This is a genomic window from Orrella sp. JC864 (assembly GCF_037026685.1).
GTDB lineage: Bacteria > Pseudomonadota > Gammaproteobacteria > Burkholderiales > Burkholderiaceae_B > Orrella.
In genome coordinates this window covers 1-44033 of the sequence record NZ_JBANET010000028.1, presented here as the reverse complement: position 1 = coordinate 44033, position 44033 = coordinate 1, and the positions used below count along the sequence as shown (strand labels likewise).

The following is a 44033-nucleotide window of genomic DNA, read 5'->3' as shown; positions in this document are numbered from 1 at the left end:
GGGCGGACTGCTAGGGGCGGGCGGGCCTGCCGCCGCCGCCGCGCAGCAGCGCCGCCGCCAGCAGGGCGCCCAGCAGCACGAACAGCGACAGGCTCCAGATGGCGTACTCGATGCCCAGCACGTGGACCACGGCGTCCATGCAGCTGGCGTAGATGCCGAACAGCCAGGGCACGGCCGCGTCCAGGCCCAGGCCGGTCATGAAGCGGTCGGCGAAGGTCTGGTCGCACGAGAACATGTTGGCGGCCACCGAATACTGGTACCACGCCGCCGCCACGCCGGCGCAGGCCAGCAGCAGCCCGGCTCCCGCGCAGGCCCGCCGCGGCGCCGGGTCCAGCGCCAGGGCCAGCAGGCACAGCAGACCGATGGCCAGATAGGCCAGCCGCTGCATGACGCACCAGGCGCACGGCGGCATGTCGAAGACATATTGCGAGACCAGCGCCACGCCCAGGGCGGCAAAGCAGAGCAGGGCGGCCAGGCCCAGCAATTGCCGGGAATCGGGCTTCTTCAGGAGCTGCATTTCAGTTTTCCAGGCCTTATTCCAGCGTCTTGAGCACGTCGCGCTCGAAGCGCATCAGGCTGCGCGGGTGTTCGAGGGTGGCGCCGTCCAGGACGAATACGTCCTCGACCCGGTCGCCCAGCGTCATGACCTTGGCGGTCTGCAGATTGATGCCGTGCGCGATGAAAAGTTGCGCCAGCGCATGCAGCAGCCCGGGCCGGTCGGCGGCCACCAGCGACAGGCGCCAGGACTTGCTGCGCTCGTCGGGCTGCAGCTCGACGTGCGGGCGGATCGGAAACAGCCGGGACAGGCGCGATTGGCGCGAGGCGCCGTAGCGCGAGCCGCTGGCATCCAGCCGCGCCGCGGCCTGCGGGTCGGCGAGCTTGGTCGCCAGTTCGTGTTCGACCAACGCGCTTTGCGCGCGCAGGTCGCCGACATAGTCCGGCGCCAGCACGATGAAGCTGTCCAGCGCCAGGCCATGGCGGGTGGTGTGGATGCGGGCGTCCTGGATGCTCATGTTGCGCGCGCCGAAGTAGCCGCAGATGGCAGCAAACAGCTCGGGCACGTCGCGGGTGTAGACCATGACCTGCAGGCCCTCGCCCTGCTCGGTGGGGCGCACCTTGACCACCGGCCCTTCGGGGTTGACCCGGTGATAGAGGTGGCGGGTATGCCAGGCGATCTCGGCCGCGTCGTGGCGCAGGAAATACGCCACGTCCAGCTGGTTCCAGAAAGCGTCGCGCGCCTCGTCGCGCAGGCCCGCCAGGCGGGTCAGGCGGGCGGCCTCTTCGCGGCGCATGGCCAGCACCGTGTTGGCATCGCCCGGGCGCGAGCCGCCCAGCACGGCCAGCGCCAGGCGATAGAGATCCTCGAGCAGCTTGCCTTTCCAGGCGTTCCATACCTTGGGGCTGGTGCCGCGGATGTCGGCCACGGTCAGCAGGTACAGGGCGGTCAGGCGGCGCTCGTCGCCCACGGTATGGGCGAACTGGCGGATGACCTCGGGATCGGAGAGGTCGCGCTTTTGCGCCACCGTGGACATGAGCAGGTGCTGGCGCACCAGGAACTCGGCCAGCTCGGCATCGGCCGGCTCCAGGCCGTGGTCGTGGGCAAAGCGCCGCACGTCGCGCGCGCCCAGCTCGGAGTGGTCGCCGCCGCGGCCCTTGGCGATGTCGTGAAACAGCGCGGCCACGTACAGGATCCAATGGCGCTCGAAGCTGGCGATCAGCTGGCTGGCCAGCGGATATTCCTGGGCGTGCTCGGGCATGGTGAAGCGCCGCAGGTTGCGGATCACCGTCAGGGTGTGCTGGTCCACGGTATAGACGTGGAACAGGTCGTGCTGCATCTGGCCGACGATGTGCCGAAACACCGGCAGGTAGCGCGGCAGGATGTTCAGCATGGTCATGCGGCGCAGCTCGTGCACGATGCCGCGCGGCTGCTGCAGGATCTGCAGGAACAACCGCCGGTTGACCGGGTTGCGGCGAAATTGCGCATCGATGCGGTGGCGCGCATGCCAGAGCGCGCGCAGGGTGCGCGCCGACATGCCCGTCAGGTCGGCATGCTGCTGCATGACCAGGAAAGCGCGCAGGATCAGGGGGGGCTTGCGCTCGAAGGCGTCGTCCAGGCGGATGTCCAGCCGGCCGTGCAGCTTGCGGAAGTCTTCGTCGATGTCCTGGGCGTCGTCCTCGCATTGCGGGAACAGCCGGTCTTCGATGTTCTGCACCAGGATGGTGTTGAGCTGGGTGACCAGCCGCGCGGCCCAGTAATAGCGTTGCATCAGCATTTCGCTGGCGCGCCGCGTGCCGCTGCCCTGGATCCCGTAGACCTGGGCCAGCGCCGCCTGCAGGTCGAACAGCACGCGGTCCTCGCGCCGGCCCGCGAGCAGGTGCAGCTCGATGCGCAGGCGCTTGAAGGCCTGCTCGGCGCGCCGCAGCTCGCGGGCCTCGGCCGATGTCAGCAGGCCGTTGCGCGCGATGGCCCGCCACGAATCGCCAAAGCCGGCCGCGCGCGACATCCACAGGATGACCTGCAGGTCGCGCAGGCCGCCGGGCGATTCCTTGCAATTGGGCTCCAGGGCATAGGGCGTCTCGTTGTAGCGCGCATGGCGCTGCTGCATCTCGACGCGCTTGTCCTGGAAAAAACGCACCGGGTCCAGGCGCGCGGCCATGGCTTGCTCGAACTGGCGCATCAGCGCGCGGCTGCCGCCCAGCCAGCGCGACTCGAGCAGCGAAGTCTCGACCGTGATGTCGGCGTCGGCCTCGCGCTGGCATTGCGCAATGGTGCGCACGCTGTGGCCCGGCTCCAGGCCGATGTCCCAGAGCGCGGCCACCAGGCGCTCGAGCGCGCCTTCCTGCTCGTGCGTGGGCTCGTGCGGCAGCAGCAGCAGCAGGTCCACGTCCGAGGCGGGATAGAGTTCGCCGCGGCCGTAGCCGCCGACCGCCGCCAGCGCGGCGCCGGCCGGCAGGGGATGAACCTTGATCAGCTCGCGCAGGGCCTGGTCCGTGGCCCGGCGCAGTTCGGCCAGCAGCACGTCCGGGCGCAGGTGTTCGCGAAACTGCGCGATGGCGGCATCGCGGCGCGCGTGCAGGCGCTGGCGCAGGTCGGGCAGGGCGGTCGCGGTCGTAGGCATGAAAGCCGGCAGGGAAATCAGGCCGCCGCAAGGAATTCGGGCATGGCCGGCATGCCGGGCGAGACGGTCAGCACCTCGTAGCCGTCCTCGGTCACCAGCACGGTGTGCTCCCACTGCGCCGAGAGGCTGCGGTCGCGCGTGACCACGGTCCAGCCGTCCGACAACTGGCGGATCTCGCGGCGGCCGGCGTTGATCATGGGCTCGACCGTGAAGATCATCCCGGGCACGAGCTTGACGCCCGTGCCGGGCTTGCCGTAGTGCAGCACCTGGGGATCCTGGTGAAAGCGCCGGCCGATGCCGTGGCCACAGAATTCGCGCACCACCGAGTAGCCGTTCTTCTCGGCATGGCGCTGGATGGCCGCGCCCACGTCGCCCAGCGTGTTGCCCGGGCGCACCTTGTCGATGCCGATCCACATGCATTCGTAGGTCACGTCCACCAGCCGGCGGGCCAGGATGGTGGGCTCGCCCACGTGGTACATGCGGCTGGTGTCGCCGAACCAGCCGTCCTTGATGATGGTGACGTCGATGTTCATCGCGTCGCCCGGCTTGAGCACCTTCTCGCCCGGGATGCCGTGGCACACCTGGTGGTTGATCGAGGTGCAGATGGCGCCGGTAAAGGGCGGGTAGCCAGGGGGCGCATAGCCGATGGTGGCCGACTGGACCTTGAGGGTGTCGGTCATGTACTGCAGGCACAGGCGATCCAGCTCCCCGGTCGTGACGCCCGGCTTGACGTAGGGCGTGATGAAATCGAGGACCAGCGCTGCCGCCCGGCAGGCTTCGCGCATCTTGGCCAGATCGGCCGGATCGGTGACTAGGGTCATGTGACTTGAGGGCTTGCTTGGAAAAATAGTAGAATTATAGGCTTACCCGAATTTCCGGGGGCTTGGATAACCGGGCCTGGCTGCTGCGGCGAGGGCTGTAGGCTGCCTGGCCCGGCCTTGGATCCTGGCGGCCGTGAAGTCTGGCAGCCTGGGATCTGGCAGCCTTGAAATCCGGCGGCCTTGAAATCCGGCGGCCTTGAAATCCGGGTAAGGGGGCCAAGGGCGATTATCGCTCCAAACCCGGCCCCCAAATCGCGTGTCGCGCCACCAGGGTGCCGGCCGCTGCTTTTTCCGCCCAACAGGGGCGCGGCAGTGTCCGGTGCAGGCGCGATACCAGTCCCAACCCTAGGAGAAAAACATGTCCGTCAACATGCGCGAAATGCTCGAGGCCGGTGTCCACTTCGGCCACCAGACCCGTTACTGGAACCCGAAGATGGCCCCCTACATCTTCGGCCATCGTAACAAGATCCACATCATCAACCTGGAACACACCGTCGCCAAGTTCCAGGAAGCCACCAAGTTCGTGCGCCAGCTGGCCGCCAAGGGCGGCACCATCCTGTTCGTGGGCACCAAGCGCGCCGCGCGCGAGCTGGTCGCCGCCGAGGCGGCCCGTGCCGGCATGCCCTACGTCGACAGCCGCTGGCTGGGCGGCATGCTGACCAACTTCAAGACCGTCAAGAGCTCGATCAAGCGCCTGAAGGACATGGAAGCCATGTCGGCCGACGGCGGCCTGGAGCGCCTGAGCAAGAAGGAAGCGCTGCTGTATTCGCGCGAGCTGGAAAAGCTGAACAAGTCGATCGGCGGCATCAAGGACCTGAACGGCCTGCCCGATGCGCTGTTCATCATCGACGTGGGCTACCACAAGATCGCCGTGGCCGAAGCCCGCTCGCTGGGCATTCCCGTGGTGGCGGTGGTCGATACCAACCACTCGCCCGAAGGCATCGACTACGTGATCCCGGGTAACGACGACTCGGCCAAGGCCATCGCCCTGTACGCCCGCGAAATCGCCGACGCCGTGCTGGAAGGCCGCGAGCAGCGCCTGAACGGCCTGGTCGAGGAAGTCGCCGAAGGCGAAGAAGAGTTCGTCGAGGTGCAGGACGAGCAGGCCCAGTCCTGATCCTGCCGTCTCCTGCGGCCGGCCCCGCCCTTGCGTGCCGGGCCGGCCGCGTCGTATCCGATTTAACCAATTTGCCGCATGGGCCGGGCACACTGCCGGTCCCGTCTTAAATAATTCTGGAGCGAACATGGCTGAAATTACCGCCGCGATGGTCAAGGAACTGCGCGAAAAGACCGATGCCCCGATGATGGAGTGCAAGAAGGCTCTGACCGAGGCCGAGGGCGACCTGGCGCGCGCCGAGGAGCTGCTGCGCGTGAAGCTGGGCAACAAGGCCAGCAAGGCCGCGGCCCGCGTGACCGCCGAAGGCCTGGTCGGCCTGTTCATTTCGGCCGACGCCAAGCAGGGCGCCGTCATCGAGGTCAACTGCGAGACCGACTTCGTCGCCAAGAACGACGATTTCGTCGCCTTCGTGAACAAGCTGGCCGAACTGGTCGCCACCCAGAGCCCCGCCGACGTGGCCGCCCTGTCGGCGCTGCCGCTGGGCGAGGGCACGGTCGAGACCACCCGCACCGCGCTGGTGGGCAAGATCGGCGAGAACATCTCGGTGCGCCGCTTCGAGCGCATTGCCACCGACAACAAGCTGGCCAGCTACGTGCATGGCGGCAAGATCGGCGTGCTGGTCGAATATACCGGCGCCGACGAGCTGGGCAAGGACCTGGCCATGCATATCGCCGCCACCAAGCCCAAGGCGCTCGATGCCTCGGGCGTGTCGCAGGCCGACATCGCCGCCGAGCGTTCGGTGGCCGAGCAGAAGGCCGCCGAGTCGGGCAAGCCCGCCGAGATCGTGGCCAAGATGGTCGAGGGCTCGGTGCAGAAGTTCCTGAAGGAAGTCACGCTGCTCTCGCAGCCCTTCGTCAAGAACGACAAGCAGACCGTCGAGCAGCTGCTCAAGGAAAAGAGCGGTTCGATCGCCCAGTTCAAGCTGTACGTGGTGGGCGAGGGTATCGAGAAGAAGACCAGCGACTTCGCGGCCGAAGTGGCTGCCGCCGCCGCGGGCCGCGCCTGACGCGCCGTGCCTGCCCGGCCCGGGCGTGCGCCCGGGCCGCTTGTCATACACTTGCGTCGGAACGTTCTTCGGGATACCACCTATGAGCAGCAGATCGTACAACAGGGTTCTTCTCAAGCTTTCCGGCGAGGCGCTGATGGGCGAGGATGCATTCGGCATCAATCGTTCGACCATCCTGCGCATGACCGAAGAAATTGCCGAAGTCGCCACGCTGGGCGTGGAGCTGGCCATCGTCATCGGCGGCGGCAACATCTTTCGCGGCGTGGCGCCCGGCGCGCAGGGCATGGACCGCGCCACCGCCGACTACATGGGCATGATGGCCACCATCATGAACGCCCTGGCGCTGCAGGACGCGCTCAAGCACCGCGGCATCGACACGCGGGTGCAGTCGGCGCTGAACATCGACCAGGTGGTCGAGCCCTACATCCGCCCCAAGGCCCTGCGCTATCTCGAAGAAGGCAAGGTCGTCATCTTCGCGGCCGGCACCGGCAATCCCTTCTTCACCACCGACACCGCGGCAGCGTTGCGCGGCGCCGAGATCGGCGCCGAGATCGTGCTCAAGGCGACCAAGGTCGACGGCATCTATACGGCCGACCCCAACAAGGATCCCGACGCCACGCGCTACTCGCGCATCAGCTTTGACGAGGCCATCGTGCGTCGGCTCGAGGTGATGGACGCCACGGCCTTCGCGCTGTGCCGCGACCAGAAGCTGCCCATCAAGGTGTTTTCGATCAACAAGCCTGGTGCCTTGAAGCGCGTCGTCTCCGGCGCGGACGAAGGCACGCTGGTGCATGTCTGACCAAGGAAGATCCATGAGCGTTTCCGATATCAAGCGGTCCGCCGAGACGCGGATGCAAAAATCCATCGAAACCTTCAAGACCGCGCTGGCCAAGATCCGCACGGGCCGTGCGCATGCCGGCATCCTTGACCACGTGCAAGTCGAGTACTACGGCTCGATGGTGCCCATCGGGCAGGTCGCGAACGTGACCGTGGTCGATGCGCGCACGCTGAACGTGCAGCCCTGGGAAAAAAGCATGGTTTCGGCGGTGGAAAAGGCCATCCGCGAGTCGGACCTGGGCCTGAACCCGCAGGCCATGGGCGAGAGCATGCGCGTGCCCATGCCCGCCCTGACCGAGGAGCGCCGCCGCGACCTCATCAAGGTCGTCAAGAGCGAAGGCGAGGACGCCAAGATCGCCGTGCGCAACCTGCGCCGCGAGGCCAACGAGTCGCTCAAGCGGCTGGTCAAGGACAAGGAAATCTCCGAGGACGACGAGCGCCGCGGCCAGGACGAGATCCAGAAGCTGACCGATCGCCAGGTGGCCGAGATCGACAAGCTGATCGCGCAGAAAGAAGCCGAGATCATGACCGTCTGAAGCTGCGGCGCCACGTCCCACGGCTCCCGCCATGACCAGCAGCTCGACCCTTGCCGTTCCCGAGACCCGCCCGGTCCCGCGCCACGTCGCCATCATCATGGACGGCAACGGCCGCTGGGCCACGCGCCGGCACCTGCCGCGCACGGCGGGCCACGCCAAGGGCGTGCAGGCCGTGCGGCGGGTCGTCGAGGCCTGCGGGCGCCGCGGCGTCGAGTACCTGACCCTGTTTGCCTTCAGTTCCGAGAACTGGCGCCGCCCGGTGGACGAGGTCTCGCTGCTGATGCGCCTGTTCGTGCAGGCGCTCGAGCGCGAGGTCGACAAGCTGCAGGAGCAGGGCGTGCGCCTGCACGTGGTGGGCGACCTGAGCGCCTTCGAGCCGCGGCTGCAGGAGCTGATCGCCCAGGCGCAGGCGCGCACCGCCGCCAACGACCGGCTGCACCTGTGCGTGGCCGCCAACTACGGAGGGCGCTGGGACATCCTGCAGGCCACCCGCGCCATGCTGGCCGCCCGCCCTGAGCTGGCCGCCCATCCCGAGCGCATCGACGAGGCCGCGCTTGCGCCGCACCTGTCCATGGCCTGGGCGCCCGAGCCGGACCTGTTCATCCGCACAGGCGGCGAGCAGCGCATCTCCAATTTCCTGATCTGGCAGCTGGCCTATACCGAGCTGTATTTCACGGACCGCTACTGGCCCGATTTCGGCGACGAAGAGATCGCCGCCGCCTTCGAGTGGTACCGCAGCCGCGAGCGCCGCTTCGGCCGTACGAGCGCGCAGCTGGCTGCGGGCACGGCGGCGGGCGCATAATCCAGGCAAGGAGGCATTGCATGCTGGGCACCCGTATCGTCACCGCCATCGTGCTGCTGCTCCTGGTGGGCGTCTGCCTGTGGGTCGAGAACCCCTGGCCGTTCCTGGTCCTGCTGAGCGTGGCCACCGGCTGTGCGCTCTGGGAGTGGCTGCGCCTGACCGCCGCGGGCGGGCGGGCTGCGGCCGGCGCCGGCATCGCCCTGGGCCTGCTGACGCTGGCCAGTGCCGCCTTGTGGCTGGGCGGGGACGGCCAGGTCTACGCCAAGCTGCTCAGCTACGGCATCGCGGTGCGCGGCATCGTGCCCCTGGCCGTGCTGGGCTGGGCGGTGGCCGCCGTGTGCGTGATCCAGGGCCGCGCCGGCGCGCCGGCGCGCAGCGTGGGCTGGTCGCTGTTCGCGCTGCCGGCGCTGTACGCGGCCTGGGTCAGCCTGGCCGTGCTGTACCTGTCTTACGGCGCGGGCTATGTGCTCACGCTGATGGCGCTGGTCTGGGTGGCCGACATCGGCGCCTATTTCACGGGGCGCTCGCTGGGGCGGCACAAGCTCGCGCCCCGCGTCAGCCCGGGCAAGACCTGGGAAGGCGCGGCCGGCGGCGTGCTGCTGGCGGTCGTTTTCATCGGCCTGTCCGCGCAGTGGACGGGCACCTTCGGCCACGGCCTGGCCCAGCGCTGGGGCCTGGGCGGCGCACTGGCCTGGGCGCTGCTGCTGGCGGCCGTGTCCATCGTCGGCGACCTGTTCGAATCGCTGCTCAAGCGGCGCGCCGGCTACAAGGATTCGAGCCAGCTGCTGCCCGGGCACGGCGGCGTCTACGACCGCATCGACGCCCTGGTGCCGGTCGCGCCCATCGCCTTGCTGCTTTCAGGGAGCGTGTTTTGAGCATGCGGCGCGTCTGCATCCTGGGTTCGACCGGGTCCATCGGCCAGAGCACGCTGGATGTGATCGCGCGGCATGCCGACCGCATGTCCGTGCACGCCCTCTCGGCGCATAGCCGCATGGAGCAGCTGGCCCAGCAGGCGCTGGCCTGCCGGGCCGAGGTGGTGGTGGTGCCCGACGACGCCGGCCGGCGGCGCTTCCTGGCGGCCTGGCCGGCCGGGCGCAAGCCGCCCGAGATCCGGGTGGGCCCGCAGGCCCTGGCCGAGACGGCAGCCGATCCGGCATCCGATACCGTCATGGCGGCCATCGTGGGCGCGGCCGGCCTGCCCGGCGCCCTGGCGGCCGCCCGGGCGGGCAAGCGCGTGCTGCTGGCCAACAAGGAAGCGCTGGTGGCCGCCGGCGCGGTCTTCATGCGGGCAGTACGCGAGCACGGCGCCGAGCTGCTGCCCATCGACAGCGAGCACAATGCGATCTTCCAGTGCCTGCCGGCCGTCGGCCGCGCAGGTGCGCCCCAGGGGCCGGCCCGCGGCGTCACCCGGCTCGTCCTGACCGCCTCGGGCGGGCCTTTCCGGGACCGCTACTGGTCCGACCTGGCCGGCATATTGCCCGAGCAGGCCTGCAAGCATCCGAACTGGAGCATGGGGCGCAAGATCTCGGTCGATTCGGCCACCATGGTCAACAAGGGCCTGGAGGTGATCGAGGCGCATTGGCTCTTCGCCATGCCCCCCGAGCGCATCGAGGTCCTGATCCACCCGCAGAGCGTGGTCCACTCCATGGTGCAGTACGAGGACGGCTCGGTGCTGGCCCAGCTGGGCCTGCCGGACATGCGCACGCCCATCGCCTACGGGCTGGGGTTCCCCGAACGCCTGGACAGCGGGGTCGGTCCATTGGACCTGGCCTTGTGCGGCAGGCTGGACTTCGAGCGGCCCGACCCGCGCCGCTTTCCCTGCCTGGAGCTGGCCTTTGCGGCGCTGCGGGGCGGGCAGGGCGCCTGCATCGCGCTGAACGCGGCCAACGAGGTGGCCGTCGCCCGGTTCCTGGACAGGCGGCTGCCGTACACCGCCATCAGCCGCGTGCTCGAAGAGGCGCTGGCATGGCAGGCCGGGCGGGCTTCTGCTACGCTCGATACGCTCGAGGACGTGCTGGCGCTCGATGGCGCGGTACGGGCGCAGGCGGCGCAGGCCGCAGGCCTGCACGCCGCGGCCTGAGCATTGTTTTCCATCACCGGGGTCCGCCTGCCGGATCCCAGAACAGGGCGGTTTCCACCCCATGCTTGTTACGCTGATCGCCTTCGCCGTTGCGCTGGGCATACTGATCACCTTCCACGAGTTGGGCCATTACTGGGTCGCGCGGGCCTGCGGGGTGCGGGTGCTGCGTTTTTCCGTGGGCTTTGGCCGCGTGCTGCTGCGCCGCTACGACCGGCACGGCACCGAATGGGCGCTCTCGGCGATCCCCCTGGGCGGCTACGTCAAGATGCAGGACGAGCCCGAGCCGGGCGCCTCGCCCGCCCAGGCCGCCCAGGCGTTCAATACCCAGCCGGTGGGCAAGCGCATCGCCATCGTGGCGGCCGGCCCGCTTTTTAACCTGGCGCTGGCCGCGCTGCTGTACGCGGCCCTGAACCTGGCCGGCTCCATGGAGCCGCGCGCTATCGTGGCGCCGCCGCCTGCCGGCTCGCCGGCGGCCGCGGCGGGCTTTCAGGGCGGCGAGGAGATTCTCGCGGTCGACGGGCGCGCGGTGCGCTCCTGGACCGACACGCGCTGGCGCCTGCTGGACGTGCTGGCCGCCGGGGGCACCTCCGAGATCTCCGTGCGCACCGCGCAGGACCAGACGCAGGTCCGTGCCCTGACGGTGCCGGCCGGCGGCCTGGATCCGGCCATCGAGGATCCCCTGGCCGAGGCGGGCCTGCGCCTGTCCGCCTTGCCGACGGTGGTGCGCGGCGTGCTGCCCGGCGGCCCGGGCGAGGCGGCCGGGCTGCAGCAGGGCGACCGCATCCTGCAGGCCGGCGGGCTGTCCGAACCCGATACGCGCAGCTTCGTCGAGCTGGTGCAGGGCCATGGCGAGCAGCCCCTGCCGCTGGTGGTGCAGCGCGGCGAGACCCGCCTGAACCTGACCGTCACGCCCACGCTGCAGGACGACGGCCAGGGCGCGCGGGTAGGACGCATCGGCGTGCATCTGGGCGCGGACCCGCCCATGGTGCAGGTGCGCCACGGCCCCTTGGAGAGCCTGTGGCTGGGCGTGGTGCGCACCGCCGATACCGCCTGGTTCTCGCTGCGCATGATGGGGCGCATGATCACCGGCGACGTCTCGCTCAAGAACGTCAGCGGCCCGGTCACCATCGCCGACTATGCCGGCCAGACCGCCCGCATCGGCCTGGCCGCCTATGTCGGCTTCCTGGCCCTGGTCAGCGTGAGCCTGGGCGTGCTGAACCTGCTGCCCATCCCCATGCTGGACGGCGGGCATCTGCTGTACTATTTCATCGAAATCATCAGGGGGGCCCCCCCCTCGGAACGCTGGCTGGAGCTCGGCCAGCGCACCGGCCTTGCCCTGCTTGCCGGGCTCATGGGATTGGCGCTTTTCAACGATATGGTGCGCCTTTTCACCTGAATGGGTTCTATCTTAAAATCCCCCGCCATTTGACCGACCGAGGATCGCCCAGGATATGTCTTTCAGCCGGATGTTCACGCGCCAGGCCGCCGCCGCTGCCCCGCGTTTCGCAGGCAAGCGGTTGCTGCTCCCCAGTTTGATCGCTGCGCTGATCCTGCCTCTGGGCGCCCATGCCTTCGAACCCTTCGTGGTGCGCGACATCCGTGTCGATGGCATCCAGCGCACCGATCCGGGCACCATCTTCGGCTACCTGCCGGTCAAGGTGGGCGAGCAGTTCACCGACGCGCAGGCCAGCGAGGCCGTGCGCCGGCTGTACGCCACGGGCTTCTTCAGCGATGTGCGCATCGAGACCAGCAACGACGTGGTCGTGGTCGTGGTGCAGGAGCGTCCCACCATCGCCTCGGTGACCTTCAGCGGCATGCGCGAGTTCGACGCCAAGGCCATCACCAATTCGCTGGCCCAGGTGGGCTTTGGCGAAGGGCGCATCTTCGACCGCTCCATGCTCGAGCAGGCCGAGTTCGAGCTGCGCCAGCAATACCTGGCCAAGGGCAAGTACGGCGTCGAGGTCACCTCCACCGTCACCCCGCTGCCGCGCAACCGCGTGGGCGTGAACTTCGATTTCTTCGAAGGCGACGTGGCCAAGATCCGCGAGATCCGCATCGTGGGCAGCAAGGCCTTTTCCGAGAGCGAGCTGCTCAGCCAGATCCAGCTGCGCACGCCCGGCTGGCTGACCTGGTACACCGATGCCGACAAATACTCGCGCGAGAAGCTCGAGGCCGACGTCGAGACGCTGCGCTCGTACTACCTGGACCGCGGCTACCTCGAGTTCTCGGTCGAGCCGCCGCAGGTCACGATCTCGCCGGACCGCAAGGACATCTACATCACCATCACCGTGAACGAGGGCCAGCCCTACACGGTGTCGGACGTCAAGCTGGCCGGCGAGCTGCTGGGCCTGGACAACGAGATTCGCCAGCTGGTGCAGGTCGAACCGGGCCAGACCTTCTCGGCGGCCCGCACCAACGCCACCTCCAGGGCCATCACGGATTACCTGGGCGAGCTGGGCTACGCCTTCGCCAACGTCAATCCCAACCCGGTGCTGGACCGCGACAAGCGCACCGCCGACCTGACCTTCTACGTCGATCCGAGCCGGCGCGTCTATGTGCGGCGCATCCAGGTGGGCGGCAACACGCGCACCCGCGACGAGGTCATCCGCCGCGAGATGCGCCAGCAGGAAGCCGCCTGGTACGACGCGGGCGATATCCGCATGTCGCGCGACCGCATCGACCGCCTGGGTTATTTCAACGACGTCAATGTCAGCACCGAGCCCGTGCCGGGCTCGCCCGACCAGGTCGACGTCAACGTGGACGTCAAGGAAAAGCCCACCGGCATGATCAACCTCGGGATCGGCTACGGCTCGACCGAGCGCGCCATCCTGTCGGCCGGCATCAGCGAGGACAACGTCTTTGGCAGCGGCACCAACCTGACGCTGCAGGTCAACACCAGCCGCACCAACCGGGCCGCGGTGCTCTCGCATACCGATCCGTACTGGACGCGCGACGGTGTCAGCCGCACCACCTCGATCTTCTACCGCGTCATCGAGCCGTTCTACAACAACGACGGCGACTATCGGGTCAAGACCATGGGCCTGGGCATGAACTTCGGCGTGCCCATCTCCGAGTTCGACCGCATTTCGCTGGGCGCGAACTTCGAGCGCAACGTGCTGACGACCTACAGCAACTCGCCGCAGGCCTACCAGGATTTCGAGGACGACTACGGCGGCACGGCCAATGCCGTGATCTTCTCGACCGGCTGGTCCAAGGACACGCGCGACAGCGCCCTGGCGCCGACCTCGGGCGCGTACACCCGCCTGCAGGCCAACCTGTCGACCATGGACCTGAAGTACTACATGCTGACCGCCCAGCAACAGTACTACCTGCCCCTGGGCCGCCAGTACACCCTGGCGTTCAACGCCATGGCCGACTACGGCAAGAGCTACGGCAGCAAGGGCTTCCCGGTCATCAAGAACATCTATGCGGGCGGCATGGGCACGGTGCGCGGCTTCGAGGGGGCCTCGCTGGGCCCGCGCGATACGCTCACGCGCGACTATATCGGCGGGGCCAAGCGCCTGGTGGGCAACGTGCAGTTCTACCTGCCGTTCCCGGGCGCGCAGCAGGACCGCACGCTGCGCTGGTTCACCTTCGTGGACGCCGGCCAGGTCTATGCCGACAACCAGAACATGGACCTGGGCGAGCTGCGCTACTCGGCGGGCGTGGGCCTGTCCTGGAATTCGCCGCTGGGCCCGCTGCAGCTGTCCTATGCCAGGCCGCTTAACGACAAGCCGGGCGACGATACACAAAGCTTCCAGTTCCAGATCGGCACCGGATTCTGAGCTCCTGGTTTAATGGCACAATAGGCCTTTTGGCACGGCCTTACAGCAAGGTGAGATTTTATGAAGTCTGTTTTCGCACATAACCTGTCCGGCGCCCAGGCCAAGCGTGGCATGGCGCTGGGGCTGGCGGCGCTCGCGCTGGCCGGGGCGCTGGCTGCCGGGCCCGTGCAGGCGCAAGGCACGAAGATCGGTTTCGTGAACACCGAGCGGATCCTGCGCGACTCGGGCCCGGCCAGGGCTGCCCAGGCCCGTATCGAGTCCGAGTTCAAGAAGCGCGACGACGAGCTGCAGCGGCTGGCCTCCAACCTGCGCGCGCAGGCCGAGAAGTTCGACAAGGACGCGCCGGTCATGTCCGAATCCAACCGGATCCAGCGCCAGCGCGAGCTCTCCAACCTGGACAGCGAACTGCAGCGCAAGCGCCGCGAGTTCCAGGAGGACTTCAACCGCCGCCGCAACGAAGAGTTCACCGCCATCGTCGAGAAGGCCAACGCGGCCATCAAGGCCCTGGCCGAACAGCAGAACTACGACCTGATCATCCAGGACGCGGTGACCGTCAATCCGAACATCGACATCACCGACCAGGTGATCCAGGCACTGGGCAAGTAACCGCTTGCCATGCCTTTGCTGCTAGACCCCGGGCACGCCCCAGCGCTGGACCGTCTGCTCGAAGCCGCCGACACCGGCGGCCTGAACTGGTCGCTGGAGCCCGTCCCGGGCGCCAGCCTGCCCCGGATCGCCGGTATCGGCACGCTTTCCTCGGCCGGGCCCGGCGAGATCGCCTTTCTTTCCAATCCGCGCTATGCCGGCCAGCTTGCCGGCACCGCCGCATCGGCGGTGATCCTGCCGCCCGAGGCCTTGCAGGCCTTGCGCCAGTCGCAGGCCGAGCCCGGTTTCGTGCCGGTGGTGTGCGCGCATCCCTACCTGCTGTACGCCCGGCTGGCCCAGTGGTTCGACGCCGCGCGCCGCCCGCCTGCGCAGGCCTTCGTGCACCCTTCGGCGGTGGTGGCCGAGGACGCGCTCATCGAGGCGGACGTGCGGATCGGCCCGCATTGCGTCATCGAGTCGGGCGCGCGCATCGGCCGCGGCAGCGTGATCGGCCCGGCCTGCATCATTGGCGCAGGGTCGGTGCTGGGCGCCGATGCGCTCCTGCATGCCCGCGTCACCCTTTATGCCGGGGTGACGGTGGGCCGGCGGGCGATCCTGCACAGCGGGGCCGTGCTGGGCGCGGACGGCTTCGGCTTTGCCCCCGATCCCAGCCGGGGCAAGGGCGCCTGGGCCAAGATCCCGCAACTGGGCGGGGTGGTGCTGGGCGATGACGTGGAGGTGGGGGCAAACACCACCATCGACCGCGGGGCGCTGGAAAACACCGTGATCGGTAACGGGGTCAAGCTGGACAACCAGATCATGATCGCGCACAACGTGCGCATCGGCGAGCACACCGCCATGGCCGCCTGCGTGGGCGTGGCCGGCTCGACCGTCATCGGCGCGCGCTGCACCATTGGCGGTGCCGCGATGTTGTCAGGACACATCAACCTGGCCGACGACGTCCATGTTTCGGGGGGGACCGCCGTGACCTCCAATATTTCGAAGCCGGGACGGTACACGGGCGTGTATCCTTACGCCGAGCATGGGGATTGGCAGCGCAACGCCGCCGTCCTGCAGCAACTGGCCCAGATGCGGCGCCGCGTGAAGGCCCTGGAAAAGTAACGCGCGGCGCGCCGGCCGTCCCAGGCCGGACGGGATCCCGCCGCGCCCTTCATATCACGCAGGATAGAGTTTTTTATGGAACTGGACATCAAGGGGATACTTGAACGGCTGCCGCATCGCTACCCGATGCTGCTCATAGACCGGGTCATCGAGCTCGAATTTGGCAAGTCCATCGTCGCGATCAAGAACGTGTCGATCAACGAGCCATTTTTTACCGGGCATTTTCCCCATCATCCGGTCATGCCGGGGGTGCTTATCGTCGAGGCGCTGGCGCAGGCCGCCGCCCTGTTTTCCTTTTCCGACCCCAACGGGCTGGAAGAGGGCAAGAACCAATCGGTGTATTACCTGGTCGGTATCGATGGCGCGCGCTTTCGGCGGCCGGTCGTCCCGGGCGACCAGCTGCGCCTGGAGGTCGCCGCCGAGCGGCTCAGCCGCTCCATCTGCAAGTACACCGGCCGCGCGCTGGTGGACGGGCAGGTGGCGGCCGAGGCCAACCTGATGTGTGCCATCCGCAGCCTGGAAGCCTGATGTCTGCAAACATCCACCCGACGGCGCTGATCGAGCCGGGCGCCGAGATCGACAGCACGGCGCGTATCGGCCCTTATTGCGTCATCGGGCCCAATGTGCGCATCGGCGCCGGCACCCAGATCGGCCCGCACTGCGTGATCGACGGCCATACCGAGATCGGCCGCGACAATGTGTTCTATCGCTTCTGCTCGATAGGCGGCATGCCGCAGGACAAGAAGTACGCCGGCGAGCCGACCCGGCTGGTGGTGGGCGATCGCAATACCGTGCGCGAGTACGTCACCTTCAATACCGGCACGGTGCAGGACGGCGGGCTTACCGCGATCGGCAGCGACAACTGGATCATGGCCTATGTGCACGTGGCCCACGACTGCCATATCGGCAGCCATACCATCCTGGCCAACGGCGTGCAGCTGGGCGGGCACGTGCACGTGGGCGACTGGGCCATCATCGGCGGGCTGACGGGGGTGCACCAGTTCTGCAAGATCGGCAAGCACAGCATGACCGGCGGCAACAGCTCGGTGACGCAGGATATCCCGCCGTACCTGCTGAGCGCGGGCAACCCCTGCAAGCCCCGTGGCATCAATGCCGAGGGCCTGAAGCGCCGCGGCTTCGACGCCCCCACCATCGCGGCGCTGCGCGAGGCGTACAAGACCTTGTACCTGCGTGGCCTGACGCAGGAGCAGGCCCGCCAGGCCTGGCGGGCGCGCCAGGGCGACAGCCCGGCCGTGGCCCAGGCCCTGGCCGACTTCGAGCAGTTCCTGGACGCGTCCACGCGCGGCGTGATCAGGCCATGACCATCGCCCGGCCGCCCGCAGGCGTGCTGGACATCGGCATGGTCGCCGGGGAGCCCTCGGGCGACCTGCTGGCGGCCCGCATCATCGCCGGCCTGCGAGCGCGCGAGCCGGCGGTGCGCTGCGCCGGCATCGGCGGCCCGCGCATGCAGGCCGAGGGCCTGCAGACCTGGCACCCCATGCATGCCCTGACCGTATTCGGCTACGTGGACGCCCTCAAGCGCCTGCCCAGCCTGCTGGCCACCTACGGCGACGTCAAGCGGCGCTGGCTGGCCCAGCGTCCCGCGGCCTTCGTGGGCATCGACGCGCCGGACTTCAACCTGAAGCTGGAATTGCAGTTGCGCCGCGCCGGCATTCCCACCGTGCATTTCGTCGGCCCCTCGATCTGGGCCTGGCGCTACGACCGCATCCACAAGATCCGCGAGGCGGTCTCGCACATGCTGGTGCTGTTTCCCTTCGAGGAAGAGATCTATCGCAAGGAGAAGGTGCCGGTCACCTACGTGGGCCACCCGCTGGCCGGCGCCATCGCGCTGCGCCCGGATCGCCAGGCCGCCCGCGCCCGGCTGGGGCTGGATGCCCAGGCGCGCGTGCTGGCCATCCTGCCGGGCAGCCGCCGCTCCGAGATCGAGATCCTGGCCCCGCGCTTTCTGCAGGCGGCCCAGGCCCTGGTAGCGCGCGATCCGGGCTTGCAATGCGTGGTGCCCATGGTCAATGCCCAGCGCCGGGCGCAATTCGAGGCCGAGCTGGCGCGCTTTCCCGTGCCGGGCTTGCGTTGCGTGGCGGCCCAGGAAGGCGAGGGCGGCCAGCCGGTAGCCTGGTCGGTCATGGAGGCCGCCGACGCCGTGCTGGTGGCCAGCGGCACCGCCACGCTGGAGGCAGCGCTGTTCAAGCGCCCCATGGTGATCTCGTATTATCTTTCGCCCTGGATGCGGCGCATCATGACCTGGAAGTCGGGCCAGCAACGGCCCTACCTGCCCTGGGTCGGCTTGCCCAACGTGCTGCTGCGCGATTTCGCCGTGCCGGAACTGCTGCAGGACGATGCCACGCCCGAGAAGCTGGCCCAGGCGACCTGGCAGGCGCTGACCGACGAGGCCGGCGCCCAGCGCGTGGCCGAGCGGTTCACGGCGCTGCATCACGAATTGCTGCGCGATACGCCTGCGCTGGCGGCCCAGGCCATACTCGAGACGGCCCATGCAAGCTGAACTGTTCGCCGCGCCGGTGCTGACCCATATCGCCGGGGTTGACGAGGCCGGCAGGGGCCCGCTGGCCGGCGCCGTCTACGCCGGGGCGGTGATCCTGCCCAAGCGCGCGCGCATAAGGGGGCTGGCCGATTCCAAGGTGCTGACGCCCGAGCGGCGCCAAGAGCTGGCCGTGGCCATCCGCGCCAAGGCGCTGGCCTGGGCGGTGGCCAGCGCCAGCGTCGAGGAAATCGACCGCCTGAACATCCTGCAGGCGACCTTCCTGGCCATGCGAAGAGCCGTCCAGGCGCTGGCGCAGGCGCCCGACCTGGCGCTGGTCGACGGCAACCAGGCGCCCAGCCTGCCGTGCATGGTGCGCACCGTGATCAAGGGCGATGCCACCGAGCCGGCCATCTCGGCGGCCTCGATCCTGGCAAAGACCGAGCGCGACGCGGATTTGCTGCGCCTGCACGGCCTGTATCCGCAGTACGGGTTCGACCAGCACAAGGGGTATGCCACCGCGCTGCACTTGCAGCGGCTGCGCGAGCATGGCCCGTGCCCGGCCCATCGCACCAGCTTTGCGCCGGTGCGGGCCATGCTCGGCCTGCCCGCGGCGCCGGTGCCGCCGATCGCGCCGCCGGCGCAGGCCGGCGAGCTGCTGCCGGCCTGGGACGAGGCGGCGCACGGCCAGGACGCCGCGTGAAGACCGTCGTCTCGCGCGAGAATCCCGTTTACAAGACCTTGCGCGCCCAGGCCGCCCGGGCCGGGCGCGCGGGCGAGCCGGCCGTGCTCGAAGGCCCGCACCTTTGCCAGGCCTGGCTGCAGCACGGCGGGCTGCCGGCCATGGCGGTCTTTGACGCCGAACGCCTGGACGAGCCGGTCCTGGCGGGGCTGGCCGACGCCGTGCGGGCCGCTGCCTGCGTGGCCTTGCCCTCGCGCCTGCTGGCGGGGCTGGAGACCGTGCCGGCCAGCCAGGGCGTGCTGTTCGTGGTCCAGCCGCCGGCCCCCGTCCTGCCCGCGCGGCTGCAGGAGAACTGCGTCTGGCTCGATCGCATCCAGGACCCCGGCAACGTGGGAACCTTGCTGCGCACCTGCGCGGCCGCCGGCGTGCGGCGGGTGCTGCTGTCCGAGGGATGCGCCGCCGCCTGGTCGCCCAAGGTGCTGCGCAGCGGCCAGGGCGCGCATTTCGCCCTGCAGCTGCACGAGCAGGTCGACCTGCGGGCCGCCGTGGCGCGGCTGGCCGTCCCGCTGGCCGCGACCGCCCTGGCGCAGGCGCAAGACCTGTACCAGGCCGCGCTGCCGCCGGCCTGCGCCTGGGTGTTCGGCCACGAGGGGCAGGGCGTGGATCCGGCGCTGCTGCAGGCCGCCACGCTGCGCCTGCGCATTCCGCACGATAGCGCGGCGGTCGAATCGCTGAACGTGGCCGCGGCCGCGGCCGTCTGCCTGTTCGAGCAGCGCCGCCGGCAGCTGGCCCGGGGGCCTGCGCCGGCCCCGCGGCCCTAGTGCGCGCCGCGGCCCAGGCCCTGCGGCCCTAGTACGAGCCGCGCTCGAGCTTGACCTCCTGCAGCACGGTGGTCGAGATCTCCTCGATGGACTTGGTGGTGGTGGACAGCCAGGCGATGCCTTCGCGGCGCATCAGGCGCTCGGCCTCGGCGACTTCGTAGCGGCATTGCTGCAGCGAGGCGTAGACGCTGTCCGGGCGGCGCTCGTGGCGTACCTCGGCCAGCCGCTCGGGCTGGATGGACAGGCCGAACAGCTTGTCGCGATGGGGCGCCAGCGTGGCCGGCAGGGTGCCGCGCTCGAAATCGTCGGGGATCAGGGGAAAGTTGGCCGCCTTGATGGCGTATTGCATCGCCAGGTAAAGGCTGGTGGGGGTCTTGCCGCAGCGCGAGACGCCCACCAGGATCACGTCGGCCTGGCCCAGCCCCGAGACGAACTGCCCGTCGTCGTGGGCCAGGCTGAAATTGATGGCCTCGATGCGGTTGCGGTATTTCTCGGTGGTGGCGCCGGTATGCGAGCGGCCCACCGAATGGCTGGACTTGACCCCCAGCGCCTGCTCGAGCGGCGCCACGAAAGTGCCGAACAGATCCAGCAGCGTGCAATTGGCCTGCCGCACGCGCATCAGGATCTCCGGATTGACCAGGGTGCTGAAGACGATGGGCGGCTGGCCCTGCTCGCGGGCGGTCTGGTCGATGCGCTCGGCGACCTGGCAGGCTTTTTCCAGGGTATCGACGAAGGGCAGGCGCGTTTGCACGAACTTGACCTGCTCGAACTGCGAAAGCACGGAGTGGCTGAAGGTTTCGGCGGTGATGCCGGTGCCGTCCGAGACGATGAAAACGGTGCGTTGCTGGGAGGGGGTCTGCATGGATAAAAACAACCGAGGGACGGGGAGGGGCGGTACAATTTCACCCGCAAGTCACCCCCCGGGTTCCTTTCAGGCCGGTTTGGTCAGCATGCGCGGATTTTCGCCGCGCCAGGCGGCGTGTGCTGACCAAACTCGCTTTCTCTCCATTGTAAAGGTGACTTCATGTCTTACATCGTTCCATTCGAGCAGCTCCGCATGACGGACGTGGACTCGGTAGGAGGCAAAAACGCATCTCTAGGTGAAATGATCAGCCAGCTGGCCAGCGCCGATGTGCGCGTGCCCGGCGGCTTTGCGACCACCGCGCAGGCTTTCCGCGATTTCCTGAAGTCCTCCGGGCTGGACAAGCGCATTGCCGAGCGGCTGGCCTCGCTCAATCCGGAAGACGTGCGCGAACTGGCCGCGGCCGGCGCCGAGATCCGCCAATGGCTGATCGAGGCCCCGTTCTCGCCCGAGTTCGAGCAGGAGATCCGCACGGCCTTCGCCGCCCTGGATGCGGACGGCAAGGGCTCGTTCGCCGTGCGCTCCTCGGCCACCGCCGAAGACCTGCCCGATGCGTCCTTCGCCGGCCAGCAGGAAACCTTCCTGAACGTGGTGGGCATCGACGACGTGCTGGACAAGATCCGCCACGTGTTCGCCTCGCTGTACAACGACCGCGCCATCTCGTACCGCGTGCACAAGGGCTATGCCCATGCCGACGTCGCCCTGTCCGCGGGCGTGCAGCGCATGGTGCGCTCGGACAAGGGCAGCGCCGGCGTCATGTTCACCATCGATACCGAGTCGGGCTTTCCCGACGTGGTCTTCATCACCTCGTCCTACGGCCTGGGCGAGACGGTGGTGCAAGGCGCCGTCAATCCCGACGAATTCTACGTATTCAAGCCCGCGCTGGCCGCCGGCCACTATCCCATCGTCAGCCGCCGCATCGGCTCCAAGCTCATCAAGATGGAGTTCGATCCCGAGCGCACCGAGGGCCGCGCCGTGCGCACGGTCGAGGTGCCGGTCTCCGAGCGCAACCGCTATTCGCTGACCGACGAGGAAGTGGCCGAGCTGGCGCGCTATGCCGTCACCATCGAGAAGCACTACGGCCGCCCCATGGACATCGAATGGGGCCGCGACGGCGTGGATGGCAAGCTCTACATCCTGCAGGCCCGCCCCGAGACGGTCAAGTCGCAGCAGTCGGGCAACGACGTGCAGCAGCGCTACCGCCTGAAGGCCACCGGCCAGGTGCTGGTGACCGGCCGTGCCATCGGCCAGAAGATCGGCCAGGGCCCGGTGCGGGTGGTGGGCGACATCTCGGAGATGGACAAGGTGCAGGCCGGCGACGTGCTGGTGACCGACATGACCGATCCCAACTGGGAGCCGGTCATGAAGCGCGCCGCGGCCATCGTCACCAACCGCGGCGGGCGCACTTGCCATGCGGCCATCATCGCGCGCGAACTGGGCATCCCGGCCGTGGTGGGCTGCGGCAACGCCACCGACGTGCTGAGCGAGGGCAAGCCCGTTACGGTGTCTTGCGCCGAAGGCGACGAGGGACGGATCTACGACGGCCTGATCGAGACCGAGGTCGAGGAAGTGCGCCGCGGCGAGATGCCCGAGATCGACGTCAAGATCATGATGAACGTGGGCAACCCGCAGCTGGCCTTCGACTTCAGCCAGGTGCCCAACGCCGGCGTGGGCCTGGCCCGGCTGGAGTTCATCATCAACAACAACATCGGCATCCACCCCAAGGCGGTGCTGGACTATCCCAACGTGGATGGCGAGCTCAAGAAGGCGGTCGAGTCGGCCGCGCGCGGCTACGCCAGCCCCAGGGCCTTCTTCGTCGAGAAGCTGGCCGAGGGCATCGCGACCATCGGCGCGGCCTTCTGGCCCAAGCCGGTGATCGTGCGCCTGTCGGACTTCAAGTCCAACGAGTACCGCAAGCTGGTGGGCGGCTCGCGCTACGAGCCCGAGGAAGAGAACCCCATGCTGGGCTTTCGCGGCGCCTCGCGCTACCTGGCGCAGGAGTTCGAGGAGTGCTTTCGCATGGAGTGCGAGGCGCTCAAGCGCGTGCGCAACGACATGGGGCTGACCAACGTCGAGATCATGGTGCCTTTCGTGCGCACGCCCGGCCAGGCCAGGCGCGTGGTGGACCTGCTGGCCAGGAACGGCCTGGCCCGGGGCGAGAACGGCCTGCGCCTGATCATGATGTGCGAGGTGCCTTCCAACGCCATCCTGGCCGAAGAGTTCCTGCAGGTTTTCGACGGCTTCTCGATCGGTTCGAACGACATGACCCAGCTGACGCTGGGCCTGGACCGCGACTCGGGCATGGAGCTGCTGGCGGCCGATTTCGACGAGCGCGACGAGGCCGTCAAGTTCATGCTGCGCCGGGCCATCCAGGCTTGCCTGAAGGCCGGCAAGTATGTCGGCATCTGCGGCCAGGGCCCCAGCGACCATCCCGACCTGGCGCAATGGCTCATGCAGGAAGGCATCCTGTCGATGTCGCTCAATCCCGACACGGTGGTCGATACCTGGCAAAGGCTGAGCGCTTCCAAGGGGCGCTAGCGCATCCGGCCCTCGGGAGGGGCGCCGCGGGCGGACCGGCAAGCCGGTCCGGCGGCGCCTGGATGGGCCGGGGTCAGCGTCGCTGCAGCGCGGCCTCCAGCAAGGGCTTGGCCCAGTCGGGGGTGGCGCGCTGCTCGTGCGTGGCGGTAGGCCAGCGCAGCTTGCCGGCCGCCATCTCCAGCAGCCGGCGCGGCTCGGGCACGGACTGGCCAGGCAGGGCGTCGACGCTGTTGTCGTAGACGGCCAGGTGCGCCAAGGCGGGCATCAGGCCGATGAGGTTCAGGCGGGCGCTGTCGAAGCGTTCGCGGATCTTGCGCGTGGGAATGTCATGGCCGCCGGCGGCCACGCGCGCGCGTACCCGGGCGATGTGCTGCTCGGGGCTGGACAGGCCGCAATACCATAGCAGCACGTCGTGCGTGGCCACGGCGGCGCGCAGGCGCGCGGCGACGGTGGCGCCGCCCAGCGTGGTCTCGAAGGCATGGCTGCGTCCTTGCGCCAGGGCCTGTTCCAGGCGCCGCATGCCTTCGTGCCAGGCGGCGGCATTGGCGTCCTCCTGGCGCGCGCCGGTCTCTTGCACCAGTTCGCGCGCGAAGGCGTCGGGATTGAACCAGGACAGGCCGGCACGGGTCAGCAGGTGGCCGCCGATGGAGCTCTTGCCGGCCCCGTTCACGCCGGCCAGCACGTACAGCACGGGCCGTGCGGCCATCGTCAATGGCCGCTGCCGGCCTTGACGGCGCCGTCCAGCGCGGGCGCGGCGGCGATCAGGCGGCGCAGGCGATCGGCCGCATCGGGCGCGTCCAGGCTGGCCATGCGCGCGTCGAAACGCTGGCGCAGCGCCTCTAGCGCCGCCGGGCCGGCGGCCCCGGACTGGGCGGCGGCCACCAGCGCGGCGTATTCCTGCGTGGACAGGATGACCGCCTCGGGCGTGTTGTGATTGGTGATCAGCACCTTGCCCTGGTCGGCCACCGTGCGCATGATGCCGCGCCATCCTTGCTTCTTGACCTCGGCCGCGGGCTTGCGCACGAGCTGGTCCAGGGCATGCTGGGGCAGGGCCATGATGCTCTCCTGAAAGAAATTTGGGTAATTTTACCTTTTTTTAGGGTAAATTTCCCTTTCTCAAGTCCCGGCAGCCTGTTGCAAGGGCACCTGCGGCGCGTACAGCGCCAGGAAACGGCGCACCAGGGTGGCGGCCTCGGGCGTGGGCCGGATGCCGGCCTGCAGCGCGGCCACGTCCAGGCCTTCGGCGGCGTATTCGGGGCCGCGGCGCGCCAGGTCGGCGCGCGGCACCGCCTCGGGAAACTCGGGATGGAACTGCGTCGAGACGATGCGCTCGCCCATGCGCACCAGCTGGTTGCCATCGAGCTCGGTGCGCGCCAGCGAGACCGCGCCGGGCGGCAGGCGCGTGATGGTCTGCATGTGCTGCAGCTGGACCGGAAAGCGTTCGGGCAGGCCGGCCAGCATGGGGTCGCCGCGGCCGGCGGCAAGCACCTGCAGCATGCCGGTGCCGGTTTCGCGGCCGGCGGGGTTGAAGTCCACCGCGCCGCCCAGGGCATGGGCCAGCAATTGGTGGCCGTAGCAGATGCCGAACAGCGGCAGGCCCTGGCTGGCGGCCTGCGCCAGCCATCGCGCCGTGCGCTCGCCCCATTCGTCGCGGTCGGTGACGTTGGCCGGCGAGCCGGTGATCAGGGCGGCCGAGTAGTCCGAGGGGTCGCCCGGCCAGGCGCCTTGGAAGACCGGCACGATATGGGCGTCCCGCTCGGCCAGGGCCGCGGTGCGGCGCAGCATCCGGGCGTAGCTGCCGACGGTGTGCAGGATGTCGGCGTGCGGATCGCCGGTGTGGAGAATGAGGACGGGGCGGTAGGCGCTGGACATGGCAGGGCGACAAGAGGGCGCCGCGTGAAGCGGCCAAGGCAAAAACAGCCGATAATAAACCTTGTGCAGGCCGGTGGCACGGGGGCCGCCGCCGCGGCCGCGCCCGGCCTGGCGCAACAGGAGCATCGATATATGTGGGTTTGGTTCGGCTTGTCCGCGCTGGCGCTGATCGGGGAGCTGGCCAGCGGCACGTTCTACCTGCTGCTGGTGGCGCTGGGGCTGGCGGCCGGCGGCGTGGCGGCCTGGGCCGGCCTGGCCCTGGGCGTGCAGCTGCTGGTGTGCGCGGCGCTTACGCTCGTGGGGCTGCTGGCGCTGCGGCGCACCGGCGTGCTCAAGAAGCGCGAGGTCGACGCCCAGGGCAACCGCGACGTCAACCTGGACATCGGCCAGGTCGTCGAGGTCGAATCCTGGAGCGCCGACGGCCGCACCCGGGTGTGGTATCGCGGCGCCCACTGGGACGCCGAACTGGCGCCCGGCCATCCTCCCCGCGCCGGGGCGCACAGCATCGCGGCCGTGCAAGGCACGCGCCTGGTGCTGGCGCCGCGTCCGCATTCAGCCTGAACGGCAGGCGCATCCCTCGTCACGGCCGCTTGCCGGCGGCGATCCACCAAGAGGTAATCCATGACGCTAGACCCTTCCACCATCTTCCTGCTGGTCCTTGTGCTTCTGGCGCTGGTGATCGTCATCAAGGCCATCGCCATCGTGCCGCAGCAGCATGCCTGGGTGGTCGAACGCCTGGGCAAGTTCGACCGGGTGCTCTCGCCGGGCGCAGGCTTCGTGATCCCCTTCATCGAACGCGTGGCCTACAAGCATTCGCTCAAGGAGATTCCGCTGGACGTGCCCAGCCAGGTCTGCATCACGCGCGACAACACCCAGCTGCAGGTCGACGGCGTGCTGTATTTCCAGGTTACCGACCCGATGCGCGCCTCCTACGGCTCGTCGAACTACATCACGGCCATCACGCAGCTGGCCCAGACCACCTTGCGCTCGGTCATCGGCAAGATGGAGCTGGACCGCACCTTCGAAGAGCGCGAATTCATCAACAGCACCATCGTCTCGGCGCTGGACGAGGCGGCGCTGAACTGGGGCGTGAAGGTGCTGCGCTACGAGATCAAGGACCTGACCCCGCCCAACGAGATCCTGCGCGCCATGCAGGCGCAGATCACCGCCGAGCGGGAAAAGCGCGCCCTCATCGCGGCTTCGGAAGGACGGCGCCAGGAGCAGATCAACATCGCCACCGGCGAGCGCGAGGCCTTCATCGCGCGTTCGGAGGGCGAGAAGCAGGCGCAGATCAACCAGGCCCAGGGCGAGGCGGCGGCGGTGCTGGCCATTGCCGAGGCCACGGCCCGCGCCATCGGCCAGGTGGCCGAAGCCCTCAACGCCCCGGGTGGCATGGAAGCGGTCAATCTGCGCGTGGCCGAACGCTATGTCGACGCCTTCGGCAACGTGGCCAAGCAAGGCAACACCTTGATCCTGCCCTCGAACCTGTCGGACGTGGGCAGCCTGGTGGCCTCGGCCATGACCATCGTCAAGAGCGGGGCGGCGCCGGGCGGGTCGCCGCGCAGCTGATCGGCGCGCCGCGGCGCGGCCGCTAGGCGCGCTTGCGCGTGTCGTGCTTCATGATGCGCGCGTGCTCGCGCTGCCAGTCCTTTTCCCGCTGGGTATCGCGCTTGTCGTGCAGCTTCTTGCCGCGCGCCAGGCCGAACTGCAGCTTGACGCGGCCGTTCTTGTAGTGCAAGTCGATCGGAATCAGCGTGTAGCCGCGCTGCTCGACCTTGCCGATGAGCTTGGAGATCTCCTCGGCGCGCAGCAGCAGCTTGCGCGTGCGCACCGCGTCGGGGTGTATGTGCGTGGAGGCCGTCGGCAGGGGGCTGACGTGCATGCCCATGATCCAGAGCTCGCCGTCGCGCACGATGACGTAGCTTTCCTTGAGCTGGACGCGTTTTTCCCGGATGGCCTTGACTTCCCACCCTTGCAGGACCAGGCCGGCCTCGTAGCGGTCTTCGATGAAGTAGTCGTGAAAGGCCTTGCGGTTTTCGATGATGCTCATGGATGGCGATAGGGTCCGCCGCAGGCGGCAAAGAGTAGGCGCCGGCGCCAGCGCCAGGCGTTTCGGCGCAAGCGGCGATGTGCCGGTAAAATCTGTCTATTCTAGAGCCATTTGCCATTATCGATGCACAAAGTAGAGCGTTCCGTCCTGGTCCCGTATTCCGCCGCCCAGATGTTCGACCTGGTCGCGGACGTGGAGAAGTACCCGGAGTTCATGCCCTGGTGCGGCGGCGCCGAGGTCCAGTCGCGCTCCGAGACGGGCATGCAGGCCTCGGTGACCATCGCGTTCGCGGGCCTGCGCCAGCGCTTTACCACGCGCAACGTGCACGACTATCCGCATCGCATCGACCTGCACCTGGTCGACGGGCCGTTCTCCGAGCTGGTGGGCAACTGGGAGTTCATCACCCTGGCCGAAGACGCCTGCAAGGTGCATTTCACCCTGAACTACGCGTTTTCCAGCCGCACGCTCGAGGCGCTGGTGGGGCCGGTGTTCAACCGCGTCGCCAGCAGTTTCATCGATTCGTTCACCAAGCGCGCCGAGGCCGTCTATGGCGGATGAGCCGGTGCGCTGCACGGTCTGCCACGCGCTGCCCGACCGGGTCTGGCAGGTGCAGGCCGAGCTGCCCGCCGGCGCCGACGTGGCCCAGGCCCTGCGGACCAGCGGCTTTGCGCAGGCTTTTCCCGGGCTGGACCCGTGGGCCTGCGGCGTAGGCATCTACGGCAAGCCTTGCCAGCCCGATACCCCGGTGCGCGAGCACGACCGCATCGAGATATACCGCCCGCTGGACTTCGACCCCATGGAGTCGCGCCGGCGCCGCGCCGCGCATCGTCCCTTGCCCTTCGGCAAGCGCCGCCACTGAGCCGGCGCCGGCCGGCCAGCGGGCCGCAGGCTTTCCGCGGTTTACGTTTACGTTAACGTCATGCACAATCCGCAGAGCATCGCCGCAAAGAGTGAGGAGACGACGTGGATCTGGAATTGACCGAGGAGCAGCAGGCCTTCGTGCAGGCCGCCCGCGATTTCGCCCAGGGAGAACTGGCGCCGCATGCGGCGCGCTGGGACGCCGAGAGCATTTTTCCCAAGGAGGCCTTTGCCAGCGCCGGCAAGCTGGGCTTTTGCGCCCTGTACGCCAGCGAGCAGATCGGGGGCCTGGGCTTGCCGCGCCTGGACGCCACCCTGGTGTTCGAGGAGCTGGCGGCCGTGGATCCGTCCACGGCCGCCTTCCTGACCATCCACAACATGGCGACCTGGATGGTGGGCCAATGGGCCACGCCGGCCGTGCGCGAGCAGTGGGGGCCGCAGTTGGCCGCCGGGCAGAAGCTGGCCTCGTACTGCCTGACCGAACCGGGGGCCGGCTCGGACGCCGCCTCGCTGGCCACGCGCGCCGAGCGGCGCGGCGACGCCTACGTCATCAACGGCGCCAAGGCCTTCATTTCCGGCGGCGGCGACACGGACCTGCTGGTGCTGATGGCGCGCACCGGCGGGCCGGGCGCTTCCGGGATCTCGGCCTTCGCCGTGCCGGCCGACACCCCCGGCATCACCTACGGGCGCAAGGAAGAGAAGATGGGCTGGAACAGCCAGTCCACGCGGCCCATCATGTTCGAGAACGTCAGCGTGCCGGCCGAAAACCTGCTGGGCGCCGAGGGCGAGGGCTTTCGCATCGCCATGCGCGGGCTGGACGGCGGGCGCATCAATATCGGCACCTGCTCGGTCGGGGCCGCGCAAGGTGCGCTGGACGCGGCGCGTGCCTACATGGGCGGGCGGCGCCAGTTCGGCCGCCCCCTGGCCGAGTTCCAGGCCCTGCAATTCAAGCTGGCCGACATGGCCACGCACGTGGTGGCCGCGCGCCAGATGGTGCGCCTGGCCGCCTGCAAGCTCGACAGCGGCGCGTCGGATGCGTCGACCTATTGCGCCATGGCCAAGCGGCTGGCCACGGACCTGGGCTTTCAGGTGTGCCTGGATGCCCAGCAGATCCACGGCGGCTACGGCTATCTCAGGGACTACCCGCTCGAGCGCCTGGTGCGCGATACGCGGGTGCACCAGATCCTGGAAGGCACCAATGAGATCATGCGCGTGATCATCGCGCGCCAATTGCTGGAAAAGGGAGCCGAACTGCGATGAGCGACCCGGTACTGTTCGAAGAGCTGCCCTGCGAGAACGGCATGCGGCTGGGCGTGGCCACGCTCAACGCGCCGCAGACGCTCAACAGCCTGTCGCTGGCCATGTGCGAGCAGCTGGCCGCCAGGCTGCAGACTTGGGCGCAGGATCCGGCCGTCGCGGTGGTGGTGCTGGCCGGCGCGGGCGGCAAGGCGTTTTGCGCTGGCGGCGACCTGCACGGCCTGTACCGCAGCATGCGCGAGAACGCGGCGCGCGAGCCCCTGGCCAACGACTACGCCCAGTCCTTTTTCGCCACCGAGTACCGGCTGGACTACGACATCCATGCCTATCCCAAGCCGGTGCTGTGCTGGGGGCACGGTATCGTCATGGGCGGGGGCATCGGCCTGATGGCCGGCGCCAGCCATCGCGTGGTCAGCGAGACTTCGCGCCTGGCCATGCCCGAGATCAGCATCGGCCTGTTTCCCGACGTGGGGGGCAGCTGGCTGCTGAACCGGTTGCCCGGCCGCAGCGGCCTGTTCCTGGCGCTGACGGGCGCGCAGCTCAACGCCGGCGATGCCCTCTTCGCCGGGCTGGCCGACTACCAGATCGCCTCGGCCGACTGGCCGGCCCTGCTGGCCGAGCTGCAGGCCCAGCCCTGGACCGGCAACGGCGACTACACCGTGGCCGCGCGCGGCACCAACGACGGGCTGCTGGAGCGGGCCCTGCGCGCCCGCGCGCCGGCCGAGGAGGCGGTCCCCGGGCCCTTGCGCCAGCACCTGATGCTGATCAACGCCTTGTGCAGCGGCAACGACCTGGCGCAGATCTGCGAAGAGATCGCCACCTTGCGCGGCCATGCCGATCCGTGGCTGGCCAAGGCGGCCGATACGCTGGCCGCCGGCGCGCCGGGTTCGGCGCGCCTGGCGTTCGCGCTGCAGCAGCGCGCCAGGCTGATGTCGCTGGCCGAGGTGTTCCGGCTGGAATACTGGGCCGCGCTGATGTGCGCCTCGCAGGGCGATTTCGCCGAAGGCATCCGCGCCTTGCTGATCGACAAGGACCGCAAGCCGTCCTGGCGACCGGCCACGCTGGCCCAGGCCGACGAGCAGTGGGTGCAGCCTTTCCTGCAGCCGCCATGGGGGCTGGACGGCGGGCCGCTGGCCGGCCTGGAGAATGGCAAGCGGGCGGTGGGATAGACAAGAAAAGAACCAAGGAGACAAGCAGATGGAAAAGATCGGATTCATCGGGCTGGGCAACATGGGCGCGCCGATGGCGCGCAACCTGCTGCGCGCCGGCCATGCCCTGCAGGTCCACGACCTGTCCGAGCCGGCCATGCGCGCCCTGGCCGAGGACGGCGCGCAGCCTTGCGCCAGCGCCGCGCAGGCCGTGGCCGGCGTGCAGTGCGTGATCACCATGCTGCCGGCCAGCCGCCACGTCGAGCAGCTCTACCTGGCCGACGGCCTGCTGGCGCAGATCCCGGCCGATGCGCTGGTGCTCGATTGCAGCACCATCGCGCCGCAGTCCGCCCGCCGCGTGGCGCAGGCCGCGCAAGAGCGGGGGCTGACCCTGCTCGATGCGCCGGTCTCCGGCGGCACGGCCGGGGCGGCGGCCGGCACGCTGACCTTCATCGTGGGCGGATCCGAGCAGGGCCTGGCCCGGGCGCGGCCCATCCTGGAGAAGATGGGCAAGAACATCTTCCATGCCGGCGGCTCGGGCGCCGGACAGGTCGCCAAGATCTGCAACAACATGCTGCTGGGCATACTCATGGCCGGCACCAGCGAGGCGCTGGCGCTGGGCGTGGCCAACGGCCTGGATCCCAAGGTGCTGTCGGACATCATCGCCAAGAGCTCGGGCCGCAACTGGGCGACCGAGGTCTACAACCCCTGGCCGGGCGTGATGGAGAATGTGCCGGCGGCCAAGGGCTACGCAGGCGGCTTCGGCGTGGACCTGATGCTCAAGGACCTGGGCCTGGCCGCCGAAGCCGCGCTGGCCACGGGCGCGACCACGCCGCTGGGCGAACTGGCGCGCAACCTGTACAGCCTGCATAGCGCGGCCGGCCACGGCCAGGAAGACTTCTCGGGCATCGTGCAGATGCTGCAGCGCCGCCGCTAGCGGCCCGCGGGCCCGGCCGCGGGCGTGGGCAGGCGGATGCGGCCTATTGCGCCTTGGCCAGCGGATAGGGCAGGGCCTGCACCGCGATGGCCGGGCCGTCGGCCGCGCCCAGGCGCAGGTCGGCGTCCTGCTGCGCCGGCAGCGGGGCCTCGAACAGCAGCGCGTCGCCGGCCGCATCCACGACCCGGCCGCAGGGTTCGTCGGGCTGGCCCGCCTGGTAGATGTCCGTGCCGGCCTGCAAGGCGGCTTGCGCCCCCGCGGCCAGCCGGCCGTATCCCATGCGGCGCTTGACCGTGCCGCGGTAGTGGCTGCGGGCCACGACTTCCTGGCCCGGATAGCAGCCCTTGTTGAAGCTTACGCCCTCGATCAGGTCCAGGTTGACGGTCTGGGGAATGAACAGGTCCTGTGTCGGCGCGCCGATCCACGGCAGCCCGGCGGCAATGTCCGCCTCATGCCAGGCTTGCGCCGGGGCGGCGGGCAAGGGCAGGGCGGCGCCGGCCTGGGCCTGGCCGGGCGAGGCGATCCACCACCAGCGCGACACGCCGCTGCCGGCCGCCGGCGCGGCGATCCAGGTGCCGCCAGGCAGTTCGGTGCGCTGCCACGGGGCCTGCCCGGGCAAGGCCTGCAGCGCGTCGCGCAGGGCCTGCCGGGCCGCGTCGCCGGCCGCCTGCACGCCATGGACCTGCAGGTCGGTCAGCGCCAGCACGACCTTGGCGCGCAGCACGAACATCCGCAGGCGCTTGAGCAGCGCCTCGGCCAGGTCGCGCCTGACCAGCATCAGCACGGTGGGCGGCTGCCCGTCCTGAGCGGGCTGGGCGTGCCAATAGACCATGCTGGCCAGCAGCCGGCCCTTGGCCGTGCAATAGCCGCCCAGGCGCGCTGCCTGGGGTCCGAGCCCGATGACGTCGTTGGTGAGCTGGCCGTGCAGGAAGGCAAGGGCGTCGGCGCCGCTGGCCGAAATCACGGCGTGGGCGGGCAAGGGGGCGATGAAGCTGGCAAGGGGTGCGGGGCTGGCGGTCATGCGTAGGCGGTCCGAAACGGGGCGCCGGGCACTTGTGGTGCGCGCGGCAGTCTATCCCCGGATGATACCGGCTCGCCGCGATCCATTAAACTTGCGCCTCCTATGAAAAAGACTTTGCGTATCCTGCTGCTTGCCGTGTTCCTGCCGCTGGTCCTGCTGGCCGGCGGCCTGGCCGCCGGCGCCTGGTGGTGGGTGGAGCGTCCGCTGGCGCTGCCGGCCGATCGCGTCGATTTCGTCGTCGACCCGGGCAGCGGCCCGGCCGCCGTGGCGCGCAAGCTCAACCAGGCCGGCATCCCGGTGCATCCGCGCGCCTTCGCCCTGCTGGCCCGCCTGACCGAGCGCGATACCCTGCTCAAGGCCGGCGGCTACGAGGCGCGCCGCGGCGATACGGCGTGGACGCTGCTCGATCGCATCGCGCGCGGCCAGATGAGCCAGCGCCAGATCACGCTGGTCGAAGGCTGGTCCTACCGGCAGATCCGGGCCGCGCTGCGCGCGCATCCCGACGTCACCCAGACCCTGGACGGCGTGTCCGACGCCGAGCTGCTCGAGCGCCTTGCGGTGCAGGCGCTCAATCCCGAGGGCCTGTTCTTTCCCGATACCTACGTCTTTACGCCCGGCACCTCCGATTTCGAGCTGCTGCGCCAGGCGCACGCCGCGATGCAGCGCGAGCTGCAGGCCGCCTGGGACCAGCGCGCCGAAGGCCTGCCGCTGGCCACGCCCTACGAAGCCCTGATCCTGGCCTCCATCATCGAGAAGGAAACCGGCCACGGCCCCGAGCGCACCCGGGTGGGGGGCGTATTCATCAACCGGCTGCGCACGGGCATGCTGCTGCAGACCGATCCGACCGTGATCTACGGCATGGGCGAGGCCTACCAGGGCCGCATCCGCAAGCGCGACCTGCAGACCGACACGCCCTGGAACACCTACACGCGGGCCGGGCTGCCTCCCACGCCCATTGCCAGCCCGGGACGGGCCGCGCTGCTGGCCGCGGTGCAGCCCGAGTCGCACAAGTACTACTATTTCGTCTCGCGCGGGGACGGCACCAGCCAGTTCTCCACCAACCTGGCCGAACACAACCGCGCGGTCTCGCGCTACATATTGGGACGCAATCCATGATCGGCCGCGGACGATTCCTGACCCTTGAAGGCGTGGACGGCGCGGGCAAGAGCACCCATGTCCAGTGGCTGGCCGAGCGGCTGCGCCAGGCCGGCCGCGACGTGCTGGTCACACGCGAGCCCGGCGGCACCGCCCTGGGCGAGCGGCTGCGCGAGATGCTGCTGAGCCAGCCCATGTCCCTGCGCACCGAGACGCTGCTGATGTTCGCCGCGCGTTGCGAGCATATCGAGCAGGTCATCGCGCCGGCCCTGGCGGCCGGGCGCTGGGTGCTATGCGATCGTTTCACCGACGCCACCTATGCCTACCAGGGCGGCGGCCGGGAGCTGGGCGCGGCCCCCGTGGCGGCCCTGGAGCAGTGGGTGCAGGGCGGCCTGCAGCCCGACCGCACCTGGCTGTTCGACGTGCCGCTGGAGGTGGCGCGGGCGCGCCGCTCGCAGGCGCGCGAACCCGACCGCTTCGAATCCGAAGCCGACGCCTTCTTCGTGCGCACCCGCGCGGCCTACCAGGCCCGCGCCCAGGACGACCCGGGACGCTTCCGGGTGATCGACGCCACGCAGGGCATCGAGGCCATCCGCCAGGAGCTGGCGCAAGACCTGCGCGCGCTGCTGCAGGAGGCGCAATGAGCCCGGCGGGCGCCGCACAGGGCTCGCAGCAGCCCGCCGTGCCTGCCTTTCTGCCCTGGCAGGTCGAGACGGCGCGCGCCTGGCTGGCTCAGCGCGATCGTTTCGCGCACGCCTGGCTGCTGCATGGCATGGCCGGCATCGGCAAGATCGATTTTGCGGTGGCGGCCGCGGCCAGCCTGCTGTGCGAGTCGTCGGCGCAAGGCCTGGCCTGCGGCGCCTGCCCGGCCTGCCTGTGGTTCGCGCGCGGCAACCATCCGGACCTGCGGCGCCTGCGGCCCGAGGCGGTGGCGCTGCAGGAGGGCGCCGAGCAGGGCGAGGGCGAGGAGGCGCCGGCCGAGGGCACCGCCGCCGCGGCCAAGCGCGCGCCCTCGCGCGAGATCCGCATCGACCAGGTGCGCGCGCTCGAATCGTGGTTCAACACCGGCACGCATCGCGGCGGCTGGCGCGTGGCGCTGGTCTATCCGGCGCAATCGCTGAACGTGGTCTCGGCCAATGCCTTGCTCAAGGTGCTGGAAGAGCCGCCGGCCCATACGATCTTCCTGCTGGTGGCCGACGCCCCGGACCAGCTGCTGCCGACGCTGGTGTCGCGCTGCCGGCGCCTGCCGCTGCCAGCGCCTACGGCCGCGCAGGCCAGCCAGTGGCTGGCCGGACAGGGCCTGGACGACCCGCAGGCCTGGCTGGCCGCCGCCGGCGGCGCGCCCCTGGCCGCCGTGCGGCTGGCGCAGCAGCGCGAGAGCGCCTGCCCGGATTGGCTGCAAGGCCTGTGGCAGCAGCTGGCCCAAGGCCAGGCGCCCGACCTGGGGCCGCTGGTCGAGGGGCTGGAAAAAGTGCCGGCCGGCCAATGGCTGGATGTGCTGCAGCGGGCTTATGCGGACCTGATGCTGCATGCCGCGGGCGCCGCGCCGCGCTATTTTCCCCAGCTGGGCGCAAGCGCGGCGCGCATCGCCGCCCGGGCGCGGCCGGCGCAGGTGGCCGAGACCGCCCGCTGGCTGGCCCAGCAGCAGCGCCTGGCCGGGCACCCGCTGAACGCCAAGCTGTTCGTGCACGCCAGCCTGCAGCGGGTAGTGCTATCCTGCCTCAAGGGATAAAGGCCCGCGTCCCAGGCGCCGCGCGCTTCTCCCGCCCAAAAGGGGCCCGACCGGCCCCGCGGCGTCCCGATAGCCATTTCATGCGTTGCCCCCGACGCGGCGCGCCATTGATACACCATGTTCATCGATTCGCATTGCCACATCAATTTTCCCGAGCTGGCCGCCAACGTGCCGGAGATCTTCGCCCGCATGGACGCCAACGGCGTCACGCAGGCGCTGTGCGTCAGCGTCAACCTGTCCGACTGGCCGGACCTGATCGCGCTGGTCGATGCCCATGAGCGCCTGTGGGCCTCGGTGGGCGTGCATCCCGACTACGAGGACACGCCCGAGCCCGGCGTGGAGCAGCTGGTCGCGCTGTCGGCCCACCCCAAGGTGGTGGCGATCGGCGAGACAGGCCTGGACTATTTCCGGCTGACCGAGGCGCCTGAATGGCAGCGCCAGCGTTTCCGTACCCATATCCGGGCCGCGCGGCAGGCCGGCTTGCCCTTGATCGTCCACACCCGGGCCGCGGCCCAGGACACCTTGCGCATCTTGCAGGAAGAGCAGGCCGGGCAGGCCGGCGGGGTAATGCATTGCTTCACCGAGTCCTGGGAAGTGGCGCAGGCGGCCATGGAACTGGGTTTCTACATTTCGCTATCGGGCATCGTGACGTTCAAGAACGCGGTCCAGCTGCACGAGGTGGCGGCGCGCATGCCGCTGGAGCGGCTGCTGATCGAGACCGATTCGCCCTACCTGGCGCCGGTGCCGTTTCGCGGCAAGCTCAATGATCCGTCCAAGGTGGTCCACGTGGCCGAGAAGATCGCGGCCCTGAAGGGCTTGCCCGTGAGCACGGTCGCACAAGCCACGACGGATAATTTTTTCAACCTTTTCAATAAGATAAAGAAGAAAGTTGAGGTGTAATGTTTAAAGTAGATTATTTAAAGTACTTTCTCGTTTGCTGGCTGGCGCTGCACTGGGGCGCCGCCCTGGCAGCCGACCGCAACTGGTGGCTGGACATCCGCAACGACCGGGATGCCGCCGTGGCCCGGCAACTGCGCCAGGGCACCGACCCGAACGTGCGCAACGAGCGCGGCGAGCCGGCCTTGATGCAGGCCGTGCGCGAAGATTCATGGAAGGTCTTCGATGTGATCCTGGCCGATCCGCGCACCGACGTGAACATCCTGAACGGGCTGCAGGAGACGCCTTTGATGTACACCGCGCTGCAGGGCGACCTGGCGCGCAGCCGGCAACTGGTGGCGCGCGGGGCGCAGGTCAACAAGCTGGGCTGGACGCCGCTGCACTATGCCGCGGCCAAGGGGCAGGCCGAGGTGGCGGCCTACCTGATCGAGCAGGGCGCCATCGTCAATGCGCCGGCGCCCGACGGCACCTCGCCCTTGATGATGGCCATGCGCGCCAACAGCGCCGAGACGGCCAGGCTGTTGATCGAGGCCGGCGCGGATCCCGGCCAGCGCAACCTGCAGGGCGAGGACGCCATCAGCATGGCGCGCCAGCACGGCAATACCCGCCTGGCCGAGGCCCTGGAGCGGCTGGTGCAAAGCCGCAGGGCGCAAGGCAGGCATTGATATGTCCCTATTAAATATGCTTCTTAATAAATGGGGACGCATGTAGGAAAAACAGGGGGCCGACCCCTACAATGCCAGGAACTCAACTGAACGGAGCGCTGAATGGCCGCCTCATCCTCCCACGTCCTGCCTTCCTACCTCGACGCCCAGGCGCTGGGGCCCTGGGGCATCTACCTGCAGCAGGTCGACCGCGTCACCCCGTACCTGGGCTCGCTGGCCCGCTGGGTCGAGACCCTCAAGCGGCCTAAGCGCGCCCTCATCGTCGACGTGCCCATCGAGATGGATGACGGCCGCATCGCGCATTTCGAAGGCTATCGGGTACAGCACAACACCTCGCGCGGACCGGGCAAGGGGGGCGTGCGCTACCACCAGGACGTCACGCTGTCCGAGGTCATGGCGCTGGCGGCCTGGATGTCGGTCAAGAACGCGGCGCTGAACCTGCCCTATGGCGGGGCCAAGGGCGGCATCCGGGTCGATCCGCGCCAGCTGTCCCAACCCGAACTCGAACGCATGACGCGGCGCTACACCAGCGAGATCGGCGTCATCATCGGCCCGTCCAAGGACATCCCCGCGCCGGACGTCAATACCAACGCGCAGATCATGTCCTGGATGATGGACACCTACTCCATGAACGAAGGCTCCACGGCCACCGGCGTGGTCACCGGCAAGCCGGTGGCGCTGGGCGGCAGCCTGGGCCGCACCGAGGCCACGGGCCGCGGCGTCTTCGTGGTGGCCTGCGAGGCGGCCCGCGATGCGGGGCTTGCCATCGAAGGCGCGCGGGTGGTGGTGCAGGGCTTTGGCAATGTGGGCGGCACGGCTGCGCGCCTGTTCCACGACGCGGGGGCCAAGGTCATCGCCGTGCAGGACCACACCGGCACGGTGCACCGCGAAGGCGGCCTGGACATCTCCGACCTGCTGGCCCACGTGTCGCGCCAGGGCGGGGTGGCCGGTTTCGCCGGCGGCCAGGCGCTGCCCAACGAGGAACTGTGGGGGCTGCAAACCGAGTTCCTGGTGCCGGCCGCGCTGGAGGGCCAGCTGACCTCGGCCAATGCCGACCGGGTGCGGGCGCGCATCGTGGTCGAGGGCGCCAACGGCCCCACCACGCCCGAGGCCGACGACATCCTGGCCGACAAGGGCATCATCGTGGTGCCCGACGTCCTGGCCAATGCCGGCGGGGTCACGGTCAGCTACTTCGAATGGGTGCAGGACTTCTCCAGCTTTTTCTGGAGCGAAGAGGAAATCAACCAGCGCCTGGAACGCATCATGCGCGAAGCCTATGCCTCGGTCTCGCAGACGGCCAAGCAGCATGGCGTGACCCTGCGCACCGCGGCCTTCATCGTGGCTTGCACGCGCATCCTGCAGGCCCGCCAGGTGCGCGGCCTGTATCCCTGAGGGCTCCCGAAGGCGCGCGGCCGGGCCGGCGCGGCCTGCTTCCCGGCAGGCCGCGCCAGCGCCTGCCGCTTATTGCAGAAAGTCGGCCACGGCGGCATTGAAGGCCCGGGGGTGGGCCAGGTTCATCCCGTGGCTGGCGCCGGCGATCTCCACGGTCCGGGCCTGGGGCAGGGCCTGGGCTAGCGCGTCCACGGTCTGCCGAAAGCGCGCCCGGCTGCGCTGGCCCTTGACCAGCAGGACCGGCAGCGCCAGCGAGGCGGCTTCCTGCGCGCTGTAGCGCGGCAGCGGGTCGGCCAGCTGCCCGGGCAAGGTCTGCGCGTTATCCAGCGCCATGGCGCGAAACGGCGCGGGGCTCATGCGCCAGGTGCCGGGCCGGCTGACGGCATCGACGAATTCGGCGACCGCGGCCTCGGTTTCACCGCGCGCCAGCCGTTCGCGCAGCAAGGCCTTCCATTGATCGAATTGCGCCTGGCCCTGGGCGTCGGCCTGCCCGGCCGGCCCGAATTCGCCACCGGGCTCGGCCAGCACCAGCCGGCGCACCCGCCCAGGCGCTGCCAGCGCCAGCCGGTAGGCGATGGCGCCGCCGCGCGAATGGCCCATCACGTCCACGGGCGCATCCGGGCTCAGGGTATCGAGCAGGTGCAGCATGTCCCGCACGTCGCGGCGCCAGTCCAGCGCGCCGCCGGCCGGCAGCGGGTGGTAGTGGCGCAGGCTGGGCGCACAGGCCAGCCTGCGCGCCGACAGCGCAGGCATCTGCGGCTGCCAGTAGCGGGCGTCGCACAGCGAACCGTGGATCATCAGAAGCAGCGGCCCCTGGCCCTGGCTGAGCAGGGCCAGTTCGGTGTCGTCGGGCAGGCGCAGGCGGCCGTAGCCGTCCGGCCCTGCCGGGAGGTGTCGGGTCATGTGGCGGCGGTGCGCGGGATGCCGCCGCAAGGCGGCATCCTGCGTGTCATCCTGGCAGATAGGCGGGCCGCAGTATGCCACGCAATTGCTCGTAGGGGATGGTCAGCGCGGGCTGGCCGTGCGAGTAGGGCGCAATGACATAGACGTCGTACTTGACCACCAGCCCGTCCTGGGCCAGCGCATAGTTCTCGCTGGGCACGAAGGGCCACATCTTGTCGTAGGCCGCGCGGTCCTGGCGCGCGTCCTCGTTGGTCTGCAGCCAGGCCGCGTGGGCGCGTTCGAGCGCCTTGACGTAGTCGGCCTTGCGGCCCGGTTCGAGCACGTCATCCAGGCTGAGCACGCGCTGCGCCTGGCGATCCCAGTTCAGGAACTGCGTGGCCGGTATGCCGTGGGCGCCGCCGGTGTAGACGCCGCTGAGCAGCTCGATCACGGCCAGCGCGGGCGTCTGGCGCACCAGGCTGGCGCGCAGGGTAGTGCTGTCGCGCGGCTGCGCGGTGCGCCAGTAGTATTGCTCGAACTCCTCCAGGGTGCGGTAGGGATGGCGCACGTTCACGTCCAAGCCCGTCATGGCCGCCAGCGCCTCGTCCACCAGCGCGGTGAGCTTGGGATCGTTGGGAAAGCGCAGCGCATCGACGTCGATGGTGGGGCAGTCCTGGCCGCTGCAGCCCGGCTGGCTGCGCGTATAGCGCACCCGCTCGGTCTGCAGCGCGGGGCCGTCCGCCGCTTGCGCCTGGCCCGGGCCCGGCAGCGAGATGGTGGCGGGCGGCGAACTGCCGCAGCCGGCCAGCGCAAGGGCGCCGGCCAGCAGGCCGGCCGGCCAGCGCAGGACGGCCGGGGCGCGGCGGCGGGAATCGATGGCGTTGGGGCGGGGCATGGTCTGACTCCTTTTCGAGGAACGGCGGATCAGGGCACGTGGGCGGTCCATTCGGGCGAGGAGAACTTCTCGCGGGCCTGCGCCCGCGCCAGTTCGCGTTCGTGGGCCGTGATGGCGCCGGGCCGCAGCCCGTATTCTTGCCGGAACACCGACAGCATGTGGGCGATGATGTCCGGGCGCGGCATGCCGGTCTGGCTGCGCAGCGGGTCCACGCGCTTCTTGGCGCTGGCGATGCCCTTGTCCGAGAGCTTTTCCTTGCCGATGCGCAGCACCTCGGTCATCTTGTCCGCGTCGATGTCATAGGACAGCGTGGCATGGTGCAGCACTGCCTTGCCGCGCCGGGCCTGGGCCGCGCCGCCGATCTTGCCGCTCTCGGAGGCGATGTCGTTCAGCGGCTGGTACCAGGCGCGGATGCCCAGGCCGGCCAGGGCCTTGATCACCCAGGCGTCCAGGAAAGCGTAGGACTGGGCAAAGGACATGCCCTGCACCAGCGACTGCGGCGCGTAGAGCGAATAGGTGATGGTATTGCCCGGCTCGACGAACATGGCGCCGCCGCCGCTGACCCGCCGCACCACGGTGATGCCGTGCCGGGCCGCGCCCTGGGGATCGACCTCGTTGCGCAGCGACTGGAAGCGGCCGATGATCACCGCGGGCGAGGCCCATTCCCAGATGCGCAGCGTGGCGGGCCGGCGGCCCGCGCCGACCTCGTCGGCCAGCACCGCGTCCAGGGCCATGTGCATGGCCGGCTCTTGCGGGCCTTCGTGCAGCAGTTGCCAATCATGGTCGCGCCATCCGGTCTCGGCCGGTCCGGCTTGCGGCAGGCCTTGGGAATGGTCCGGCGCGCTCATGCCAGCGCCCTTTGCACCGCCACCGCCACCGCCTCGGGCGAGAAGCCGAACATTTCCACGCCTTGCGGCAGCGCCTGGCGGATGGCGGCTTCGATCCGGGCCGGGCTGCTGCCGGCCGGCAGGCCTTCTATGGCCGCGTCGATTGCCGCCAGGGCCTCGGGCGGCTCGAGGAAGAAATCGCCGCTGACCTGCACCTGGGCCAGCTTGCCGTCGGCCACGGCCAGGTCGACCACGACCAGCTTGCCGCCCGGCACCTTGTATTCACCGTGCATTGTCCGTATCCATAAAAAAGCCCATGCCGCGCCGGTAGGCCCGCTGCGTGGCGGGGCGGGCGGCGACGGCGTCGAACCAGCGCCTGAGGTGGGGAAAATCGTCCAGGTCCTGCTGCTGGCGCGCGTGCGGCACGATCCAGGGATAGCAGGCCATGTCGGCGATCGAATAGTCGCCCGTGATGAATTCGCGGTCGGCCAGGCGGCGGTCCAGCACGCCATACAGGCGCCCGGTCTCGCGCACGTAGCGGTCGATCGCATAAGGGATTTTTTCCGGCGCGCAGGCCGAGAAATGGTGGTTCTGGCCGGCCATGGGCCCCAGCCCGCCCATCTGCCAGAACAGCCATTGCAGCGTGTCCGCGCGCCCGCGCGGATCGGCCGCGATGAACTGATGGGTCTTGTCGGCCAGGTAGAGCAGGATGGCGCCGGACTCGAACAGCGGGATCGGCGCCTGGCCGTCGCCGGGGTCGTGGTCCACGATGGCGGGGATGCGGTTGTTCGGCGAGATGGCCAGGAAGGCCGGGTCGAACTGCTCGCCGCGCCCGATGTCGACCGGGTGGATACGGTAGGGCAGGCCGGTCTCTTCCAGGAACATCGTGATCTTGTGGCCGTTGGGCGTGGTCCAGTAGTAGAGGTCGATCATGGCGTGGCGATCCGTGTGGCGCAGGTCAGGCGGCGCTGGCGCGCAAGGCCGTCTCGATGTCGGCGCGCAGCGATTGCGGCGCGTCGGTGGGCGCATAGCGCCGGATGACCCGGCCGTCGCGCCCGATCAGGAACTTGGTGAAGTTCCACTTGATGGCTTCGGTGCCCAGCAAGCCGGTCTTTTCGCGCTTGAGCCAGCGATAGAGCGGCTCGGCCTGTTGGCCGTTGACCTGGATCTTGGCAAAAAGCGGAAAGCTCACGCCAAAGCGCGTCGTGCAGAACTCGCGGATCTGCGCTTGGTCGCCGGGCTCCTGGCGGCCGAACTGGTTGCAGGGAAAGCCCAGCACCGCCAAGCCCTGGTCGCGGTAGTCGCGGTAAAGCGCCTGCAGGCCTTCGTATTGCGGCGTGAAGCCGCAGCGCGAGGCCACGTTGACCACCAGCACCACCTGGCCCCGGAAGCGCGCCAGGGGCACGGGCTTGCCTTCGATATCGGTCACGGTGAAGTCGTCGATGCTGGGCATGGCGGGGCGTGCGCGAAGTGGGCGGGAATACCGGCGGCACGGAACAGGCGTGCGCGGCGTTTGCCTTCGAGTGTAGCAATCGCCGCGTCCTTGCGCCGCGTTTGCGGCGGCAGGCGGGCAAGCCTGCGGCGGCGCCGGGGTCTTGGCGGCGGCGTGCGCGCCGGTCCGCTATCATGGGCATTGCCCATCCCTTCAAGGCCGCAGCCGCGCCTGGCGCCCCCGGCCCTCGTCTCATGCAGCCGCTGATCGACCGTTTGCAAGCCATGCTGGCCCAGGGCCAGGACAACCTGCTGCTGCGTTTTTCGCTGGGCAAGGGATATGCCGAGCAGGGCCGGCCGGAAAAGGCGCGCGAGCACCTGGAGGCGGCCGTGGCCTTCGATCCGGAGCATTCGGCCGCCTGGAAGTGGCTGGGACGGGCCTGCCTCGAACTGGGCGATGTCCCCGGCGCGCGGCGCGCCTGGCAGGCCGGGCTGGCCGCTTCGGAGCGCCGCGGCGACGTGCAGGCCGGCAAGGAGATGCGGGTGTTTCTCAAGCGCCTGGACAAGCGGCAGGGCCAGGAGCCGGCCAGCTGATGAAACCGGGCGCTAGCGCGCCCGGGCCGATTCGGCATGCCACCTGCGCACCGCCTGCAAGGTGTTGTCCACGTGCTGGTGCGGGTTGCTGCTGGCGTATTGGTAGATGATCCGGCCTTGCGGCGAGATCACGAACGAGACCCGGTTGGCCACGCCGGGCAGCACCGCGTGCTCGACGTCGTAGTCTTTCATGATCCGGTGCTTGCTGTCCGACGCCACCGCGAACTTGCCGCCGCAGGCGGTGACCGAGAAGCGCGACAGCGTGTCCATGTCGTCGCCGGAGACGCCGATGACGGTGGCGTTGACGGCCTTGTAGTCGTCGATGGCCTGCGCAAAACTGTTGGCCTCGATGGTGCAGCCCTGGGTGAAGGCCGCCGGGTAGAAATACAGCACCACCGGCCCTTGCGCGAGCGCCTGCGACAGGCGGAACTCGAATGGCTTGCCGGCCAGGGCCGCGGGCGCGGTGAAGTCCGGGGCGCGTTCGCCGACCTCCAGCGCGGCCCGGGCGGGCACGCTGCCCAGGGCCAGGACCAGGGGCACGGCAAGCAAGGCGAGGCGGCGGGTCGGGATCATGCGGGGCTCCGTGGGACGGCAGGGCGACGGCCGCGCCTGCGTGCAGGGCCGCGCCGGGCTGGCGCCGGTGCCTGCGCATGATGCCACGGCCGACGCATGCCGGCCAGCCGTGCAGCATTCGCTTACGTATGACGCTTGACGCGCGCCGCCACCCGGGCGAGGCTGGTTGCGCCGGGCACGGTACGATGCAAGCCCCAAGCGAGGCACCAGAGAGGCACCCGATGCAAGCTTATCGCGTTTTTTTCCTGTTTGCGGCCGGCCTGCGCCGGCGGGCTGGCCCGCTGGTGCTGCTGGGCGGCCTGGGCGCGGCCCTGGCGGGCGCGCCGGCGTTCGGCCAGGCGCAGCCCGGGCGGCATCACGCCGACCCGCACGACAGGGGCCTGCAACTGGCGCGCAGCGAGGGCCGCAGCTATTCGACCATCACCCCGCCGGCGTCGGTGGCCCCGCCGGCCAACCCGGCCTCGCCCGCCATGCCCAGCCCGGCCGCGCGCGCCAACGCGCCCATGACGCGCCCGGCGCCTGCGCCCGACAAGGTCTACCGCGCGCCGGGCAATGCGCCGCAGCGCCAGCGGCCTGCCTATACCGCGCCCAGCTATATCGAGGTCCAGCCGGTGGTGCCGATCCAGCCGCGCCAGCCGCACCGGCCAGGCCAGCACTACCCCTACCGGCCTTATCCCCAGCCGGGCTATCCGGCGCG

47 protein-coding genes and 1 pseudogene are annotated in these 44033 nt (G+C 69.4%); 32 read left to right on the top strand and 16 right to left on the bottom strand.

Annotated features, from left to right (window positions below; genetic code table 11):
- Nucleotides 1-10: 10 nt before the first annotated feature.
- The 3 genes from V8Z80_RS19285 to map are packed head-to-tail and all read right to left on the bottom strand — an operon-like array spanning nucleotide 11 to nucleotide 3940.
- On the bottom strand, nucleotides 11-517 hold the full coding sequence (locus V8Z80_RS19285) for a disulfide bond formation protein B (protein ID WP_155195027.1): 507 nt from the start codon (nucleotides 515-517) through the stop codon (nucleotides 11-13).
- Nucleotides 518-533: 16 nt separating this feature from the next.
- Nucleotides 534-3119 carry a [protein-PII] uridylyltransferase gene (locus V8Z80_RS19280; RefSeq protein WP_336063145.1) on the bottom strand — a complete coding sequence of 862 codons (2586 nt, stop codon included), beginning with the start codon at nucleotides 3117-3119 and terminating at the stop codon, nucleotides 534-536.
- Between the two features lie 17 nt (nucleotides 3120-3136).
- On the bottom strand, nucleotides 3137-3940 hold the full coding sequence (gene map / locus V8Z80_RS19275) for a type I methionyl aminopeptidase (RefSeq protein ID WP_155195029.1): 804 nt from the start codon (nucleotides 3938-3940) through the stop codon (nucleotides 3137-3139).
- Between the two features lie 358 nt (nucleotides 3941-4298).
- Here map and rpsB point away from each other — a divergent pair, with 358 nt between their 5' ends.
- The 16 genes from rpsB (at nucleotide 4299) to V8Z80_RS19195 (ending at nucleotide 19810) form a co-directional block, all read left to right on the top strand.
- The gene (gene rpsB, locus V8Z80_RS19270; protein WP_155195030.1) at nucleotides 4299-5057 is read left to right on the top strand and encodes a 30S ribosomal protein S2; all 759 of its coding nucleotides are present in this window, start codon (nucleotides 4299-4301) and stop codon (nucleotides 5055-5057) included.
- Between the two features lie 127 nt (nucleotides 5058-5184).
- A complete protein-coding gene (gene tsf / locus V8Z80_RS19265; protein WP_155195031.1) occupies nucleotides 5185-6063 on the top strand; it encodes a translation elongation factor Ts in 879 nt (292 codons plus the stop codon).
- 82 nt (nucleotides 6064-6145) lie between these two features.
- Nucleotides 6146-6862, top strand: a complete 717-nt coding sequence (gene pyrH, locus V8Z80_RS19260) for a UMP kinase (protein WP_155195032.1) — start codon at nucleotides 6146-6148, stop codon at nucleotides 6860-6862.
- Between the two features lie 13 nt (nucleotides 6863-6875).
- Nucleotides 6876-7436 (top strand): ribosome recycling factor, encoded by a 561-nt coding sequence (gene frr / locus V8Z80_RS19255; RefSeq protein ID WP_155195033.1) that lies wholly within the window; start codon nucleotides 6876-6878, stop codon nucleotides 7434-7436.
- Between the two features lie 31 nt (nucleotides 7437-7467).
- Nucleotides 7468-8238 (top strand): polyprenyl diphosphate synthase, encoded by a 771-nt coding sequence (gene uppS, locus V8Z80_RS19250; protein ID WP_336063144.1) that lies wholly within the window; start codon nucleotides 7468-7470, stop codon nucleotides 8236-8238.
- Between the two features lie 20 nt (nucleotides 8239-8258).
- Entirely contained in the window at nucleotides 8259-9113 is an 855-nt protein-coding gene (locus V8Z80_RS19245; protein ID WP_155195035.1) for a phosphatidate cytidylyltransferase, read from the top strand.
- A gap of 2 nt (nucleotides 9114-9115) precedes the next feature.
- Nucleotides 9116-10318, top strand: a complete 1203-nt coding sequence (locus tag V8Z80_RS19240; protein WP_155195036.1) for a 1-deoxy-D-xylulose-5-phosphate reductoisomerase — start codon at nucleotides 9116-9118, stop codon at nucleotides 10316-10318.
- Between the two features lie 61 nt (nucleotides 10319-10379).
- Nucleotides 10380-11714, top strand: a complete 1335-nt coding sequence (rseP, locus tag V8Z80_RS19235; protein WP_155195037.1) for an RIP metalloprotease RseP — start codon at nucleotides 10380-10382, stop codon at nucleotides 11712-11714.
- 55 nt (nucleotides 11715-11769) lie between these two features.
- Nucleotides 11770-14103: an outer membrane protein assembly factor BamA gene (gene bamA, locus V8Z80_RS19230; protein ID WP_442952003.1), complete on the top strand. Its 2334-nt coding sequence runs from the start codon at nucleotides 11770-11772 to the stop codon at nucleotides 14101-14103.
- A 60-nt stretch (nucleotides 14104-14163) separates the two neighbouring features.
- Nucleotides 14164-14709 carry an OmpH family outer membrane protein gene (locus V8Z80_RS19225; RefSeq protein ID WP_155195038.1) on the top strand — a complete coding sequence of 182 codons (546 nt, stop codon included), beginning with the start codon at nucleotides 14164-14166 and terminating at the stop codon, nucleotides 14707-14709.
- 9 nt (nucleotides 14710-14718) lie between these two features.
- Nucleotides 14719-15810: a UDP-3-O-(3-hydroxymyristoyl)glucosamine N-acyltransferase gene (gene lpxD, locus V8Z80_RS19220; protein WP_336063143.1), complete on the top strand. Its 1092-nt coding sequence runs from the start codon at nucleotides 14719-14721 to the stop codon at nucleotides 15808-15810.
- Nucleotides 15811-15885: 75 nt separating this feature from the next.
- Entirely contained in the window at nucleotides 15886-16338 is a 453-nt protein-coding gene (gene fabZ, locus V8Z80_RS19215) for a 3-hydroxyacyl-ACP dehydratase FabZ (RefSeq protein ID WP_336063142.1), read from the top strand.
- Nucleotides 16338-17132 (top strand): acyl-ACP--UDP-N-acetylglucosamine O-acyltransferase, encoded by a 795-nt coding sequence (gene lpxA / locus V8Z80_RS19210; RefSeq protein WP_155195041.1) that lies wholly within the window; start codon nucleotides 16338-16340, stop codon nucleotides 17130-17132. Before fabZ ends, lpxA begins: the two co-directional genes overlap by 1 nt.
- Complete coding sequence (gene lpxB, locus V8Z80_RS19205; RefSeq protein ID WP_155195042.1) at nucleotides 17129-18331, top strand: lipid-A-disaccharide synthase; 1203 nt, start codon at nucleotides 17129-17131, stop codon at nucleotides 18329-18331. The genes lpxA and lpxB overlap by 4 nt, the downstream gene beginning before the upstream one ends.
- Nucleotides 18321-19010, top strand: coding sequence for a ribonuclease HII (gene rnhB, locus V8Z80_RS19200; protein ID WP_155195043.1), 690 nt, complete (start codon nucleotides 18321-18323; stop codon nucleotides 19008-19010). Before lpxB ends, rnhB begins: the two co-directional genes overlap by 11 nt.
- Nucleotides 19007-19810 carry a TrmH family RNA methyltransferase gene (locus V8Z80_RS19195; protein ID WP_336063141.1) on the top strand — a complete coding sequence of 268 codons (804 nt, stop codon included), beginning with the start codon at nucleotides 19007-19009 and terminating at the stop codon, nucleotides 19808-19810. The genes rnhB and V8Z80_RS19195 overlap by 4 nt, the downstream gene beginning before the upstream one ends.
- Nucleotides 19811-19838: 28 nt before the next feature.
- On the opposite strand, the gene ppsR is transcribed toward V8Z80_RS19195, so the two are convergent.
- Nucleotides 19839-20672: a posphoenolpyruvate synthetase regulatory kinase/phosphorylase PpsR gene (gene ppsR / locus V8Z80_RS19190; protein WP_155195044.1), complete on the bottom strand. Its 834-nt coding sequence runs from the start codon at nucleotides 20670-20672 to the stop codon at nucleotides 19839-19841.
- Between the two features lie 162 nt (nucleotides 20673-20834).
- Between ppsR and ppsA the strand changes: the two genes are divergently transcribed.
- Nucleotides 20835-23210: a phosphoenolpyruvate synthase gene (gene ppsA / locus V8Z80_RS19185; RefSeq protein WP_336063140.1), complete on the top strand. Its 2376-nt coding sequence runs from the start codon at nucleotides 20835-20837 to the stop codon at nucleotides 23208-23210.
- Between the two features lie 73 nt (nucleotides 23211-23283).
- On the opposite strand, the gene V8Z80_RS19180 is transcribed toward ppsA, so the two are convergent.
- From V8Z80_RS19180 to V8Z80_RS19170, 3 genes are read right to left on the bottom strand one after another with little or no spacing between them, the layout of a single operon-like run.
- On the bottom strand, nucleotides 23284-23916 hold the full coding sequence (locus V8Z80_RS19180; protein ID WP_336063138.1) for an AAA family ATPase: 633 nt from the start codon (nucleotides 23914-23916) through the stop codon (nucleotides 23284-23286).
- Nucleotides 23917-23918: 2 nt separating this feature from the next.
- The gene (locus V8Z80_RS19175) at nucleotides 23919-24266 is read right to left on the bottom strand and encodes a type II toxin-antitoxin system prevent-host-death family antitoxin (RefSeq protein ID WP_155196629.1); all 348 of its coding nucleotides are present in this window, start codon (nucleotides 24264-24266) and stop codon (nucleotides 23919-23921) included.
- A gap of 60 nt (nucleotides 24267-24326) precedes the next feature.
- Nucleotides 24327-25082, bottom strand: a complete 756-nt coding sequence (locus tag V8Z80_RS19170) for a glutamine amidotransferase (RefSeq protein ID WP_155196630.1) — start codon at nucleotides 25080-25082, stop codon at nucleotides 24327-24329.
- A gap of 132 nt (nucleotides 25083-25214) precedes the next feature.
- On the opposite strand from V8Z80_RS19170, the gene V8Z80_RS19165 reads away from it, so the two are divergent.
- Both V8Z80_RS19165 and V8Z80_RS19160 read left to right on the top strand, forming a co-directional pair.
- Nucleotides 25215-25643, top strand: a complete 429-nt coding sequence (locus tag V8Z80_RS19165) for an NfeD family protein (protein WP_155196631.1) — start codon at nucleotides 25215-25217, stop codon at nucleotides 25641-25643.
- Nucleotides 25644-25703: 60 nt separating this feature from the next.
- A complete protein-coding gene (locus V8Z80_RS19160; RefSeq protein ID WP_155196632.1) occupies nucleotides 25704-26651 on the top strand; it encodes an SPFH domain-containing protein in 948 nt (315 codons plus the stop codon).
- 22 nt (nucleotides 26652-26673) lie between these two features.
- On the opposite strand, the gene smpB is transcribed toward V8Z80_RS19160, so the two are convergent.
- A complete protein-coding gene (gene smpB, locus V8Z80_RS19155; protein ID WP_155196633.1) occupies nucleotides 26674-27132 on the bottom strand; it encodes an SsrA-binding protein SmpB in 459 nt (152 codons plus the stop codon).
- Nucleotides 27133-27255: 123 nt separating this feature from the next.
- Between smpB and V8Z80_RS19150 the strand changes: the two genes are divergently transcribed.
- The 5 genes from V8Z80_RS19150 (at nucleotide 27256) to mmsB (ending at nucleotide 31332) form a co-directional block, all read left to right on the top strand.
- Nucleotides 27256-27690, top strand: coding sequence for a type II toxin-antitoxin system RatA family toxin (locus V8Z80_RS19150; RefSeq protein ID WP_155196634.1), 435 nt, complete (start codon nucleotides 27256-27258; stop codon nucleotides 27688-27690).
- Nucleotides 27680-27991, top strand: coding sequence for an RnfH family protein (locus V8Z80_RS19145; RefSeq protein ID WP_155196635.1), 312 nt, complete (start codon nucleotides 27680-27682; stop codon nucleotides 27989-27991). Before V8Z80_RS19150 ends, V8Z80_RS19145 begins: the two co-directional genes overlap by 11 nt.
- Nucleotides 27992-28095: 104 nt before the next feature.
- The gene (locus V8Z80_RS19140) at nucleotides 28096-29250 is read left to right on the top strand and encodes an acyl-CoA dehydrogenase family protein (protein ID WP_336063137.1); all 1155 of its coding nucleotides are present in this window, start codon (nucleotides 28096-28098) and stop codon (nucleotides 29248-29250) included.
- Complete coding sequence (locus tag V8Z80_RS19135) at nucleotides 29247-30416, top strand: enoyl-CoA hydratase/isomerase family protein (RefSeq protein WP_336063136.1); 1170 nt, start codon at nucleotides 29247-29249, stop codon at nucleotides 30414-30416. The genes V8Z80_RS19140 and V8Z80_RS19135 overlap by 4 nt, the downstream gene beginning before the upstream one ends.
- Before the next feature lie 28 nt (nucleotides 30417-30444).
- Nucleotides 30445-31332: a 3-hydroxyisobutyrate dehydrogenase gene (mmsB, locus tag V8Z80_RS19130; protein WP_336063135.1), complete on the top strand. Its 888-nt coding sequence runs from the start codon at nucleotides 30445-30447 to the stop codon at nucleotides 31330-31332.
- A gap of 43 nt (nucleotides 31333-31375) precedes the next feature.
- Here mmsB and ygfZ read toward each other — a convergent pair whose 3' ends face one another.
- Entirely contained in the window at nucleotides 31376-32353 is a 978-nt protein-coding gene (gene ygfZ / locus V8Z80_RS19125) for a CAF17-like 4Fe-4S cluster assembly/insertion protein YgfZ (RefSeq protein ID WP_336063134.1), read from the bottom strand.
- Between the two features lie 102 nt (nucleotides 32354-32455).
- Here ygfZ and mltG point away from each other — a divergent pair, with 102 nt between their 5' ends.
- The 6 genes from mltG to V8Z80_RS19095 all read left to right on the top strand — a co-directional run bounded on the left by mltG (nucleotide 32456) and on the right by V8Z80_RS19095 (nucleotide 38134).
- Nucleotides 32456-33469: an endolytic transglycosylase MltG gene (gene mltG / locus V8Z80_RS19120; protein ID WP_155196639.1), complete on the top strand. Its 1014-nt coding sequence runs from the start codon at nucleotides 32456-32458 to the stop codon at nucleotides 33467-33469.
- Entirely contained in the window at nucleotides 33466-34092 is a 627-nt protein-coding gene (tmk, locus tag V8Z80_RS19115; protein ID WP_336063133.1) for a dTMP kinase, read from the top strand. The genes mltG and tmk overlap by 4 nt, the downstream gene beginning before the upstream one ends.
- Nucleotides 34089-35180 carry a DNA polymerase III subunit delta' gene (gene holB, locus V8Z80_RS19110; RefSeq protein WP_336063132.1) on the top strand — a complete coding sequence of 364 codons (1092 nt, stop codon included), beginning with the start codon at nucleotides 34089-34091 and terminating at the stop codon, nucleotides 35178-35180. The genes tmk and holB overlap by 4 nt, the downstream gene beginning before the upstream one ends.
- 117 nt (nucleotides 35181-35297) lie before the next feature.
- Nucleotides 35298-36080, top strand: coding sequence for a TatD family hydrolase (locus V8Z80_RS19105; protein WP_336063131.1), 783 nt, complete (start codon nucleotides 35298-35300; stop codon nucleotides 36078-36080).
- On the top strand, nucleotides 36080-36742 hold the full coding sequence (locus V8Z80_RS19100; RefSeq protein WP_336063130.1) for an ankyrin repeat domain-containing protein: 663 nt from the start codon (nucleotides 36080-36082) through the stop codon (nucleotides 36740-36742). Before V8Z80_RS19105 ends, V8Z80_RS19100 begins: the two co-directional genes overlap by 1 nt.
- A gap of 102 nt (nucleotides 36743-36844) precedes the next feature.
- Entirely contained in the window at nucleotides 36845-38134 is a 1290-nt protein-coding gene (locus tag V8Z80_RS19095) for a Glu/Leu/Phe/Val family dehydrogenase (RefSeq protein WP_155196644.1), read from the top strand.
- Between the two features lie 69 nt (nucleotides 38135-38203).
- Here the strand turns inward: V8Z80_RS19095 and V8Z80_RS19090 are convergent, their stop codons facing one another.
- Genes V8Z80_RS19090 through V8Z80_RS19065 form a run of 6 tightly spaced genes read right to left on the bottom strand, consistent with a single transcriptional unit; the run spans nucleotide 38204 to nucleotide 42191 of the window.
- Nucleotides 38204-39037, bottom strand: coding sequence for an alpha/beta fold hydrolase (locus V8Z80_RS19090; RefSeq protein WP_155196645.1), 834 nt, complete (start codon nucleotides 39035-39037; stop codon nucleotides 38204-38206).
- Between the two features lie 46 nt (nucleotides 39038-39083).
- Nucleotides 39084-39911, bottom strand: coding sequence for an RsiV family protein (locus tag V8Z80_RS19085; RefSeq protein ID WP_336063129.1), 828 nt, complete (start codon nucleotides 39909-39911; stop codon nucleotides 39084-39086).
- A gap of 29 nt (nucleotides 39912-39940) precedes the next feature.
- On the bottom strand, nucleotides 39941-40759 hold the full coding sequence (locus tag V8Z80_RS19080) for a lipoate--protein ligase family protein (protein WP_442952002.1): 819 nt from the start codon (nucleotides 40757-40759) through the stop codon (nucleotides 39941-39943).
- Nucleotides 40756-41031 (bottom strand): biotin--protein ligase, encoded by a 276-nt coding sequence (locus V8Z80_RS19075; RefSeq protein ID WP_155196648.1) that lies wholly within the window; start codon nucleotides 41029-41031, stop codon nucleotides 40756-40758. The genes V8Z80_RS19080 and V8Z80_RS19075 overlap by 4 nt, the downstream gene beginning before the upstream one ends.
- The gene (locus V8Z80_RS19070) at nucleotides 41021-41671 is read right to left on the bottom strand and encodes a glutathione S-transferase N-terminal domain-containing protein (protein ID WP_155196649.1); all 651 of its coding nucleotides are present in this window, start codon (nucleotides 41669-41671) and stop codon (nucleotides 41021-41023) included. Before V8Z80_RS19070 ends, V8Z80_RS19075 begins: the two co-directional genes overlap by 11 nt.
- Before the next feature lie 25 nt (nucleotides 41672-41696).
- Nucleotides 41697-42191, bottom strand: coding sequence for a glutathione peroxidase (locus V8Z80_RS19065; RefSeq protein WP_336063128.1), 495 nt, complete (start codon nucleotides 42189-42191; stop codon nucleotides 41697-41699).
- Nucleotides 42192-42424: 233 nt separating this feature from the next.
- Here V8Z80_RS19065 and V8Z80_RS19060 point away from each other — a divergent pair, with 233 nt between their 5' ends.
- Nucleotides 42425-42763 carry a tetratricopeptide repeat protein gene (locus tag V8Z80_RS19060; protein ID WP_336063127.1) on the top strand — a complete coding sequence of 113 codons (339 nt, stop codon included), beginning with the start codon at nucleotides 42425-42427 and terminating at the stop codon, nucleotides 42761-42763.
- A 12-nt stretch (nucleotides 42764-42775) separates the two neighbouring features.
- On the opposite strand, the gene V8Z80_RS19055 is transcribed toward V8Z80_RS19060, so the two are convergent.
- Nucleotides 42776-43336 (bottom strand): peroxiredoxin, encoded by a 561-nt coding sequence (locus tag V8Z80_RS19055; RefSeq protein WP_336063126.1) that lies wholly within the window; start codon nucleotides 43334-43336, stop codon nucleotides 42776-42778.
- Nucleotides 43337-43557: 221 nt separating this feature from the next.
- On the opposite strand from V8Z80_RS19055, the pseudogene V8Z80_RS19050 reads away from it, so the two are divergent.
- Nucleotides 43558-44033: pseudogene (locus tag V8Z80_RS19050) on the top strand (hypothetical protein); the annotation flags it as partial.

What these genes read in the sequence shown, in the direction of transcription:
- V8Z80_RS19285 (WP_155195027.1), bottom strand. Translation starts at nt 517, where the DNA reads ATGCAGCTCCTGAAGAAGCCCGATTCCCGGCAATTGCTGGGCCTGGCC.
- V8Z80_RS19280 (WP_336063145.1), bottom strand. Translation starts at nt 3,119, where the DNA reads ATGCCTACGACCGCGACCGCCCTGCCCGACCTGCGCCAGCGCCTGCAC.
- map (WP_155195029.1), bottom strand. Translation starts at nt 3,940, where the DNA reads ATGACCCTAGTCACCGATCCGGCCGATCTGGCCAAGATGCGCGAAGCC.
- rpsB (WP_155195030.1), top strand. Translation starts at nt 4,299, where the DNA reads ATGTCCGTCAACATGCGCGAAATGCTCGAGGCCGGTGTCCACTTCGGC.
- tsf (WP_155195031.1), top strand. Translation starts at nt 5,185, where the DNA reads ATGGCTGAAATTACCGCCGCGATGGTCAAGGAACTGCGCGAAAAGACC.
- pyrH (WP_155195032.1), top strand. Translation starts at nt 6,146, where the DNA reads ATGAGCAGCAGATCGTACAACAGGGTTCTTCTCAAGCTTTCCGGCGAG.
- frr (WP_155195033.1), top strand. Translation starts at nt 6,876, where the DNA reads ATGAGCGTTTCCGATATCAAGCGGTCCGCCGAGACGCGGATGCAAAAA.
- uppS (WP_336063144.1), top strand. Translation starts at nt 7,468, where the DNA reads ATGACCAGCAGCTCGACCCTTGCCGTTCCCGAGACCCGCCCGGTCCCG.
- V8Z80_RS19245 (WP_155195035.1), top strand. Translation starts at nt 8,259, where the DNA reads ATGCTGGGCACCCGTATCGTCACCGCCATCGTGCTGCTGCTCCTGGTG.
- V8Z80_RS19240 (WP_155195036.1), top strand. Translation starts at nt 9,116, where the DNA reads ATGCGGCGCGTCTGCATCCTGGGTTCGACCGGGTCCATCGGCCAGAGC.
- rseP (WP_155195037.1), top strand. Translation starts at nt 10,380, where the DNA reads ATGCTTGTTACGCTGATCGCCTTCGCCGTTGCGCTGGGCATACTGATC.
- bamA (WP_442952003.1), top strand. Translation starts at nt 11,770, where the DNA reads ATGTCTTTCAGCCGGATGTTCACGCGCCAGGCCGCCGCCGCTGCCCCG.
- V8Z80_RS19225 (WP_155195038.1), top strand. Translation starts at nt 14,164, where the DNA reads ATGAAGTCTGTTTTCGCACATAACCTGTCCGGCGCCCAGGCCAAGCGT.
- lpxD (WP_336063143.1), top strand. Translation starts at nt 14,719, where the DNA reads ATGCCTTTGCTGCTAGACCCCGGGCACGCCCCAGCGCTGGACCGTCTG.
- fabZ (WP_336063142.1), top strand. Translation starts at nt 15,886, where the DNA reads ATGGAACTGGACATCAAGGGGATACTTGAACGGCTGCCGCATCGCTAC.
- lpxA (WP_155195041.1), top strand. Translation starts at nt 16,338, where the DNA reads ATGTCTGCAAACATCCACCCGACGGCGCTGATCGAGCCGGGCGCCGAG.
- lpxB (WP_155195042.1), top strand. Translation starts at nt 17,129, where the DNA reads ATGACCATCGCCCGGCCGCCCGCAGGCGTGCTGGACATCGGCATGGTC.
- rnhB (WP_155195043.1), top strand. Translation starts at nt 18,321, where the DNA reads ATGCAAGCTGAACTGTTCGCCGCGCCGGTGCTGACCCATATCGCCGGG.
- ppsR (WP_155195044.1), bottom strand. Translation starts at nt 20,672, where the DNA reads ATGCAGACCCCCTCCCAGCAACGCACCGTTTTCATCGTCTCGGACGGC.
- ppsA (WP_336063140.1), top strand. Translation starts at nt 20,835, where the DNA reads ATGTCTTACATCGTTCCATTCGAGCAGCTCCGCATGACGGACGTGGAC.
- V8Z80_RS19180 (WP_336063138.1), bottom strand. Translation starts at nt 23,916, where the DNA reads ATGGCCGCACGGCCCGTGCTGTACGTGCTGGCCGGCGTGAACGGGGCC.
- V8Z80_RS19175 (WP_155196629.1), bottom strand. Translation starts at nt 24,266, where the DNA reads ATGGCCCTGCCCCAGCATGCCCTGGACCAGCTCGTGCGCAAGCCCGCG.
- V8Z80_RS19170 (WP_155196630.1), bottom strand. Translation starts at nt 25,082, where the DNA reads ATGTCCAGCGCCTACCGCCCCGTCCTCATTCTCCACACCGGCGATCCG.
- V8Z80_RS19165 (WP_155196631.1), top strand. Translation starts at nt 25,215, where the DNA reads ATGTGGGTTTGGTTCGGCTTGTCCGCGCTGGCGCTGATCGGGGAGCTG.
- V8Z80_RS19160 (WP_155196632.1), top strand. Translation starts at nt 25,704, where the DNA reads ATGACGCTAGACCCTTCCACCATCTTCCTGCTGGTCCTTGTGCTTCTG.
- smpB (WP_155196633.1), bottom strand. Translation starts at nt 27,132, where the DNA reads ATGAGCATCATCGAAAACCGCAAGGCCTTTCACGACTACTTCATCGAA.
- V8Z80_RS19150 (WP_155196634.1), top strand. Translation starts at nt 27,256, where the DNA reads ATGCACAAAGTAGAGCGTTCCGTCCTGGTCCCGTATTCCGCCGCCCAG.
- V8Z80_RS19145 (WP_155196635.1), top strand. Translation starts at nt 27,680, where the DNA reads ATGGCGGATGAGCCGGTGCGCTGCACGGTCTGCCACGCGCTGCCCGAC.
- V8Z80_RS19135 (WP_336063136.1), top strand. Translation starts at nt 29,247, where the DNA reads ATGAGCGACCCGGTACTGTTCGAAGAGCTGCCCTGCGAGAACGGCATG.
- mmsB (WP_336063135.1), top strand. Translation starts at nt 30,445, where the DNA reads ATGGAAAAGATCGGATTCATCGGGCTGGGCAACATGGGCGCGCCGATG.
- ygfZ (WP_336063134.1), bottom strand. Translation starts at nt 32,353, where the DNA reads ATGACCGCCAGCCCCGCACCCCTTGCCAGCTTCATCGCCCCCTTGCCC.
- mltG (WP_155196639.1), top strand. Translation starts at nt 32,456, where the DNA reads ATGAAAAAGACTTTGCGTATCCTGCTGCTTGCCGTGTTCCTGCCGCTG.
- tmk (WP_336063133.1), top strand. Translation starts at nt 33,466, where the DNA reads ATGATCGGCCGCGGACGATTCCTGACCCTTGAAGGCGTGGACGGCGCG.
- holB (WP_336063132.1), top strand. Translation starts at nt 34,089, where the DNA reads ATGAGCCCGGCGGGCGCCGCACAGGGCTCGCAGCAGCCCGCCGTGCCT.
- V8Z80_RS19105 (WP_336063131.1), top strand. Translation starts at nt 35,298, where the DNA reads ATGTTCATCGATTCGCATTGCCACATCAATTTTCCCGAGCTGGCCGCC.
- V8Z80_RS19100 (WP_336063130.1), top strand. Translation starts at nt 36,080, where the DNA reads ATGTTTAAAGTAGATTATTTAAAGTACTTTCTCGTTTGCTGGCTGGCG.
- V8Z80_RS19095 (WP_155196644.1), top strand. Translation starts at nt 36,845, where the DNA reads ATGGCCGCCTCATCCTCCCACGTCCTGCCTTCCTACCTCGACGCCCAG.
- V8Z80_RS19090 (WP_155196645.1), bottom strand. Translation starts at nt 39,037, where the DNA reads ATGACCCGACACCTCCCGGCAGGGCCGGACGGCTACGGCCGCCTGCGC.
- V8Z80_RS19085 (WP_336063129.1), bottom strand. Translation starts at nt 39,911, where the DNA reads ATGCCCCGCCCCAACGCCATCGATTCCCGCCGCCGCGCCCCGGCCGTC.
- V8Z80_RS19080 (WP_442952002.1), bottom strand. Translation starts at nt 40,759, where the DNA reads ATGAGCGCGCCGGACCATTCCCAAGGCCTGCCGCAAGCCGGACCGGCC.
- V8Z80_RS19075 (WP_155196648.1), bottom strand. Translation starts at nt 41,031, where the DNA reads ATGCACGGTGAATACAAGGTGCCGGGCGGCAAGCTGGTCGTGGTCGAC.
- V8Z80_RS19070 (WP_155196649.1), bottom strand. Translation starts at nt 41,671, where the DNA reads ATGATCGACCTCTACTACTGGACCACGCCCAACGGCCACAAGATCACG.
- V8Z80_RS19065 (WP_336063128.1), bottom strand. Translation starts at nt 42,191, where the DNA reads ATGCCCAGCATCGACGACTTCACCGTGACCGATATCGAAGGCAAGCCC.
- V8Z80_RS19060 (WP_336063127.1), top strand. Translation starts at nt 42,425, where the DNA reads ATGCAGCCGCTGATCGACCGTTTGCAAGCCATGCTGGCCCAGGGCCAG.
- V8Z80_RS19055 (WP_336063126.1), bottom strand. Translation starts at nt 43,336, where the DNA reads ATGATCCCGACCCGCCGCCTCGCCTTGCTTGCCGTGCCCCTGGTCCTG.